Here is a 55342-nt window from a genome sequence, read left to right on the forward strand (position 1 = left end):
AAACGAGCTGAAGGTGGCGCCATACGGCGCGCAGGGACTCGGGCGAGCGACCGGCGAGCTGCTCGCCGGCGACGGCGATATTGCCGATGTCGGGTTGCTCGAGCCCAAGCAGCAGCCGGATTGCCGTCGTCTTGCCCGAACCGGATTCGCCGACTAGCGCGTGTGTGGTGCCAGCCGGGACGGCAAACGACACCTCATTGACGGCCGTCAGAACCTTGCCGTCGACCGTGAAGGTCTTCGTGACGCCGCTGACTTCGATCTTCGGTGCCTTGTCGGCTTTGGTTCCGAGGAAACGGAAGCCGGGATCGCGCAGCGCACGGTAGCGATCGGGGTTGAGGGCCGGGACGTCGGCATGCAGCTTCCTGGCGTATGTCGACGAGGGCGCGGAGAAGACGGAAGCGGTGCTGCCGGCTTCCTGGACGACGCCGTCCTTGAGTACCACCAGCGAGTCCGCCCGCTCGGCGGCGATCGCCAGGTCGTGGGTGATGAGAAGCAGGCTGATCTCAAGCTCGTGCTGCAACTTGGAAAGCAGGTCGAGGATACGCTTCTGGATCGTGACGTCGAGCGCCGACGTCGGCTCGTCCGCGACCAGCAGCGACGGCCGTGGCAGGACCGCAAGGCCGATCAGCACACGCTGCAGCATGCCGCCGGAGAGCTGGTGCGGGTAGGAGTCGTAGACCCGTTGGGGATTGTCGAGCCCGACCTGGGCGAAGGTCTCCAGGATGAGCGCCTTGCGGATTGCCTTATTGGGCTCGTCGACGAGTGCTGCCGCCTCCATCGCCTGGGCGCCGATCGTCCGCACCGGGTTGAGCGAGTTGCCGGGATCCTGCGGGACGAACCCGATCGCCCGTCCTCTGAGCGGCCGGAAACGGCGCTCCGGGAGTCCCAGTATCTCCTGGCCGTCGAACTCGACGCGGCCGGCAGCGCGTCCACCGCTGGGGAGCAGCCGCAACACCGCCCGGGCGATGGTCGACTTGCCCGAGCCCGACTCGCCGATGAGGGCGAGGCTCTTGCCACGGCCGAGTTGAAACCCGATGTTGCTGACGACTTCGTGCGGCCCGTAGGAAACCGACAACCCGTCAACCCGGAGCAGAGGGGCTGATCGCTGGAGCGGCGGCCCGGTGGCGTCGGTGTGGGCGAAAAGCTCAGTCAGTCTGTTTTGCGAAGCCATCGGCTGATCCTGTTCACGGAGAGGACGGTTGCGATCGTGACGAAGGCGGGGGCGTAAACCAGCCACGGCCATTTGAGGTAGTCCTTGCCGATCGAGATCAGCAGGCCCCAGTCGGAGGCCGGCGGCGGGTCGCCGTAGCCGAGGAAAGCGAGACTGGCGATCACCAGGATCGAGTCGCCGAACTGCAGCACGGCGAGCGGCAGCACCGATCGCGAGGCATTCGGCAGCACGTGACGCCACAGGATGTGCCAGCGCGACCCACCGAGCAGAAAGGAAGATTCGACGAATGTGGCCTGCCGGGTTTTGATCACCTCAGAGCGCATCACCCGGGCGAAGAGGGCGACCGCCGAAACGCCTGTTGCAATGGCGGCGTTGGTGGTGTCGAAGCCGATCGCGGTGACGACGATGACGGCCAGCAGGAATTTCGGAATAGCCAGCAGAACGTCGACGAGGCGGGCGAACAGGGTGTCCACCCAGCCGCCGAAGAAGCCGGCCAGGAGGCCGATGAGGCCACCGGCGACAACGCCGATGACGACGGCGATCAGCGCGCTCGCCACCGAGGAGGCCGTGCCGTAGACGACGCGGGTGTAGAGGTCGCGGCCGAGGTGATCGGTGCCGAACCAGTGCGCCGCACTGGGGCCGAGCAGCTTTTGAGCAGGAACGCCGTTGACCGGGTCATAGCTGGTGAACAGGCTCGGGGCGAGAGACCAGGCGATGGCAAGCGCGACGATAGCGAAGGACAGCGCGACGACCGGCGGTACGCGCAGCGCCGTCAGGCGGCTGATCGCCGTGACATACGAGGCAGAGGAGGCGGAGGCGAGGGTCATAGCGTCACCGCCTTGGAAATGCCGGCGGAGCCTTCGTCAGCCGTGGTTGGACGGCGCTCGGGAGCGCCAAGAAGCTTTACGCGCGGGTCGAGCAGTGGGTAGGTCAGATCCGCGATCAGGTTGACGATCACGAAGACCACCGCTGCCAGCGAGACGACCGCCTGCAGGACGGGCAGATCCTGCGTGCTCACCGACCGTTGCACCAGGCTGCCGAGACCGGTGCGCCCGAACACCGTCTCGGTGATCAGCGAGCCGCCGAGCAGTTCGCCGATGGTGAGCGCGATGACGGTGATAACCGGCAGCGACGACGGCTTGAGCAGGTGCTTGGCGAACAGGCGCATTTGCCCGAGGCCGCGGCCCCGTGCGACGGCGGCGTATTCCTGCCCGGACTCATGATCGAGATTGGCGATGAGCACTTCGGCGATTTGTGCCGAGATGGGGATGCCGAGCGCGATGGCCGCGAAAAGCGTCGCCCAGAAGCTGTCGGGCTCGATCACGCGAAAGACGCCGAGCTGGAAACCGAAGAGATGGATCAGCACCAGGCCGATCACGAAGTTCGGCACCGACAGGAACAAGGAGGGGAAGCCCCGCAGCAGGCCCTGACCGAGCCGTTTTGGCAGAAACTGCGTGCCATAGGCGATCACTGCCGACAGCAGCAGCGCGACGACGAGACCTGCGGAAGCAAGGACCAAGGTCGACGGAAGCACCTCGGCGATCAGGGTCGAGACGGGCCGGTTGGTCCGCATCGACAGGCCGAGATCCCCGGTCACGAAGCCGGAAAAAGACGTCCACAGCTGGACCGGGATCGGCTTATCCAGGCCCTGGGCGGCGATGATCTCCTTGATCTCATCCGGTGTGAAGCCATTCTGAGGATTGTTCAGGACATTGGTGATCGGGTCGCCGGGCAGGATGCTGACGACGACGAAGGTGAAGACATAAGCCAGCAGGATCACGACGATCGCCTGCACGAGGCGTTTTGCGGCGTAGTTGAGGTAGGCTTTGCTCATGCCGTCACCTTCTTACGTTGCTCGGTTGAATTGCGGATTATTCGCTTTTCGTGGCCGTGTAGTAGCTGGCATAGGCGACGCCGTTGTAGACTTCGCCCTTGAGCTTCGGAGACTGCACGTAGATCCGCTGGACGATCTGTGTGCGCGGGATGAAGTAACCCTGATCGAGGATGTATTTCTGCAGTTCGTCGAGGAGCGGTTTGCGGCTTTCGATGGAACCGGCGCTGGCGATCTTGTCCCGGAGTTCGTTGAGCGTCTTGTCGCTCTCGTCGAGGGCGAACCAGTTCTCGCCGTTGTTGGCATTTGTCAGGATACTGGCGACGGTGCCGGCGTCGATGAAGCTGCGGGTCACCTCATAGGCCGGCACGGCCGGGCTGCCGTATTTGACCTTTTGGCCGTAGGTGACGACATCGTAGGAACGGATGGCGACTTTCCAGCCGATTTTGCCGAGCTGCTGGGAGATAAGCTCATCGACTGATTTCGAGGTTGCGAGGTAGGGGTTGGAATGCAGCGTCAGCACCAGCGGCTGGCCGTTCTTGGTGCGGATGCCGTCCGCGCCCTTTGTCCAACCCGCTTCGTCCAGGAGCTTCTCGGCCTTTTCGGGGTTGTAGACCAGCAGGGCGCTTTGGTCGGTCGCTCCCGGCACGTTGCTCTGGATGAAGGAGGTCGCCAGTTTCCAGTCTGACGTATAGACGGTGTCGATGATCTCCTGGCGATTGATGCCGGCCTGGAGGGCCTGGCGTACTTTCACGTCATCGTATGGCGCAAGCTTGGTGTTGACAGCCCAGCCGTTCACGAAGCCGAGATAACGTGGTGTCGCGGTGGTGAAGCCCTCTGTCTTGAGAGATTCCAGCTCCTGCGGCGAGGCGTTGTAGGCGACGTCGGCCTGACCGGACTGAACAGCGGCAACGCGCAGCGACGGCTCGGACACCAGCTTGTAGGTGATCGTGTCGAGATAGGCCGGGCCGGTATGGCCGACCGCGGCGGGACCCCAATTGTAGTCCTTGCGCTTGACCAGCTTGACGAAGTCGCCTTCCTTCCAGGAATCGACCACATAGGGGCCGCTGCCGGCGGTCTTGCTGAGGTCGGCCTGCTGGGCGGCAGGCTGCGCGAGGGTCTTGGGGGAGATCAGGATCGAGCCGTGGTAGCCGAGGGTCGGGATGAAGCCGAGTGTCGGCGCCTTGAAGAAGACCTTCACGGTAGCCGCGTCCACTGCCTCGGCGTGGTCGTAAGTCTTCGGGAAGAGACCGATCGGGTTGATGCCCTCGCTCTTGCGGCCGGCGTACCAGATGTCGAGGTTGGCGACGACGGCGGATGCGTCGAGCGGGGTGCCGTCGGAGAAGGTTACGCCGCTCTTCAGGTGCAGCGTGAACTCGGTGGCCTTGTCGTTCTGTTCCCAGCGCTCGGCAATCCAGGGGCTGACCTTGCCGTCAGCGTCGACGTAAAGGAGCTTATCGGTCACATGGCCCCAGATGTGGCCTTGGAAACTGGAGATGGCGCTGTTGTTCGGGATCCAGGTATCGCCCAACGAGTCGATGAGGAAGGTGATGTCACCGCCGTTGTGAGGGCTATCGGCACTCAGAGCCGGATTGAACTCCGCCGTTACCACCAAGGCGGCGATTGCCAGTGCAGACGTGGCGATCAGCAGACGACGCCGGGGAAGGGAGAACGGGGAAAAGCGTTCGATCATAATGCGGTCCTGTATTGTTTGCCAAGGAGATCACGACGCATAGCCTAAGCAGGGCAACAGGAGGGAGAAAGACCAGTTGTTCTTTTTCTACTAAATTTATGGATTATTTTGTTCGGTTTCTGCGTGTGTGTGGATCAGCTTTTCCGGGCTTGTCGCGATATGTCTGCGAACTTCATTCCCTCGAAGATCCGCACCGGCGGCAGTTCGCCGGCGAACCGCTCCGCCTCCACCCTGGTAAGCTGTCCGGTCGAGCCCTGGGCCAATTGCGAGGTTCCGACGTCGCGGGTGAGGATATTCGGGTTGCCGTGGATGCACATGGATTTCTCGGCGGTCGGGTCGTTCGGTTCGAACCACGCACCCGTCGCAAGCTGCATCACGCCCTGTCTCACGTCCTCGCTTATCACCGCCGCCGCAAGGCAGCTGCCGCGGGCGTTGAACAGCCTCAGAATGTCGCCATCGGCGATGCCGCGCTCGGCCGCGTCGGCCGGGTTGATGCGGACCGGTTCCCGGCCCTTGATCTTGGTGGAACGGCTGAAATCGCCATAGTCCAACTGGCTGTGCAGCCGTTGATGCGGCTGATTGCAGACCAGATGGAGCGGGTAGCTGCTTGCATTGCCCTCTAACTGCGGCTTGGCCGGATACCATCGCGGATGGCCGCGGCAATCGTCGTAACCGAAGCTCTCGATCGTCTCGGAAAAGATCTCGATCTTTCCGGATGGCGTCTGCAGCGGAGATCCGGACGGATCATCGCGAAAGGCGCGCGCCGGTCCGCCGTCGTCAGGCTTCAGCGGCAGGCGCATCTCTCCGCGTTCCCAGAACGTCTCGAGGTCGGGAGCTTCGTGTCCGGCGGTAGCAAGCGCCTTTTGCGTCGTCTCGAAAAGAAAGGCGAGCCATTCCTTGCTGGTGCGGTTTTCGGTGAACTCTTCGGCTCTGCCGAGGCGGCGGGCTATCTCGGAAAAGATGTCATAGTCGTCCCGCGCTTCGCCGACCGGCTCGATCAACTTTTTCATGGCGATCATCAGCGGATCGCGGTCCGCCGCGCCGATGTCGTCCCGCTCGAGCGTGGTGGTCGCCGGCAGCACGATGTCGGCATGACGGGCCGACGACGTCCAGGCCGTCTCATGCACGATGATGGTTTCCGGCCTCCTGAACGCCGCCCGCAGCCTGTTGAGATCCTGATGGTGATGGAATGGGTTGCCGCCCGCCCAATAGACGAGGCGGATGTCGGGATAACGCATCGCCTGACCATTATAGTTGAACGCGCTGCCCGGATTGAGGAGCATGTCGGCGATGCGCGCGACGGGAATGAAATCCGGCACGGCGTTCTTGAATTGACTGAGCGTGGGCAGTGGGACGGCAAGCTGGTGTTTGCCGATATTGCCCAATGCGCCAAGCGAATAGGAATAGCCGCCGCCATCCAGTCCGATCTGCCCGAGCATTGCGGCGAGCACGATGCCCATCCAGACCGGCTGCTCGCCATGCTCGGCACGCTGCAGGGAATGGCTGACGGTGATCAGCGTTCTGGCGCGCGCCATGGAAAGCGCGAGCTTCCTGATGGTGTCTTTGCCGATGCCGCAGATATGGGACGCCCATTCCGGGCTCTTTTCGACACCATCGGTCCGGCCAAGCAGGTAGTCTTCGAAGCGCTCGTAGCCGACCGTATAGCGGTCGAGAAATTGGCGGTCGTGCAATCCCTCGCTGGCAAGCACATGCGCGAGGCCGAGCATCAGCGCTATGTCGGTGCCGGGCAAGATGGGCAGCCATTCGGCGTTCACGTCAGCAGGAAAATCGTCTTTCAACGGGCTGACGAGGACAAAACGCGCACCGCGCGCGTGCGCGCCATTCAGCGTCCGGGGCACGATATGTGCACTGATGCCGCCGCCATGCACATCCGTGTTCTTGATCGCCATTCCGCCGAAGGCGACGACCAGTTCGCTGCTCCGCTCGATGGCATCCCAGGTGACGCTCTTGCGCTCGAAATGGTCGTAGGGTCCCAAGACATGCGGGATGATGACCATGGCCGCACCCGAGCTGTAGGTGTTGACGGATCTGATATATCCGCCCAGCACATTCAGAAACCGATGGATCTGGCTCTGCGCATGATGGAAGCGTCCGGCGCTCGACCAACCATAGGACCCGCCGAAGACGGCTCGCGGGCCGAAGTCCGCGTAAACGCGCTGAAGCTCCTTCGAAACGAGGTCCAGCGCCTGCGGCCAGCTGACTTCGACATAATCGTCTGCCCCGCGATTTTGCGCGTTGCCGGTGCTGCCTTCGAGCCAGCCGCGCCGGACAGCCGGACGTCTGATGCGCGCCGGACTATGGGCGATCGCGGCGAGATTGCCCAGCAGGGGCGATGGATGCGGGTCGGCCGGATGGGGACGGATTTCAAGCTTTCCATCTTCGTAGCGGCCGGAAAAGGCGCCCCAGTGGGAGCTATGGGGCTGAAACGAACTCATTTGTAAAGCTCCAGGCAAACAAGGGTTTATCAACGGACTGCGGACGTCTATCCGGGCAAGACTTTGCCTGGGTTCATGATGCCTGTCGGATCGATGGCATGCTTGATGACGGCCATGAGATCGACGGCATCGCCATGTTCCCCGCGCAGATAGCCAATCTTGCCGGTACCGACGCCGTGTTCGCCGGTAGAGGTGCCGCCCACCGAGATTGCATGTTGCACCATCTTCTTGTTGATGGCTGCAACCTCATTGAGTTCCGCCTGATTTCCCGGGTCGACAGCGAAGACGACGTGATAATTGCCGTCGCCGACATGGCCGAGAATGGCGGCGGGAACGCTGCAGCCGCGCAGAAGATCACGCGTCTTGAGGATGCAGCTGCTGAGCTGTGAGACAGGGACGCAGACGTCGGATGACCAGCCTTTGGCATGCGGCCGCTGGGAGACGACCGCGTAGAACGCGTTGTGACGCGCCTTCCACAGCCGGTTGCGCTCTTCAGGTGCGTTTGCCCATTCGAAATCCTTGCCGCCATTCTCCTCGACGATCGCCTTGACCATTTCGACCTGCTCCTGAACCCCAGCCGGAAAGCCATGAAATTCGAAGGCGAGCGTGTCCTCGATCTTCAGCGACAGATTGGAATAGGCGTTGACGGCCGCGATCAGGCCGCGGTCCATCAACTCCATGCGGACAACCGGAATGCCGAGCTGCACGACCGCAATCGCCGCATTGACCGCCTGCTCGACGCTTTCGAACGAGCAGAGCGCTGCGGAAATCGTCTCCGGGATGCCGTAGAGCCTGAGCGTCACCTCGGTAATGATGCCGAGCGTACCCTCGGAACCGACGAACAGTCGGGTCAGATCGTAGCCGGCTGACGACTTGCGCGCCCGGCCGCCGGTGCGGATGACCTGGCCGCTCGGCAGCACGACGGTCAGTGACAGGACGTTTTCGCGCATGGTGCCGTAGCGCACGGCGTTCGTCCCCGATGCCCGCGTCGAGGCCATGCCGCCGATCGAGGCGTTGGCGCCGGGATCGATCGGGAAAAACAGGCCCATATCGCGCAGATGCGTGTTCAATTGCTCGCGGCTCACACCGGCCTCGACGGTGCAATCGAGGTCCTCGGCGCTGACGCGGACGATCTGCGACATGCGTGAAAGATCGATCGAGACACCGCCGCGCACCGCCGTCAGATGGCCTTCGAGCGAGGTGCCTGCGCCAAACGCGATCACCGGCACATCTTCAGCCGCGCAGAGCCGGACGATCTCGGCCACGTCCTCGGTGCTTTCCGCAAACACGACAGCATCCGGGATGGCGGGCGTGTGGTAGGATTCACCGCGGCCGTGCTGTTCGCGCAAGGCCTGCGAGATGGAGAAGCGATCGCCGAAACGGATGCGAAGCGTTTGCGAAAGAGCGGGAGAAAGAACACTCATTTGCCGCCTCGACGCTCTTCAGGAATGACGCGGCTAGGGTTATCCGGATGCGCCGCCAGCCATTCGGTGGGGGTGATGGACATGGAGTGCTCCGGATGATGCTCTGGCGGGGGACGAACGGGCCGATGCTGTTGGCGCCGGCCTGCTCGATGATCCATCAGGCGGCGATCTTGTCGCCGTTGAGATGGCGCTCGAGGAATGGCAGGCTGTCCTGTCCCCAGTACAACTCGTCTTCGTATCGGAAGGTTGGAAGCCCGAAGACACCGGCAGCCTTGGCGGTCTCGGCGTTCGATTTCCAGATCGCCTGCACGTCCTCGGCCTGAGCGCGCTGCTCCAGAACTGCACCGTCGAACCCTGCCTTATCCGCAATTGCGCGACGAACCTCGGCTCGGCCGATGTCCTCGCCACATGTCCAGAAGGCCTCCTGAAGCGCCTTTGTCAGTCTGAGCCAGTCTTGCCCCGCATCGATGGCGGCAATGACCATGAAACCGGCGGGGGTCGGGTCAGAAAGGGCGGCGCGGTTTTCGAAGTTCAGCGTTTTACCCCGCAGCGCGGCCCAACGTTTCAGGTCCTTGACCCAATAGGCGCGGCGCGCTTCCGGCCGGTTGCGGGAATAGATCGCGCCATTGTCCTCGATCAACGGGATCACATAGGGGCGGATCGATGCCCCATGCTCGGAGGCGAGCGCCGCAAATGGCTCGAGGCCGATAAAAGCCCAGGGAGAGCCAATGCCGAAGAAGTAATCGATGGTCTTTGTCATGTTCCGTTCTTCTCAAGAGATGTGGTCGAGTAGATTGCCGCGTCGAATACCGATAGCGCGCAGTCCCGGGCGACGAGAACGGCCTGGGGATCGCGTCCGACCGCCACCGTGGCAAGGGCGCCTTCATAGAGAAGGGAAAGGTGAGCAGCCGCCTGGTCGGGCTTGACATCGGCCCTCGACAGGATGGTGCGAAATATGTCCCTCACGACCTTCTTGTGCGTTCGCGCGACGGTGAGGACACGTTCTGAATCGCCGTGCTCGGCGACGGCAAGTGCAAAGGCGCAGCCCCGAAACTCCGGGCTGTCGGCCTTTTCGTACAAGCGCTCGAAAATCAGTTTGATCTGATCCCTCGGCATGCTTGCCGCATCCAAAACCTCCTGTAGCGAACGAATGACGCGGTCGTGGCGATCCTGGAGATAGGCTGCCACGAGGTGGTCCTTGGATGGGAAGTGTCGATAGAGGGTCGCCTTGGCAACGTTTGCTTCTTCGATGATTCGATCTATGCCGACGGCGCGAATACCTTCGCTATAAAAAAGCGCGCTGGCGGCGGTAAGGATCTGATCTGATATAGGCTCTTTCATTGGATCGCTTCGGGTTGGGAATGTATCATGGGATCAGCAAGCCCATATCATCAGGTCATTGCAAGGGTTCTGCCGAGGTTGGCTGCATTGTTTCGCGATCGGTGGTGTCGAGCGGACCAGAAACCCAGGGGGCGAAGGCTTGGCCATGCTGCGTCCGACCGGTAGACTCCTAAGGCGCAAGCCATTTTTGTTTTTCGTCTTCCTTTCAAGCGTGACTCCCCATCGACCGTCGACAGATGATTCCGCTGGATTTGCAATGTGGAAGCTAGAGGATTGAGAGATTATGAGAAAGACAGGTCGTTCTTTTTCTACTGAATTTGTGGAAAATGTTTCGTCCACGGCTCTCGCAGACAGCTGACTTTTTCGTGGCGATAGGTGGTAACCTCATGTGTCCATCTATCTCTCAGGTCGGACAGTTTGGGCGTGGCCGCGGCTGCAATCTTGTCTGCCTCTGCTATGGGGAATAGGCTGACGGGATGATCAAACAGGTTCTCTTTGTCCAAGGCGCCGGCGAAGGCGTTCATGACCACTGGGACAACAAGCTCGTGGCGAGCCTCGAGCGCGAGCTCGGTGGAAATTATGTTGTCCGCTATCCCCGAATGCCCGGCGAAGACAATCCCAGCTTCTCTGTGTGGAAGTCTGCGCTGATGAGGGAATTCGCCTTGTTGGAAGATGGCGCAATGCTCGTGGGCCATTCGTTCGGCGGCACCATCTTGATGCATGCGCTTGCCGAGCAGCCGCCGACACCGAGGTTGGGCGGGCTATTTCTCATCGCCGCACCCTTCATCGGCGAAGGCGGATGGCCGAGCGATGACATCGGCGGTGCCGAGGATTTCTCGGGGTCCCTTCCGCCCGGCCTTCCCGTCCATCTCTATCATGGGATTGATGACGACGAGGTGCCGACGGCTCACGTCCATTTCTACGCGAAAGCGATTCCGCACGCCGTGGTGCGCACGCTCGAGGGCAGGGATCACCAGTTCAATGATGACATGAGCGAGGTCGCCTGGGACATCCGTTCGTTGGGTTAGGCTTCTGCTCAGACAATTCTAGCAAACACCACGCGGGAAAGCTTGTTTCCCAGCGCAGCCGCTCTATGTCCTCTCCCGTTTCAGCATGAGATCTGCAGGCAGTATTCACCGTAAAACCGGGCGCCGACGGCGTTGTCCGCCGGCCGGCTTTGAAGGAGCTGAGCAATGAAAATTCTCATGGTTCTCACATCGCATGATCAACTGGGAAACACCGGCAGGAAGACGGGCTTCTGGCTCGAGGAGCTCGCCGCCCCTTACTTTGTTTTCCGTGGCGCCGGAGCCGACATCACGCTCGCTTCGCCGAAGGGCGGCCAGCCTCCACTCGATCCGAAGAGCAACGAGCCGTCCTTCCAGACGGAAGACACGCGGCGGTTCGAGCGCGACCAGGCGGCAACGGCTGCGCTCGCCAACACCTTGAGATTGTCCGACATCAACCAGGCGGACTATGACAGCGTGTTCTTCCCCGGCGGGCACGGTCCGCTTTGGGATCTGACGAACGACCGCAACGCTCTGTCGCTCATCGAGGATATGCTCGCGGCGGGAAAACCCGTGGCGCTCGTTTGCCACGCACCAGGTATCCTGACGAATGTGAAGGCGCCGGATGGAAAGCCCATCGCCAAGGGCCGGACGGTCACGGGTTTCACCGATTCCGAAGAAGAGGCGATGCACCTGGTCGAGGTCGTTCCCTACCTGCTCGAGGATGTATTGAGGGAGCAGGGCGCAAAGTTTTCGAAGACGGCGGATTGGGGCGTGCATGTCGTCCAGGACGGCCTGCTGATCACCGGTCAAAACCCGGCTTCGTCAAAACAGGGCGCCCGGAGGCTTCTTGAGGCCTTGAGAAAGCAGGACGCGGCTTAAGGGCTTAAGCCCTGGGCACGACGGCTGCCCTGGAGGTCGAGATCTCCTCATTCGGCTTGTGCCGACGCCGGCCGCAGGTGCGTCTCGACGACGTCTGCAGCACGGCGGCGGCGAGCCAACGTTCAAACACGGATGAAAGGCGCCTGACATGACGGGGAAATATACGGGACAATGCGCTTGCGGCGCGGTGAGATTTGCCTTCGACACCGACCCGAACTTTGTCGCCAACTGCCATTGCCTGGACTGCAAGAGGGCAACGGGCGGCGAGGCCGCCACGTTCTTCGCCGTACCGCAGGATGATTTCAACGTGATCAGCGGTAGCCCGAAGGCGTTTCACTATGTCGCCAATTCAGGCAAAGGGCTCGACCGCAATTTTTGCCCGGATTGCGGCGCCAGATTGTTCAGCAGCAACCTGGAGAGCTTTCCTGGCCTCGTCTTCGTGACGCTCGGCAGTCTGGATCAGCCCGAGCTCATCAAGCCGGGAGTCGAAATGTTCACCAAGCGGCGGCTCGCCTGGGCAAGGCCGCTCGATCTTCCGCAGTTCGACGGCATGCCCGGCTGAGCCGCGACGCAAACCGCTGCACAGTTTTGCGCGATATGCTTTGAGCAATTTTTCTTGAAGAAAAGTTCCATTCGGTGTCGGATCGGTCAGCCCACGCCCGTCCTAGGTTCGTCCATTCCGTCCATTCAAAAAGGATCACGACCATGCCGAGTACCATACGCCTGCACCGCGTTCTGGCGACCAGCCCGGAGAAAGTCTACCGCGCATTCCTGGAGGCGGACGCGCTTGCCAAGTGGCTTCCGCCGAACGGCTTCCTCTGCACCGTGCATCATTCGGAGCCGGTTGTCGGCGGCACGTTCAGAATGTCTTTCCGTAACTTCACGACGGGCAACAGCCACGCCTTCGGCGGCGAATATCTGGAGCTCGTCCCAGGTGAACGCCTGCGTTACACCGACAGGTTCGACGACCCCAACCTGCCCGGCGAAATGGAAGTCACCGTGACACTGAAAAAGGTCTCGGTCGGCACCGAGGTGGACATCGTGCAGGCCGGCGTGCCTGACGTCATTCCGCCCGAGGCTTGTTATCTCGGCTGGCAGGAGTCGCTGCGAAACCTCGCCAGGGTCGTCGAGCCCGACATCCAGGAATAGTCCAAGATCGCGCTGGCCGGGCGGCAACCGCCCGGCACCAGCCGACATCAATGACTGCCGATGCCGCGTTTCGCGAGCGCGTTGCGGGCGGCCGCAGCGCCCCAGTCGTCGGAAAGATCCTGCCCTTCGATCTCGGCTTCGGCGATCGGCGTTGCCCGGATCAGCGGCACGGAGCCGAAAGGCAGGCCGTCGATCCGCCCGGGGGCCTGGCTCAGCATGATCCGGCTCATCGGGCTATAATCCTCGGTCAGCCGGCAGAACAGGATGGCGCCGTGTTTCTCGACATCGCGGGCGACGCGATAGCCGTCTGCCACGAGGTCGCCGATGTTGATCAGCAGGTTTGCCCAGTTTTTGATCCCCTCCGCATTCAGGGTCGCGGGGCCGAATTCCATGAAGAGTTCGCATTCCACGCCGTTCTCCGGCTCGGATATGCCGGCCCAAGGGGTCGACAGCCCGTCGGTGGCAAGCGTCAGCCTTTCCGGCGCCTGGACGGCGAGGATGCGGCGATGCGGGCCGAACCATTTCGTCTGGGCGTGAATGTTGGCCGTTCCGCGCTCGGCCGCAAAGTTCTGAAGCACTGTACCGCGGCTCTGCCAGAAGACGCGCCGCGCAGCGGCTGCGGTTTCGTAGATCGGGTCGTCGGGGGCGCGCGGCACGATCGTCCCATCATAACTGGTTTGGAGCGTGATCTCTCCCCGCATGAAGGGAAACTTCGGCTTCTTCCAGCGTATTAGCACCTTGTTGAAGCGAGGCACCCCTGATGCACCGAGCTTTTCGACGACTTCGGAGATGATATCGAGCGGATGCCTGGAGGCCTCCGGGACATAGTTTCCTTCGGCATCGCGGTAACCGCCCGTCCGGGACGAGTGCCCCGCCTGCATCGTGGTGGCAGTCCATTCGCCACTGACCGCGCCCGCCGGCGCCTTGCCGAGAGCCGGCGCAAGTTCCCGGATCGCATCGTCAATCGAATAGGATGCCACGTCGCCCCTCAGCCTTCGCCCAAAGATTGTATCCCTCGCGGCCGCTCTGCCCGCGAGCAGAAGCTAGAGCGGAGGCGTCGCCGATCAATAGCGAGGTGGAGTGGCGCGAGCAGAGGAGGCGCCCAGGTCCCTGGGCGCAGGAGAAATTCTTTTACTGGGTGAGGTAGGGTCCGCGGCGCCTATTTGCTTCCGTCGTTCGGCCGCGCCTTGGCGCTGTCGTTGCTGGTCGACGAGGCGGTCTTTCCATCCGGTTGCTGCCCGAAATATGTGCCGCCGAGATGGCCGCCGGCGCTGGTGTTCTTTACCTGCCGTTCGGCGCGTTTCTGGAGTTCACGAACGTTGGTCTTGCTCATTTTCGGCTCCATGTTTGAGGTAGACCTCTGGTCAACCAATGGCGGACAACACGGTTCCATATTTTTTGCGGAGGGCGGGGCCGGGTAGCGGGTTGGGCCTGCTCACCTCTGCTGCGCCAAGCTTGCTTTCGAACGACAGGGCGGCTCACCGGGGAAGAATTCCCGCGGGAACACTTCCTGATCTTTTCGGTTTCCCCTGTTCAACAAGGAGAAACGAAGATGGGCATGACGACACCGAAAGACGGCGCCCCCGGCACCACCGATCAGTCTCCCCGCTGGGAAGGGCCGAAGGGAAATAAACCTCGCGGCTACATGAAGGCCAAGGACGATCCGGATCGCGATCGCGACGCGCATGGCGAAAACAACCGCGATCCCGAGACGAAGACTCTCAGCGATGCGCTGAAGCAGAAGGGCCAATGACATGGCTGATCCCAAAAAAGACGCAGCCGGCCAGTTCGCCAGATCCCAGGCCGACCGGAAAAGCAGCGGTGTGGCCAGCGCCAAACCGACCGTGATCACCGGCTCGGAAGATGCCACGGTGAACAAGAACCCGCCCGGCAAGAAGAAGTCCGGGAAGGATTGGGATATCAACTACGATCCGGCCGCTAGGAACGAGAGCCGGTCGCACTAGCTCCGGCTGTCGCTGCTTCTCCTCACGAGCCAAGCCGCGAGGCATTTCCGTTTTCTCCAGTCAGGGAAATGCTCCAGTTTCATATGTGGACACTGTTCCTACCCACCGAAATAGGCCGGATGGTCGATATCGGCGAGGAGGCCGGGCTGCTTTGGCTCCCAGCTGAGCAGCGCGCGGGTATGCTCGCTCGATGTCGGGACGTCGAAGCCGGCGAACATGCCAAACCAGCCAAAATGCTCGGCCGCTTCTTCCCGTGAGAGCGAGACAGCGGGCACATCGAGCCGCCGGCCGATGACCTCGGCAATCTGCCTGAAGGGAACTCCCTCTTCTGCGACTGACAGGAACGGGCCACCGACAGCGCCGCGCTCCAGCGCCAGCCGATAGAGCCGGGCGGCATCGAGCCGGTGCACGGCGGGCCAGCGGTTCTGCCCTTCGCCGATATAGGCCGAGACTCCCGTCCGCCGGGCCAAATCGATCAGGATCGGCACGAAACCATGATCGCCATGGCCATGTACTGACGGCGGCAGCCGGACGGTGGCGGCCCGCACGCCACGCGCGACAAGCGATATCGCGGTGATTTCGGAGGCGCGAGGGTAGGTCTGCGACGTTGGCATGGGCGGGTCCTTCTCGGTGCCGGTGCGCCCCGGCGCATGGCCGAGGCCCGCCGTCACCAGCAGCGGCCGGCCGGAACCTTGGAGGGCTTCGCCCAGCGCCTCGATGGCGCGCCGGTCGGCGGCGCAGTTCTCGGCAAATTTCGAGAAATCATGATTGAAGGCCGTGTGGACGACGCCATCCACCTCTGCCGCGCCGCTCTTCAGGCTGTCCAGGTCGTCGAGCGTGCCGCGATGGACCTCGGCACCGGCGGCGGCCAGTTGATCCGCTCCCTTGTCCGAGCGGGTGAGGCCGAGCACCTTGTGGCCGGCGGCGATCAGTTCATCGACGACGGCCGAGCCGACCCAGCCGGTGGCTCCAGTGACGAATACGCGCATGTGATATCTCCAGTTTTTGCCGGAGACACATATCGGCCCTGCCTATATCATGGTAAAGTAGTGACATTATCATGGTATAAAGGCTAACAGGATGGGCGAATTCGTCACCTCGGACAATCGGCTCGGTGCCTATTTGAAGGGGCGCCGCGTCAGGCTCGATCCCGCTGCCTTCGGCTTTGCGGGGGAGCGGCGGCGCACGCCGGGTCTGCGGCGCGAGGAGGTCGCGAGCCGCGCCAATATCAGCCCGACCTGGTACACCTGGCTGGAGCAGGGGCGTGGCGGGGCGCCGTCTGCCGACGTGCTCGACCGGATCTCTCGCGCGCTGATGCTGACTGATGTCGAGCGCGAGCATCTCTTCCTCATCGGCCTCGGTCGACCGCCCGAGGTGCGTTACCACAGACAAGAGGGCGTGACGCCGAGGTTGCAGGGCGTGCTTGATGCGCTGGACCCGAGCCCGGCGCTGATCCGCAACGCCATCTGGGACGTGATTGCCTGGAACAGGGCGGCGACGGTGCTTCTAACCGATTACGGCGCGCTGCCGCCGGAAGAGCGCAACGTGCTGCGCTTCATCTTCCTCGATCCGCGCGTACGCGCCGCTCAATACGACTGGGAAAGTGTCGCTCGCTTCGTCGTCGCCGCTTTCCGCGTGGATGCGGCCCGCGCGGGTGCCGCGGCCGAGGTCGAGCCCCTCGTCGACGAACTCTGCCGCAAGAGCCCCGAATTCCTGGCGATGTGGCGCGACAACGACGTGCGCAGCCACGGCGAGGGCGCCAAGCATATCCGCCACCCCATCCTCGGCCCGCTCGCCTTCGAATATTCCGCCTTCCAGGTGGACGGGCGGCCGGATCTCAGCATGGTCGTGTACAACCCGGCGACGGCGGAGGATGCGGCGAAGATCAAGGGATTGGTGGGGTGAGGCTAGGGCAATTCCGTGACGCCTTTAGGCGCGGCATCTTCCGTCGTCCCTAGTGGTTTGGTGTGCAACCCATAAAGCGAAGCATTCATGGCAAAGCTGTGAAAATCTAAAATACTACCTTTGCTAGAAAATTCGTTGACCGTCCCAGTCTCTGCTGCTTTCTTTCCGATAGGCCAAGGCGAATGGGTCTTGAAGGAGATATCCATGACAGAGCTTGCAAAACCTGTGACGGTCGACGATGTCAGCAGCGCTTCCGAGAATGACGTGATCTCAGGCAATCTGCTGGAGAATGATCTGGCCGGGGGCTCCGGCAACATGTTTCTCAACTTCTTCGACGGCGAGAGAGTTCTTGCCAAGAGGGACGGGCAGGTCACCGATATCGAGGGTGAATACGGCACGTTCCACGTCAAGGCCGACGGCTCTTACACCTATACGCTGAACGAGACCGCCAAGGCGGGTTTCCTCCAGGGAATGACGCTGACGGAGACGATCGGCTACAAGATCTCCGACGGTGCCGGCAACACCGATGTCGGCCATTTCACGCTCGACATTCACGGGGTCACGAGCCCGCCGGTCGCGGTCGACGACGCCTTTTCCTTCCGCGAAGGAAGCGAGATGGCCGGCAACGTGCTCGCCAATGATCACGCGGGAGAGGCCGGCACGCTCTTTCTGCGCTCGGTCGAGGGCACCAGCATTCCTGCCGGTCAGGGGCAGGGGCAGACGACCGACGTGGCGGGTGAATTCGGTATCTTCCATTTCGCGGGCGATGGAAGCTTCACCTACGATCTCAATCCGGCCGTCAAGGCGGGCCTCGACGATGGCGAGCATGTCACGGAGAAACTCCAATATTACAAGGTCTCCGACGGCGCCGGTCACGCGGATGCCGGCGTGATCACCCTGACCGTCGACGGCGCGACGGACGGGAAGTCGTTGAACACCAATCATGTCGAGGTCCAGGCGGATGTGGTGCGCCCCTTCCTGGATCATTACGAACTCCAGGGAGTCGCGGTCGATCCGCTAACGGGCAAGTATTACGTCAGTTCCGGCCACGGTTTCCCGGATGATTCCATGGTGAGCGTTTACGACAACGCCTCGGCATTTGAAGCCGGCAACGCCAGCGGCGCCATCTCCCTCGGCGACTATGACAAGGGCGAATATGACATCGGCGGAACCTATTTTTCGGTCCGTGGAGGCGAGATCATCGGAAGAACCAACGAGGCGAGAAGCGAGGAGGACCCTTTCCCCGATCAGACCTATCTTGCAAAATGGGATGCCGCCGACGGATCTCTCGATCAGAAGGGTGCTTCGATTCCCGGCCTTATCGGCAAGAATGGCGCGGGTACGTTCGACTGGGGTGGATTCACGACCGTCAATACGATGCAGGATTCGACCGGCATTTACGTCGTCGGCCGCATCAATGATTCCACCTGGCAGGTCTCGAAGATCGACCCCGAAACGTTGAGCCCGATCGAATCCAAGACCTTCGCGGCGGGCGGGCTCGGATACGGCTTTGCCGTCGACGGCACGTTCTTCTTCGGCGATTCCTCCAGCAGCGAGCATATCGGCACGGCCTTCGACTTCGAAACCGGGGTCAAGACAACGGTTGACGTCAACATCGCCATACCGGGAGACGACTTGATCACCAACGTGGTCTATGACTCAGCGGCGGATAATCTCTACCTCACCAACACCGGGACCGACGAAATCGCCGTGGTGCACAATATCTCGGACGTTCTGTTCGCCTAGCGCATCGGCCCGAAAATCGGAATCGATTTTCGGAAAGCACAATGCGAGGATTGAAAGTGTTAGAGCGTCCCTTGTGCGTCCGAAAGGACGCACGGCGCTCTAATGGGGCCTTACCGCTCGAATGCCGACGCCGCCCCGCGCGTTCTGTTGACGGCAGGGCGTTTAACCGGCCGGAGCCTTCGTAAACACAAATCAATAGAATTGCAGCCACGCTACTGCAGCGTGCGCGTCTGGATCTGCTCGGCGGCGTGAGGCGCGGATGCGGGCAGGGGGCTGCCTTCGAGGCCGGTCGCTACCACTGAAACGCGGAACTTGCCGTCGAGGCTGCGGTCGGAAATCGCCCCGACGTATGCAGTCTTGCCGTTCCGGACAAGGCCGCTTTCCAGCAAGTACGAGGCGTCTCCGGCTGTCCTGGCAGCAAGAGCGGCGGGGCGTGCGGAACATGGATGGCGGCCGACGCCTTCAGCCGGCCGCGTGGACCGGTTTCGGCCGATGATTTGGAACCATGATCCCGCAGTACTGTTTAACTGGAAGGCGCGGAAGCGCCGATAACGGGGATGCCGATTGCCGGCCAACCCGGTAATGACGATCGGCCTTTCGGTTCGCCTATGGAGGAATACAACATGCAAACGACCCGATCGAAAGAACTGGCGGACGAATACCTGCGGCTTGGCGGCAAACGGCTGGCCAAGATCGATGACAATATCGTTAAAATCCGCCACTGGGAGGATGACACGCCGGAGGCCGAGGCCTTCTGGCAGGAGCACATCGAGCCGCTGGATGACAAGCGCCGCGTAGAGGTCGAAACGCACCTTCCCACGATCAACGACAGGTGATCGCGAATCAACGATCGGTGATCGCAGCGATTTCCCCGGAGCGCATGACATTGAAGCGCGACAGCGCCGCGCGTCTGAAAGGACGCGGCAGGCTGTCGTGCTCGGATATGTCGCGCCGCTGCGCTTACTGCAGCGTGCGCGTCTGGATCTGCTCGGCGGCGTGAGGCGCGGATGCGGGCAGGGGGCTGCCTTCGAGGCCGGTCGCCACCACTGAGACGCGGAACTTGCCGTCGAGGCTGCGGTCGAAGATCGCGCCGACGACGATATCGGCGTCTTCCTGCACTTCGTCACGAATGCGGCTTGCCGCCTCGTCCACTTCGAACAGCGTCATATCCGAACCGCCGGAGATCGAGATCAGCACGCCCCTGGCGCCCCGCATCGAGATATCGTCGAGAAGCGGATTGGCAATTGCCGCTTCCGCCGCCTTCATCGCGCGGCTCTCACCGGAGGCTTCGCCGGTACCCATCATCGCACGGCCCATGCCTGACATGACCGACTTCACGTCGGCAAAATCGAGGTTGATCAGGCCTTCCTTGACGATCAGATCGGTAATGCAGCCAACGCCCGCATAGAGCACGCGGTCGGCCGTCATAAAGGCATCGGCGAAGGTCGTTTTCGCATCGGCGATGCGGAAGAGGTTCTGATTGGGAATGACGATGACCGTATCGGCCGCCTGGCGAAGCGCCTCGATGCCGATTTCCGCCATCCGCATGCGGCGGTTGCCTTCGAAGGTAAAGGGCTTGGTGACGACGCCGACCGTCAGGATGCCGGCGGCACGCGCAGCGCGGGCGATGACGGGTGCAGCACCCGTGCCGGTGCCGCCGCCCATGCCGGCGGTGACGAAGCACATGTGCGAGCCGGCCAGGTGATCCATGATCTCATCGAGCGACTCTTCGGCAGCCGCATGGCCGACCTCGGGCAGCGAACCGGCGCCGAGACCCTCCGTCACATTCGCGCCAAGCTGGATGCGGCGCGTCGCCTTGGAGGTGGCCAGCACCTGGGCATCCGTGTTTGCGGCGACGAATTCGACACCTGCCAGCTTTTCCGCGATCATATTGTTGATCGCATTGCCACCGCCGCCGCCGACGCCGATGACTGTAATATGCGGCCGTAGTCCAGAAATGCCGCTCTTGGCGTCCGACATCGCGCTCTCCTTTGATGTTTCGTTCATGCCCACCCTCGTTTGCGGACGGCGAATCGTGCCTCACGATACGCGAGCAACAAGGCAGAGGCGAGGCGAAAGACGTCTCGGATGGAGCGGAGATGGTCGGGAAAGGCCCCCGGCCGGTGCCTTTCAGGGAGGGAGCATCATGCCGAGAGCTGACAATTATGCTTCAAGGACAGGCCGTGAAGGTAGCTTGCGGCGATATTGTTGAAAAAATCGCCGCGTAGGGTTTTGTTTTACGCCTCTCGGAATGAAATTGCGCTGTGACTCCATTTCTGCATCGACGCAGAAGAAACCTACAGCCTCGATCCCACAGTCACCGGCAAACACAATACACACCGCAACCCCGCCGCCCCATTCGCATCCAGCATCAGCGAGCCGCCGTAAAGCCCCGCGAGTTCATTGACGATGCTGAGCCCGAACCCGTTGCCCGGGACATGTTCGTCCTCGCGCACACCCGGCAGCAGCACAGCGGCGAGGCGGTCCGGGGGGATGCCGGGGCCGTCGTCTTCGATGGTGATGCGGGCGATCGGGCCGTCGCGGCGGGCGCGGACGATGACGTGCGCGGAGGCCCATTTGAAAGCGTTGTCGATCAGGTTGCCGAGCATTTCCTCGACATCGCTTTCGTCGCAGGCGACTCGAAGGCCCTCTGATATATCGGTCTCGAAGGCGATCTTACGCTCGGCGTGGATCTGGCCGATCGCCCGATGCAGATCGGTGATCGCTGCCGCCACGTCGGTGCTGGCGACATTGTCCGAGGAGGCCATCACCCGGCGGGCGGCGGCGAGATGATGTTTGATCCTGTTGTCTATCCGGGCTGCGAGGCCGCGTAATGCGCCTTTGGGGTCGTTTTGCTCGTCGAGCGCCAGCAGCAGGCTCGCCACCGGAGTCTTGAGGCCGTGGGCGAGGTTGGCAAACTGCATGCGCGTTGCCGCAAGCCTCTCTTCGTTGGCCTCCAGCAGCGCATTGGTTTTCAGTGAGAGCGGCGCAAGTTCGACTGTCGCCTCATCGGGTAGGCGGCCGCGCTCTCCCCGGTTGATGGCATCGATATTAGCCGCCATGGATATCAGCGGGCGCAGGCCGAAGCGGATCTGCCAGAGCGTGCCGGCCATCAGCACGAGGCCGAGCAGCAGCATGCAGGGCACCAGCCAGAAGAGGGCGCGCAGTGCCGGGCCGACGAGGGCGATCATCGGCGCCGTCGCGGTGATCGTCAGCGTCATTCCGTCGATGCTGCGGATGGCCTGCCGAAGATAGAGCGGTCCTCTTCCGCGATCACCGCCCATGCCTGATGTCGGCATGCCCATCAGCACATGGCGCAGATCCTGCCGGGGTGGCGGCGCGTCTATCGTGCCGTTCATCAGGGAGCGTGAGGTCAGGCGCTGCTGTCCGTCATCGATCTGCCAGTACCAGCCGGATGAGAGGCGATCAAATGGGGGCGCATCGAGCGGTGCGGAGAGGGCGAGCCTTCCCCCAGCGTCACGCGTCACCGCGCTGGCGAGGGCGCCGATCTGAATGTCCAAACGCTGGTCGACCTGCTCGCGCACCACAGTCTTCAGCGCCAGCCAGAGTACGATGGCGGCGACGACAAGCGCCAGCGTCACGAAGATGCCGGAAAACATCAGCAGCCGGCCGGCGATCGATCTCGGCTTGACGGACGGGGCCTTCATGATGCCGCTGCTGCCGTCAGCATATAGCCGCGGCCGCGCACCGTTTCGATGCTGTTGGCCCCGAGCTTCTTGCGCAAGCGGGCGATGATGACCTCGATGGAATTGGAGTCGACTTCGGCATCACCGTCATAGACGCGCTCGGTGAGTTCGCGCCGGTCGACGATCATCCCCTTACGCAGCATCAAGCAGGAGAGCACCCGCCATTCCAGCGCCGTCAGCTTCAGCGGCAGGCCGTCGAGCTCGAAGGTGCCGAGTTGGGCATCGAAGACCAGCGCGCCGCAGACAAGGCGCGAGGCGGCGTGACCGGACGCCCGGCGCACCAGGGCGCGCAGACGCAGCACCAATTCCTCCACCTTGAAAGGTTTGGCAAGGAAATCGTCGGCGCCGGCCTTGAAGCTCGAGACCTTGTCCGGCCAACCGTCGCGCGCCGTCAGCACCAGAACCGGCAGATTGCGATCACCCTCGCGCCATCCCTTCAGCACGCTGACGCCATCGATCTTCGGCAGGCCGAGATCGAGGATTGCGACATCAAAGAGTTCGGTCAGTCCCGCATGGAGAGCGTCCTCGCCGTTGCGCGCAATATCGACGACGAAGTTTTCCGATCGGAGCACCGCGGCGATCCGGCCGCTCAGGTCTTCGTCATCTTCGACGAGCAGTACGCGCATGGGCAGGGCTTTCATAGGGTATCGCCGTGGACGGACCAAAGCTATCGGGCCGAGCTTAACTCAATCTGAACGGAGAGGTTCAGGCAGGCGAGGGGGTGTCGCGGTTAGATTGCGGCCATTACTGAAGCAAGGAGCAGATATATGCCTGATGAAAACCAGGACAACGGACATCCCGAAGGTGCCGCCGCGCCGATGCCGCCAGGACACCGCCGGCGCCGGCTGGCGATCCCTGTCATATCAGCCGCAGTGGCGCTTGTTATCGGTGCTGCCGGTGGTGCCGGCGCCGTGAAGATGATGCGTCCCACGCCCGAAATGGCGCCGATGACGCCGGTGGCGATTTCGACCATGCCGGTATCGAGCCTCGTCACCATCAAGGGCAAGGTCGCCGAGATCTACGGCAACAAGTTCGTGCTGCAGGACGACAGCGGCAAGGCGCTTGTTGAGACCGGTCGGGCCGGCGAGGGTGGCGCACTCGTCACCCAGGATGAGGCCGTCACCGTCCAGGGCCGCTTCGACGACGGCTTTGTGCATGCGAGTTACCTCGTTCGCCAGGACGGACGAACCGAAGCGCTGCGTCCGCCGAAAGGTCCTCTGCACAGACGGTTTGCAGATTTCGATCACAGGCCGTGACGGGCGTGAACCAAAGCCGCGCTGCGGTGTTAACAGACACGCCTCATAACTCCGAAAGGAACGTTTCCATGCAACGACTTCTGCTATCAGGCCTTGCCCTTGCCGCACTGGCCGGCACCGCCTTCGCCCAGCAGCCGCCGGCTCCGCCATCCGCCGCGACTCCGCCCGCAGCGGCTGAACCCGGCTCGCCGCCTCCGCCGCCGTCTCCGTCCGCTCCTGATGACGATGAGCAGATGACGGACCGGCCGGACGCGAGGCCGGGAGATCGCCCGGATTTCCGCTGGCATGGTCGGAGAGGCGATATGGGCTTCCGTGGCTTCCGCGGTCATCGCCCGCCACCGCTACCGCCATCGAAGGCAGCGCATTTCCGGATCGAGGATGGAAACACCCGGATCGATCTGAAATGCGCCGAGGACGAACCGATGAAGGCCTGCGCGGATCTGCTGCTGCAGGTGATGGACCGCCTGCAGGGGCAGGACTGATCATCCGCACTTGAGGCGGATGCCGCACGATAATGCAACCGTCCGCGTTTTCTCGCGGGCGGTTTAAGTTTGACGCGAACGCCGCCCCGCTCTTCGTCATGTCAGGCCTTGTGCCGAGGATCTGCGGCGCCGGATGCAGATGCTCGGGACAAGCCCAAGCATGACGGAAGAGCGGTTGGCGCGTCCTCTCGCAGGTGGTTTTGTGACTTTCTCGGAGGTGATGGCTCGATGTGGCAGACCGCCACCCCCATCTCAACAGCCTGCTATTGCATGACGCTCACGTTCAACACCATCTCCTTGATCTCCCCGTCTCCAACAGGGAACCTGACAACGAACCTGTCACTGCCGATGTAGCCTGGCTTTGATGTATAATAACCAGCAACGCCTCCCACCTTGACCGTCCGGCATTTTGCCAGTTTTCCCTTTGCTTCGTGGGGAAATATCGGTTCATGGACAATCTGGAGACGCCCATGCTTGGGCTGCTCGATGATATGCGTAGGCGGGTAATCGGCGAGGCTGCAATCGCTGTGGATACGCCAGACTTGGCCCGCTCTCGTCCTTTCACCACTGCGTACCGTTAATGATGCGGACTCGCGTCTGAAGCTGTCGGAGGTTGTCGTGCAGCTCGAAAGCGAAATCACCGCCGCTGCCAATATCGAATATGCAAAGATGCTTTTCACTTATAAACCCTCAACTTTTGCTTGAATGAATATTGGATTTTTCTTGAGAGTCAATCAGAGTGCAAAGCTTTGATTTGGCAGTTGTTCTGCTTGTAGACATTGGCGAGGTGCAATCTTGAAAAGACGGGTCGTGGCGTGGGTCTTCTTACTCGCGGGCGGCGCTGGGGTGCTTCCGGCCGGCACCAGTGATGCCGGCGGGGTCCCGTTTTCCGCCAGCGGAAATGTTCCGGACTACAGGGCGTCAATGACCGTTCGAGAGGCCTATCATGAGCCGAAGGAATATTGGCGTTCGGTCGTCCATCACGATGGCTGGACCCGGGTCGAGGAGGTCATAAGCAATAGGACACGCATTGCCTATGGAAGCGCCCGCGATAACGTTTTGTTGTGGGCAACAAAGACCGGTGACGAGGACTTTACGGGGATCTTCATCGACAAGACCACGCCGCGGGAAGCGAGGGACACCGGGGACGCGGACAATCAGGCTGGTGAAGCTTGCAAATGGTCGGAGATCACCCGCAAGGCCTCGCACAGTAGCACGTCCGAACCGCTCTGGCTCAGTTGCCTGTCAGGTGACGGCATTGAAATTGGCACAAGGGTATTGCTCAGTAGCAAGGAGCTCAAGGAGCCTATGACCGAAACGCAATTGGTCAAGCTCGAGCGAACACCTGTTGCCGATTCCGAAGTCCTGCCCCCGAAGAGGCTTTTCGACCCCGGGTTCTGGCTGAAGCCGCTCAGGTACTATCCGGACAGACCCGCCGCGCTCGTCGATTTTGAAGCCAGAATGGCGGGGATAGACTCAGACCTCAGAATATTCAGACATTATCCCTGGCAAGCTGAAGAGCGTCGCGGCAAGGACGGATCGGTGCGGTTCAAGGTTTGGAACGACCTCGAAAATCAGGGAATCAATGTCATTTACTCCAAGCGCGAATATAGTCTTCAAGCCTTCCGTTCACCGCTTGATCCCGCACGACCGTTCAATCAATTCGACGCTGAAACAGGCCATGCGGACATGAAACGTAGGGATAATCACCTTGGTGAATCCTGCGCCTGGTTCAACATGACGCCCGACGCGGCAGACGCGATCAGAATGGAATGTTTGACGCCGGATGGCGTGCCCCTGAAAGTGGAACTGCATTTCGGTATGGGGGACGGTGAATTCTACACCGCCGTCGAGGTCAAACGCCGTCCCGTCGACATCAACGAAATGCTCCCGCCGCGCGAATTGATAGAGCCGTCGGCATGGGGATTTACGGTTGACGACTGAAGGCGCCACTCCCTGCATCCATCGGACGCCGGCGCATTGAGGGACAAGGATGTTCGTGCTGTCGCATCGAACTCGGTGTCGTCGGCTCACCGCGTGACGCGGGCTGCCGACGTTGCGGAGTAGCGGTCGCCGTGGATCTCGATGCCTGAGAACACCGCGTCGATCTCAGCCAGTTCTTCCGATGTGAAGGTGATGTCGGCGGCGGCGATATTTTCTTCCAGCCGGTGCAGCTTGGTGGTGCCGGGAATGGGGACGATCCAGGGCTTGCGGGCCATCAGCCAGGCGATGGCGATCTGGGCCGCGGTCGCGTTTCTGCGGCCGGCAATCGCCTCGATTGCATCGACCACCGGCTGGTTTGCCTTGCGGTTTTCGGCCGAAAGGCGCGGATTGGTCTTGCGGTGGTCGTTGCCGCCTTCGAAACTGGTGTTCTCATCCATCTTGCCGGTGAGGAAGCCACGGCCGAGCGGGCTATAGGGCACGAAGCCGATTCCGAGTTCTTCGAGGACGGGCAGGATTTCCGCTTCGGGGTTGCGCCACCATAACGAATATTCGCTTTGCAACACGGAGACCGGCTGCACGGCATGGGCGCGGCGGATAGAGCCGGCATCGGCTTCGGATAGGCCGAAATGCAGCACTTTACCGGCGCCGATCAGATCCTTCACCGTGCCTGCCACCTCTTCGATCGGTACTGCAGGGTCGACCCGATGCTGGTAGAAGATATCGATGCGATCGGTGCGAAGCCGCTTGAGGGCTTCTTCTGCGACCACACGGATGCGTTCCGGCCGGCTATCCAGGCCGACTTCCGGCCGGCCATCCTTGAAGCCGAATTTCGTCGCGATCACCACCTCATCACGGATCGGCGCCAGCGCCTCGCCGACAAGATCCTCGTTGGTGAACGGCCCGTAGGCCTCTGCCGTGTCGAAGAAACTCACGCCCCGCTCGTGCGCCGCCCGCAAGAGCGCAATGGCATCGCCGCGCTCCACCGCCGGCCCGCGATGGTAGTTCAGTCCCATGCAGCCGAAACCGATCGCCGATACATCAGGGCCTCTTTGGCCGAGCCTACGTTTGATCATGCGGATGTCCTCCTCAGGTTCGGTCGTAAGCTAAGGGCAAAGGCTGGTATCGATTAGCCGGTGATATCGGCATGGGCTTATGAGTTGGGTTCATAAATGCATCTCCGTTGGATCAGAGACGATCCTCGGAGGACGGCGCTACGCCGGCAGTCCCGCCATCCTGAGAGCCTCGATATAGCGTGCACGATCGTCGGGCCGCCGGAACGGTGGGAGCACGTCGGCGAGGTTGGAAAGCCGGAGCGCGGGATCCATCAGGCACAGGCGAGCGACCGTTTCCTGGGCTTGGCCAATCCGCCCGGCCATGGCCTGGCCCGCCGCCATCACGCGCATGGCGCTCGGGTAGTTCGGCTGGTGGCGTAGCGATTTTCCTGCCCAGGCTGTAGCGTCGTCATAGCGGCCGGCGCAAAAATGCGCGAGCCCGGTGTTGAACTGCCAGGCAAACAGGCGTGGATCCAAAGGGCTCAAGCGCATGGCAAGGGCGGCGTGTTCGACGGCCATATCAGGCTCGCCCAGGCACGCCTTCACCCAGCTGCTGACGCCGAGTGCTGCGGCGAGGTTCGGGTTGAGAAAGACCGCGCGATCGATACAGGCCGCGCTGCCGTCGAGGTCCCCGCCGACATAACCGATGACATATCCACCGTAGGAGAGCGTAACTGCATCGTCCCAGCCGAGTTCGACAGCTCTCCTCGCCAGTCGGGTGGCTTCGGCAGTTTCCTCTGCGGGATTGACCATCCAGCCGTTGCTCTTTCGTGTGGCGTAACACCGCGCCGCCCGGGCATGGGCTATGGCGAATTCCGGGTCGCGCTCGATCGCCTTCATGAACAGCCGCAAGGCTTCGTCGACGACCGATCTGCTGGTGATGGTCCGGTCGAAGGCCGCCAGGCCGCGGAGATAGTAGTCGTAGGCGTCGAGGCTCTCGGTCGGCTTGCGTTTGGCACGCTCGATCTCAGCCTCCTCCACTTTCGGCGTTATGGCGCCGACGATGCTCGAGGCGACCTGATCCTGAAGATCGAAGACATTCGCCAGGGTTCCATCAAAACGATCGGCCCAAAGGTGCGCACCGGTCGAGGTGTCGATGAGCTGGCCTGCGATGCGCAGGCGGTCACCCGTCCGGCGCACGCTTCCTTCGACCACGTAGCGGACGTCCAACTCGCGCCCGACCTGCTTTATGTCGACCGCCTGACCTTTGTAGGTGAAGCTCGAATTCCGCGCGATGACGTAGAGGTGGCGGAATTGAGCAAGCGCGATGGTGATGTCCTCGACGATGCCGTCGGCGAAATATTCCTGCTCCGCGTCGCCGCTCAGATTCTGAAACGGCAATACGGCAACCGATGGCCGATCGTGATGTTTCGCCGGCGCTGAGATGGCCTGCGGCTGCGGTACGAGGTCGGGGCCAGGTGCGCTCCGCTGATATTCGGATCCCTGCCGCGATTGCAGCGAAGCAGCCAAGGAGGAGGTTTCTGCCTCGGGTTCTGCCTGAAGATGCTTCCTCAACAATGCCCGGCAGGCTTCGAACTGGCGCAGGGCGGCGTTTTCGTGACCCCTGAGAGTGTGTATCCGTATCAGTGCCCGATGGGCGCCCTCGATGGTCGGGTCCGCAGCCAATAGCCTTTCGGCGAGCCTTTCGCAGGCCGATTCTTCCCCGGAACCCGGCTCGGAGAATGCGAGGCTCAGTCGCTCCACGAGCTGCAGCGCCTTCCGTTGATATGTGCTCCGGTAGGGTCGAAACCACTCATCCAGCCCGTCCGGAATGGCTTCGCCTGCCAACACCTCGCCGCGATAGAGATCGGCGGCGAAGGCGAGATCGGCCGTCCGGCCCGCCTCGAGTTTACGGTCGAAGATCGAAATGTCGGTCTCTTCAGGACCTGTTATCAGCGCGATGGTCTCTTGATCCCCATCGATGTAGATGGTGGCATCCCCGCCGGCTGGAAACGATCGCCTGATATCGACGAGCGCTTGCCGGAGACTATTGCGAGCTTGATCACTGCCTCGTCCCGGCCAAAAGGCTTCGGAAAGCGGTTCCCTGCGATGACCGCGGTGGCCGGCGAGCACCAGGGCAGCAAAGAGAAGCGACGTTTTGCGCGTGGTGAAGCGGACCTGCCGGTGCTCCCGGGACGTCACTTCGAGGCCACCCAGCAACCTGATGCGCACAGACCGTCTCCCAGATTTCGACCGCCACCGCAGATTAACATCTCGGCAGACAGATTTAACACCGATTTAGCGGCGGCTTGTCGAAGTTTTCCCGCCCGTTCACGCTCAGCCGAACGGCGCGAAAACACCGGCGTGGCAGGCTCCCACTTGCAAATCTGAAAAATGGGAGACGGAAAAATGGCTCACATGGAAACGCATGCCGGCATCAGCGCGCCGAAAGGACAGTTGTTCGGGGCCAAGCCGAACGCCGTAGCAATCATCGTCGCCGCCCTGAGGACGTGGCGGCTGAGCGTCGTAAGACGGAAGGCAATGGCGGACCTGACGCCGGATCAACTGAGGGACATCGGCTATCCCCGGGATAAACTCGGCCATCCCCAGATCAATCGCCCTGTGATCGAGATCAAGGCAGGGCTGATGACGAAGTTGATGTCGATGCGCTAGTCGGAAAATTCCGCTGCGCGGATGCGTCGGCTGCAGGTCGATGGCATAAGGATCCAAAACGCAAGCGCGGATTCGATTTGCAGAAGGCGATCATTGATTCTTCCCAGGATGTAATGCAGGCCGATTTTCAACATGCACAGCCCCGTCAATGATTGGCGGGGCTTTTGCTGTCCGGCGGGCAGGTGGCAGACGAGGTATGGGCGAGCCCGCGCCGTTGGGGCAAGGGCCGCTGATCTGGCATCCATCCTTCGCCAGCAGTCGTCTGTTTTTCCGCCGCGGCGATTTCGCCTATGATGGGATGATGGAACGATAGGGATGCACGGCATGATTGATCATATCACCATCGCAGTGAGTGACCTCGAGAAGAGCAAGCTGTTTTATGAACGTGCTCTCGCCCCCCTCGGCTATCGCCGTACCTTCGGGAAGGAGGGCGTGTTCTGGGCCTTCGATGTCGGCGGCAGTCTGTTCGAGATCCAGCACACCGACGACAAGCCGCCTCTGACGCGTGTGCACGTTGCCTTCCGGGTCCAAAGCAGGGCGGAGGTCGAGGCGTTTTATCGAGCCGCGCTTGAAGCCGGTGCGAGGGACAACGGCGCGCCCGGTCCGCGGCCGGAATATGAAGAGAACTATTATGCCTGCTTCGTTCTCGATCCCGACGGATACAATATCGAAGCGATGCTCAATCAGCCGGCGTCGCAAGGGTGAGGGGCAGGCTCCGCCCAAAGATTGCAATCGAGGGGAGGTGGGTATGTCAAGTTTCAGGAACGCCGTCGTCTCTTTACCCGGCAAGGAGCGCCTGGCGAGGACGCCCTTTGGCGCGAGGATCATCATTCATGCGACGGCCGCCGAGACCGGCGGCGCGTTCGGCATGTGGGAAACCTTCACACCGCCGGGTCATGGTCCGGCTCCCCACACGCATACGCGGGAGACGGAAGTCTTTCGGGTCATCCGGGGGCTCTATCGATTCCAATGCGGCGACGAAGCGTTCGACGCGCCTGTGGGAACCGTCGTCGTTCTGCCGCCACATGTCCCGCACAGCTGGCGAAACATAGGCGACGAACCCGGCCAGATGTTCGGCACGGTGACGCCAGGCGGCTGCGAGCAAATGTTCATCGATATCGAGGCTTGCAGTGCCGATACGCCTGAGAAAATCGCGGTGATCGAAGCGCGACTGGGGATCATCAACGACATTACGCTGGCGCTCGGATTGACGGGCCCGCAACCGCGCTGATCGATCATCTGGGTGTCGATCGAATCCAGTTCGGCCCTCGCCATCGCCCGCCACAACATGTCTCATTGGGGCGGCTCTTGGACTTGGGCGTCGGCCCTCTTGGGTCTCAGCTGACGGTTTCGATGACGGCGGCGAGATCGGCTGATGTGAATGGCTTGGTCAGCACCGGCCGGCCGGCAAAGGCGGGATCGATACCCGCTGGCCCATATCCGGTTGCGAAGGCGAAGGGGATACCGCGCTGCTGAAGGACCGCCGCCACCGGAAATGACTTATGGCCGGCGAGGTTTACATCGAGAACGACGAAATCGAGATTGCCATCGGCGGCAACCTCCAGCGCCGAGGGCAAACGCGCGGCGGTCGCCACGACCTCGTGACCGAGGTCCATCAGCATGTCCTCGATCATCATGGCGATGGTCATTTCATCTTCAACGACAAGTACACGCTTGGCCATGTCATTCGTTCCGGAGACGGTCTGCCGGAGCGTCGAGACGGAAGGAAAAACCCCGTTCGGCAAACGAAATCTCCACATTGCCTCCCGTCTCCGCGGCAAGGCCGCGCTGGATGAGGACCGTGCCGAACCCCTTCCGCTTCGGTTGTTCCACCGGCGGTCCGCCATGTTCGTCCCAGTCTATGCGGTAGCGTTGCGTTCCGTCGTCGATGATTTGAAGGGAGCATCTGACGCGGACGGCGCCGCCATCACTCGACCATGCGCCGTGGCGCACGGCATTTGTGCCGAGTTCATGAAAGGCCATGGTCAGCGCCAGCGCCGTCTTTGCGGAAACCCGGATATCGTCTCCGGTGAGCTCCCATCGCCCGCCATCCGGCCTATGCGGAACTGTCGCCTGGTCGAGCGTCTGTTTCAGGGACGCGCTGCTCCACAGTTCTCCCGTCAGCAGATCATTGGCACGGCCGAGCGACACCAGCCGCGCCGTGAAACTGTCCAGTGCACGCGGGATGTCGTCGGCATCCCGGAAGGTGCGGTACGCAAAAGCCTGCACCATCGCCAGATTGTTCTTAACGCGATGATTGAGCTCATGAACGACAAGTTCCAGCTGCTGCTGCTTGCGTCGCCGCTCGGTGATATCGGTCGCGGCCCCAAACCATTCGACGATGGCGCCTGCGTCGTTCAGGAGTGGAACAGCCCGTGACAACACCCACCCGGTGCTGCCGTCGGCCCGCCGGACGCGATGCTCGCATTCGAAAACACCCTTGCTTGATATCGCCTCGTCGATCACCGCCTGGATCGCCGGAATGTCCTCGGGAAACAAATAGGCCTCCTGCCAGGCGACAGTCGGATTGGCGGTGTCGGCAAGAACGTTGCGACCGTCGAGCTGCTGCATCTCCTTCCAGTCGGCGCTCATGCGATAGACGATATCGGTCGTGGCCGTAGTGAACGCCCTGAACCGCTCTTCGCTCTCGCGCAGCCGCCGCTGGGCAAGGACGCTTTTCGTCGTTTCGACGACGATCGCGATGACGCCCGCGGGTTTGCCACTTTCGTCGAGGACGGGCGAATAGTCGAGGTTCATCCAGGCAGGAGCCGGGCTGCCGTGGCGCAACAGCGTCAGTTCCTGGTTTTCGTAGGCGAGCGTTTTACCGGACAGCCCAACTTTCATGACATTGTCGTTGAAGTCGGCAATTTCGCTCCAGCCCTCGCGGACCTTGGAACCGAGAAGATCCGGATGGCGGCTGCCGGCGAAGACGGAATAGGCGTCGTTATAGATCATCACGCCGTCCTCGCCCCAGAGAAGAACGATCGGCACGGGTGAGAGCAGGAGCATGTTGGTGGCCGTCTTCAGACTTTGCGGCCAGAGATCGAGAGGACCGAGCGGCGTCTTGCTCCAGTCGCGGGTCTGGATCAGTCGGCCAATTTCCCCGCCACCGACAGGAAAGCGAGTTGTGAGTGGCTGAGGGGATTCGGAATCCAAGGCGCGCTCCCGATTTTGATGGTGCTTCTAATTAGCGCATCCTTTGATTTTTTCCACCCATGAGTGTTGCGGCTTCCTCATGCCAACCTTGTCCGAGCCGATCACACTCTGGGCCCGCGCCATCGCCCGCCACGTCGCCGGCGGGGTGGCGAAGGCGCGAGAGAAGGCGCGATTGAAGGCGGCTTCGGTGGCGTAGCCGGCGTCGTAGGCGATTGTTGCGATAGGCTGACCTGAGGTGGCGAGGGCGACACTTGCGAGGTAGAGCCGCCAGTCCCTGATATAGCGGATGGGCGAGGTCGAGAGCATCGCCTGGAAGCGGTCGGCGAGGGCGCTGCGCGACAGGCCGGAGGCTGAGGCGAGGTCCTCCAGCGACCAGTCGTGTCTGGGATCGTCGTGAATGAGGGAGAGACAGCGCGACAGCGCGGGGTCGGCAAGGGCTGCCAGCCAGCCGACCGAGCGCGGTTCGGCCATCATGATCTGATGGCGCAGGATCTCGATGAACACGATTTCAGTCAGCCGCGGCAGCATGGAAACTCCGCCGGCGCGCGGCCTGTCGACCTCCTCGATCATCTGGCGGATGGTGGCGCGCAACCAGTCGCCGTCATTGACGGCCCGTGTCCTGACATGGATCATTTTCGGCAGCGCCTGGTGCAGCGGCGCAAAGCTCAAGCCGTCCCATTGCAGATAGCCGCAGAGCAGCCGCACCCTTTGCGCCGCCTCGCCATAGCGCAGCACGGGAATCTCACGCCAGGGCTTCTGCGGCAGGTCGCGCGTCGGCAGCACCAGCATGCCGTCCCTTCCCGCGCCGAGCTGATGTCCGGTGCCGAAGGGGAAGACCAGCACGTCTCCGGCCTCCAGATCGGTCTCTTCCCCTTCCGTCTTCAGCCAGCAGCTGCCGGCCACGACGATGTGAAAAGGCATCGTGCCCGAAGCCTTGGCCGAGAGGTTTGCTAAGGCCGGCGCGGCATCCGTCTGCCAGTCGCCCGTCGGCATGAAGCAGAACTGCAGCGATCCCGACAGGCGGATCGTCGAAAGCAGCGCCGACAACACGTCGTCGCGCACGACACCCGCAACGCCTGGATTTTCGGACAAGGCTTCACGCATCCCGGCCAAATACGCGCCCCGCGCACCCTCCTATGGTGTTCTCGCTCACTCGTGGTGAGCGTTCATTTCAATTCACTGGGAGAATACTATGCAAACTCAAAGCGACAAACTGGTCGTGCTCATCACCAAGGGCATCGAATCCGAACTGTCCTCCGTCGCCTTCACCATTGCCAATGGCGGCATCACCGCCGGGCTGAAGGTCTCGGTGTTCCTCACCAGCACCGGGATCGATCTGGTGCGCAAGGGTGGCCAGCGCATGACACATGTGCCGCCGCTTGATCCGCTGTCGATGCTGATCGAGAATTTCCAGCAGCGCGGCGGCACGATCTGGGCCTGCCCGCCCTGCGTGACCTCGCGCGGTTACACGCAGGAGGACATGCTCGACGGTGTCGTCATCGTCGGCGCCAGCGCCATGCATGCCGAGATCAAGGAGGGCGCTGCGACGCTGTCGTTTTGACCGGAGGAGCCGGGCCGGGCGGAAGTATGAGGAGCCTCTCCCGCCGGTTTCGTCAGGCTTTGCGGGCCGGCGGCAAGCTCGGGGATGCGACAAGTGGTCTATTCTTGCGCTCGGCAATATACTTGTGAGATTGTGTCGATATACATGCGATAATGCCTGATGAGGGCAGCGCGGGGGCTTCGATGACATCCGTGAGGGTCAATGAGCTGATATCGGTGACGGGGCAGCCCGGCGCCGCGGACTTTGGTGCTTTCGCGGCAGACGGCTTTGCCGCCGTCATCAATGCCCGGCCGGATGGCGAGGAGCCGGGGCAACCCGGTAATGCAGCGGAGAAGGCTTCAGCCGCCGCCGCCGGGCTCGCCTACAGCTTCGTGCCGGTGAAGGGGGCCGAGATTACCGAGGCCGATATCCGCGCCTTTCAGGCGGCGATAGCTGAGGCGAAGGGGCCGGTCGTCGCCCATTGCAAGAGCGGCACACGGGCGCTGACGCTTTATGCGCTGGGCGAGGCGCTGGACGGGCGGATGAAGTCCGGGGATGTCGAGGCCTTTGGTCAAGGCCTCGGCTTCGATCTTGCCGGCGCGCGGCGCTGGCTGGAGAAGCGGGCAGGGCAGGTACCTCATGTGAAGGCCTTCTTCGAGCCCCGCACCTGCAGTGTGCAATATGTCGTTTCCGACCCGGCGACGAAACGCTGCGCCATCATTGACCCGGTGCTCGATTTCGACGAGATGTCGGGGGCGACGGGCACGGCCAATGCCGACGCCATCCTCGCCCATATCGAGAGCGAAGGGCTGACGGTCGAGTGGATCCTCGACACGCATCCGCATGCCGATCATTTCTCCGCTGCGTATTACCTCAAGGGAAAGACCGGTGCGCCGACGGCGATCGGCGCCCATGTCACCGACGTGCAGGCGCTCTGGAAGGAGATCTACAATTGGCCGGCGCTCGCGACCGACGGCTCGCAATGGGACCGGCTGTTTGCCGATGGCGAGACGTTCGAGATCGGCACGCTCAAGGCCCGCGTGATGTTTTCGCCCGGGCACACCCTCGCCTCGATCACCTATGTGATCGGCGACGCCGCCTTCGTGCACGATACGGTGTTCACGCCGGATTCCGGCACCGCCCGCACGGATTTCCCGGGCGGCAGCGCCAGCGCCCTCTGGCACACGATCCAGGCGATCCTGTCGCTGCCCGAGGAGACCCGGCTGTTTTCCGGTCACGACTATCAGCCGGGTGGCCGCCACCCGCGCTGGGAAAGCACGGTTGCCGCCCAGAAGCGCGCCAATCCGCATATATCGGGCATCGACGAGGCCGGCTTTGTGGCGCTGCGCCAGGCGCGCGACCGCACGCTGCCGAAGCCGAAGCTGATGCTGCACGCGCTGCAGGTCAATATCCGCGGCGGGCGGCTGCCCGAGCCGGAGGAGAACGGCCGGCGGTATCTGAAGATTCCGCTGGATGCGTTGTGACGGGGCGGCCCTGGCAACCGCCGCATCGTTCAAAGCGTGCTTCCTATAGCAGCCCCGGCGAAGTCATCCCCACCAATAGCAGCCGGCACCCATGTTCCCCGACTGCTTCATAGGCAAGGCAGTTTATCGCAAGGAAGCGCTTTTCGCCGCAATGTCAACCGACCGCCACCGGCAGTTTGCGCACCGAACGGCGGCGCGCAGCCATGCGCGCGATATATTTATCCGCCGGTGGTGCGGCGCCCTCTGAATAATCATTGACGGCGCGCGGGCAGGCGACGTAACTGGGGGAGACGGTTCCCTGAAGATGACTCCAAGGGGATTAATAGGGAACACGGTGAGGACGACCCAGTAGGGACCGAGACCGTGGCTGCCCCCGCAACTGTAAGCGGATTGTCGATCTCGGGGTTGATCGCGGAGCGATCATGCCCTTGGCCTAAAGGCCACGCCACTGCGGATATTGCGGGAAGGCGGATGAAAGACGGATATCCGCAAGCCAGGAGACCTGCCGTCAATCGCGATCCAATCAACCGGGCGGGGATGCCCGGACAAGGAACAGACATGATTGTCCTTCTGAACCTTCGCCTGATATCGGCATGCATCCGTCTCGATTGGGCCTCCCGCGGCTAGTCTACGCGTCAGCGTGACTTCAGCGTTGCGTATATGCGCGCGGCGCGGCCGTGCCTGTTTTCCCATCATCGAGGTTTTCATGCGTCAATTTCTCGCCATCATGACATTTACCTTCGGGCTGGCCGGCCTTGCGGCACCAAGCTTGGCCGCGACCCAATATCCCCTGACCGTCAGCAATTGCGGCCAGCAGGTGACGTTCCAGAAGGCGCCCGCCAGGATCGTTTCGATCGGCCAGGGCATGACTGAAATTCTGTTCTCGCTCGGCCTTGCCGACAAGATCGCCGGAACCGCCGTCTGGGTTGGCCCTGTCCTGCCGCAATATGCCGAGGCCAACAGCAAGATAAAACGCCTCGCCGACAACGATCCGAGCTTCGAATCCGTCGTCGGGCAGGAGCCCGACCTCGTGGCGGCCGAGTTCGAATGGCATGTCGGCGCGCAGGGCTCCGTCGGCAAGCGGGAGCAGTTCAAGGATCTCGGGATCAATAGTTATCTCGCGCCGGCCGATTGCGTCGCCAAGGTCAACACCGATGGCGGCGACGGTGTGCGTGGGGAGCTGTTCACGATGGACCTGATCTACCGGGAAATCGCTGAACTCTCGGAGATCTTCGACGTCAAGGAGCGCGGCGATGCGCTGATTTCCAAGCTGAGGAAGCGCGAGGCGGATGCCGTGGCGTCGATATCGGGCGCGACGGGCAAGAGCCTGCCGGTCGTCTTCTGGTTTTCCAGCAAGGAGGTCAACGGCGACGCCTTCATTGCCGGCAAGAACAGCGCACCTGCCTATATCCTCAAGACGATCGGCGCGAAGAACGTCGTGACAACCGAAGAGGAATGGCCGCTGGTCGGCTGGGAAACCATCGCCCAGGCGAACCCCGCGGTGATCGTGCTGGCGACCATGGATCGCCGCCGTTATGCGGCTGACGATCCCAAGGTCAAGCTTGACTTTCTCGAGAACGACCCTGTGACCAGGGAACTCGATGCCGTCAGGAACAGGCACTTCGTGATGATGGATGCGCAGTCGATGAACCCGACGATCCGCACGATCGACGGCATCGAGACAGTGGCGAAGGGCATCAAGTCCTTCGGCCTGGCACAGTGAAGACAGTATCGCTCAGGCGGCAGGGATGGTGGGCGCTCGCCGCGCTCACCATTGCCGCGCTTCTCCTTCTTGGACTGATGATCAGTCTCGCCGTTTCCATCGGCGAGATTGCCATCCCGCTTGCGACGACGGCTGAGGCGGTTTCGAACCGCCTGTTCGGAACCGATTTCGAGCTCAGCCGCATCCACCAGGGCATCGTCTGGGATTATCGGCTGAGCCGCGCCCTCGTCGCGGCCAGCGCCGGCGCGTCGCTCTCGCTCTGCGGCGCCATCCTGCAGGCGCTGCTGCGCAATCCGTTGGCCGAACCCTATGTGCTCGGCATCTCCGCCGGCGCCTCGACGGGAGCCGTCTGCGTGATGATTCTCGGCTTCGGCTACGGTATTCTCGGCCTGTCGAGCGGGGCCTTCATCGGCGCAGTCATGGCCTTTTTGCTGGTCGGCTTCCTGGCGACGGGTGCGGGGGGAACCGGCGAACGCATCATACTGTGTGGCGTCGCCGGTTCGCAGCTCTTCAACGCGCTCACCTCCTACATCGTGACGACATCGGCGAATGCCGAGCAGGCGCGCGGCATCCTGTTCTGGCTTCTGGGGTCGCTCAGCGGCGTACGCTGGCCAGATGTCTACCTTTCGGTGCCGATCGCGCTTGCCGGCTTCATCGTCTGCATGGCCCATGTGCGGGCGCTCGATGCCTTCGCCTTCGGCACGGATGCCGCCGCCTCGCTCGGCATTGCCGTGCGCCGCGTCCAGATCGTGCTGTTCGCCCTGACGGCGGCGATGACGGCAAGCGTCGTCAGCATGGTGGGCTCGATCGGTTTCGTCGGCCTCGTCATACCCCATGCCGCCCGTTTCCTTGTCGGGCCGGCCCATGGGCGGCTGCTGCCGGCAACGGCGCTCGGCGGCGCCATCTACATGGTCGGCGCCGATATCCTTTCGCGCATCATCATACCGCAGCAGATCCTGCCGATCGGTGTCGTCACCGCGCTCTTCGGCGCGCCGGCCTTCGCCGTCATCCTCTATCGCGTACGAGGGAATGCATGAGCATCAACGTCGACGAGGTGAGCTTTGCCGCCGGCGACACCGTCATTGTCAACGGCGTCAGCCTGACGGTGAAAAGGGGCAAGGTGCTCGGGTTGCTCGGGCCGAACGGTTCCGGAAAGTCGAGCCTTCTCAGATTGATCTGCCGGCTGCGCAAGGTTCGCAGCGGTGTCATCAGGCTCGGCGAGGACGACATTTCCTCGCTGTCGCGCGCAGCCCTTGCGCGTCGCGTCGCCTTCGTCGAGCAGCAGTCGACGACCGATACGCAGTTGACAGTGCGCGATGTGGTGCGGCTTGGCCGCACCCCGCATCGCGGGCTGTTGTCGTCCTGGGGCGCCGAAGACGATGCTGCCGTCGACCAGGCGCTGTCGCGGACGGGCATGCGGGAGAGGGCAGGCCAGCTCTGGCAGACACTGTCGGGCGGCGAGCGCCAGCGCGTCCATATTGCGAGATCGCTGGCGCAGGCGCCGAGCGAACTGCTGCTCGACGAGCCGACCAACCATCTCGATATCCAGCACCAACTCGACATTCTCTCGCTGATCTCGAAGCTCGGTATCACCTGTATCGTCGCGCTGCACGATCTCAACCTGGCGGCAATGTTCTGCGACAGCCTGGCGGTACTTCAAAAGGGCAAGGTCATCGCCTCGGGCGCGCCGGAGGATGTGCTGACGGAGGAGATGATCGGCCGGGTCTTCGGCGTTCGCGCCCATGTCCAGAAATCGGCCGTGCATGGCCGGCATCATATCCAATACGTCATGGATTAAGGAACGGCGGGGGATTTCGATCTTAAGGAGGGGTATGACCTCACTGGCCTTCTTCCGGGCCTGGCGCCGTGCGCTCGTCGCAAGACAGCCGGGACCGGCGCTGTCTTAGGCTTCAGGCGCCGAAAACCGCATTGCCTCCCGCAACAGCTTGATGACCTCTGAGACCGATGGCCCGCTGATGGGCGGCGGCTCTGTGCGTTCGCAGAATTCGCGCCAGACAAACAGCGTCAGTTCCGCGCCATCCGTTGCGGTTTCCCCCGGACCCTCTGCAAAACTCTGGAGCAGGCGATATCGAGCGTCCTTCCAGAACAACTCCTCCACCCAGTCATATATCGGGATCACATGGAAATGGATCGGATAACCGGGCGTGTGCCCGTATCGGCCGATATAGACGCGCTGGGCATTCAATTTCCGTTTCAGGGCGCTCTGAACCCTTGCGAGCAAGGGGCCGAATTCGGCCAAAGCGTCTTCAGACAAATCCGACAGATCGTTGGTATCGGTCTTGGAACTGAGCATGAGGTAGCCGGGAAGGGCGGAGTTCATGCGGTGGTTCACAAGCCATCCTGATGTTTCGGCAACATGAAAGTGCGGAGGAATCTCCAAACGCTGCGTCTTCCGTTTTCGCAAATGTCGCTATTCACTTCTGGTGGCGGCAGAATAGGCAGTTTCGCGAGGGTTGCAAATGACGCATCCGAGACATAATCAAGGCCAAGTCCAAGAGCCTTATCCCAGAGAGACTTGTCGTCATATCCGCCAACCGCTATCTGGTGCTGATCCTAGGCGAACCCGCCGAGAACGATAAGGCCTTTTATGATCCCCGATTTCCTCGTCACCCATTCCGGTGGCTTCCATGCCGACGAATTGCTGTCGAGCGTCATCCTGACCCGGCTTTTCCCGCAGGCGCGTATCGTCCGCAGCCGGGCGCCGGAATGGATCACGCCGGGCGAAGAACGCATCATCTACGATGTCGGCGGCGCCTATGACCCTGCCGCCGGGATATTCGACCACCACCAGCGCGGCGCGCCGTTGCGCGACGATGGCCAGCCCTACAGTTCCTTCGGCCTGATCTGGAAGCATTACGGCCGTGATTATCTCGCAGCCTCCGGCCTTCCCGAAGCACATGTCGAGACGCTGCATGGTTCTTTCGACGCCAGTTTCGTGCTGCCGGTCGACCTGACGGACAATGGCGCGCTCAGCCCCTCCGGGCCGCTGGCCGGGTTGACGCTGCCGGCTCTGCTGGAAACGCTGAAACCGGTCTTCGACGATGCCGACCCCGCTGCCGACGACCGTGCCTTCCACGCGGCCCTTGCCATCGCCCGCAGTTTCGTCGAGGCCAGGATTGCGCAGAGTGCTGCGAAATTGCGGGCCGAGGCGGTCGTGCATCAGGCAATCGAGGCTACCGGGCAGGGGCGTGTTTTGGAATTGCCGAGGGGAATGCCCTTCCGGCCTGCTATCGTGAAAGCAGGCGCCGATCATATGCTGTTCGTCGTCCACCCGCGCGAAAAGGACTGGTGCGTGACCGGCATCCGCCGCGCCGAGGATGGTTTCGAGCTCAGGGCCGATCTGCCGGCGGCCTGGGCCGGGCTCACCAATGGCGCATTGGAGGCGGCGTGCGGCATAGAGGGCGCGAGCTTCTGCCACAACGGCCGATTCATCGCCGCCGCCAGGACCCGAGAGGCGGCGCTTGCCATGGCCGAACTGGCGGTAGAGGAGGCGCTTTCGATCGGGCAATAGGTCAAATAGCGGCAGCTCAGGCAGCTTATTCGCGCCGGGTTCACCTCGTATCAGATTACGTTCAGATGGCTCCAATTGTAGGGCCGATTGACTTGCTGCCGCGAAGGACTAAGCTTTAGGCCATACAACCACTACCCATACGCGAGAGATTGCTGAGGGTGCAAGTGGCTGGCAACCTTGAGGAGGATGAGGTTTGCCATGGACTATCGTGTTATTCTGCTGATTGCCACATCCGTGATTGCCCTTTCCCCCGGTCGCGCCGGGGCGCAGGAGGGCGATGCGACCGCGGGTGCCGCCGTTTTCAAGAAATGCGCAACCTGTCATGTCGCCGATTCCGATACGAACAAGGTCGGTCCGTCGCTGAACAAGTTATTCGGCCGACAGGCCGGCACGCATCCTGATTTCGCCTATTCGGCCGGAATGAAGGCGGCCGGCGAAGGCGGTCTGGTCTGGGACGAGACAGTGCTGCGCGACTATCTGCATAATCCGAAAGCGAAGGTGAAGGGCACGAAGATGGCCTTCGTCGGCGTGAAGGACGATCAGGAGATCACCGATCTCATCGCCTATCTCAAGCAATATTCCAAATGATGGGCCATACTCCAAAATGACGGGTGGAAACGGCGCGGCAGGTGCCTAAATTGCCGTAATTGCCGATATTTTCTATCTGTGCGATAATAAAGACGGACTTTTTGCGGAATGCGGTTTCACGGGTCAACCTGCTCGAGGAGGAGCGGAAATGGCTGTCGTGCTGATCCTCGTCCTGATTGTCGTCGGCTCCGTGCTGTTCCATGTGCTGAGCCCGTGGTGGTGGACGCCGATCGCGTCCAACTGGACCTATATCGACAGCACCCTCGTCATCACCTTCTGGATCACCGGCATCGTCTTCGTGGCAGTGGTCTTGTTCATGGCCTATTGCGTCTTTCGCTTCCGGCATAAGCCGGGCAACAAGGCGCATTACGAGCCTGAAAACCGCAGGCTGGAGGTGATGCTCGCCTCGGGAACGGCGGTCGGCGTCGCCGCCATGCTGGCGCCCGGCCTCATCGTCTGGAACCAGTTCATCACGGTGCCCGCCGATGCCGCATCGGTGGAGGTCGTCAGCCAGCAGTGGCTGTGGAGCTTCCGCCTGCCGGGGGCGGACGGAAAGCTCGGCCGCGCCGAAACGCGCGACGTTACGCCCGAAAACCCGCTCGGCCTCGACAAGAACGATGCAAGCGGCCTCGACGACATCATCATCGAAGGCGGCGAACTGCATCTGCCGATCGGCAAGCCGGTGCACATGTTGCTGCGCTCGGTCGATGTGCTCCATGATTTCTACGTGCCTGAGTTTCGCGCCAAGATGGACATGATCCCCGGCATGGTCACCTACTTCTGGCTCACGCCGACGCGGACGGGGACCTTCGAGATCCTCTGCGCCGAACTCTGCGGCGTCGGTCATCCGCAAATGCGCGGCACCGTCGTCGTCGACAACGACGCGGACTATCAGACTTGGCTCGGGCAGCAGCAGACATTCACCCAGTTGACGGCGTCATCGGGAGAGCTGCCGCCGGCAAACTGAACCGTGCAGTGGTCGCAGACCGCAGGCCGGTTCGGTGAACCGGCGGGGGAAGGAAGAGAGATCATGGTCGAGATTCCATCCGGCAGCATCCCATCCGCCGAAGTCGAGGATGTGGAGCTTTATCATCCACACAGCTGGTGGACGAAATATGTGTTCAGCCAGGATGCCAAGATCATCGCCGTGCAATATTCGATTACCGCCATCGCGATCGGCCTGGTGGCGCTGGTACTCTCCTGGCTGATGCGGATTCAGCTCGCCTTCCCCGGCTATTTCACCTTCATCGATGCCGATCACTATTACCAGTTCATCACCATGCACGGGATGATCATGGTGATCTATCTCCTGACTGCGCTCTTCCTCGGCGGCTTCGGCAATTACCTCATTCCGCTGATGGTCGGCGCCCGCGACATGGTTTTCCCTTACGCCAACATGCTGAGCTACTGGATCTACCTGCTCGCGGTGCTGATCCTCGCCGCAGGCTTCTTCGCCCCCGGCGGCCCGACAGGGGCCGGCTGGACGCTTTATCCGCCGCAATCCGTTCTGTCAGGCACACCAGGCGGCAAGGACTGGGGCATCCTGCTGATGCTGACCTCGCTGATCGTCTTCATCATCGGCTTCACGATGGGCGGGCTGAACTATGTGGTAACCGTGCTGCAGGGGCGGGCGCGCGGGATGACGCTGATGCGGATGCCGCTCACCGTCTGGGGCATTTTCACCGCAACCGTGATGGCGCTGCTCGCTTTTCCCGCACTCTTCGTCGCCTGCGTCATGATGCTCTTCGACCGCGTGCTCGGCACCAGCTTCTTCATGCCCGCCATCGTCGAGATGGGCACGCAGCTCCAGCATGGCGGCGGCAGCCCGATCCTGTTCCAGCACCTCTTCTGGTTCTTCGGCCATCCCGAGGTCTATATCGTGGCGCTGCCGGCCTTCGGCATCGTCTCGGACCTGATCAGCACGCATGCGCGCAAGAATATCTTCGGCTACCGCATGATGGTCTGGGCGATCGTCATCATCGGGGCGTTGAGCTTCGTCGTCTGGGCGCACCACATGTATGTCAGCGGCATGCACCCGGCCTTCGGCTTCTTCTTCGCCACGACGACGCTGATCATCGCCATCCCGACGGCGATCAAGGTCTACAACTGGGTGCTGACGCTGTGGCGCGGCGATATCCACCTGACGCTGCCGATGCTCTTTGCGCTCGCCTTCATCGTCACCTTCGTCAATGGCGGGCTGACCGGCCTGTTTCTCGGCAATGTCGTCGTCGACGTGCCGCTGTCGGATACGATGTTCGTCGTGGCCCACTTCCACATGGTCATGGGGGTCGCGCCGATCCTCGTCATCTTCGGGGCGATTTATCACTGGTATCCGAAGGTGGCGGGGCGCATGCTGAACGACGTGCTCGGCCATATCCACTTCTGGATCACCTTCCTCGGCACCTATGCGATCTTCTTTCCGATGCACTATCTCGGTCTGCTCGGCGTGCCGCGCCGCTATTTCGAGATGGGGGAGACGGCCTTCGTTCCGCCGTCGGCCCACACGCTGAACATCTTCATCACAGTCATGGCGCTGGTCGTGGGCGCCGGGCAGATGGTCTTCCTGTTCAATCTCGCCTGGAGCCTTTTCCGGGGCAGGGAGGCCGGCGGCAATCCCTGGCGGGCAACGACGTTGGAATGGCAGACGCCTGAGACGCCGCCGGCGCACGGCAACTGGGGCAAAGACCTGCCTGTGGTCTATCGCTGGGCCTATGATTACAGCGTGCCGGGCGCGGCCGAGGATTTCATTCCGCAGAATGTGCCGGCAACGGCTGGCGTCACCCGGGAGACGCCGGCATGAGCGTCGTGCTGATCTTTCTGGCCGCCATCGCCGCCATCATGATCTGGTGGCTCTCCGGGCAGCGGCTGACCTCGAAGCCCTGGCTGGAGACCGGCTCCGTGCAGATGCCGGTTCATGGCGGCACCGACCGGCCGCCGGTGCCGTCGGTGAAGATCGGTCTCTTCGTCTTTCTCGGCGTCGTCGGCGCGCTCTTCAGCCTTGCCGTCAGCGCCTATTTCATGCGCGCGGCCTCGGCCGACTGGTGGGGGATGCCGGTTCCGCGCCTGCTCTGGGTGAACACCGCGGCGCTGGCCTTGAGCAGTGCGGCGCTGCAATGGGCTAAGCGCGAAGTGCGGCATGGCCGCATGGAAAGCCTGCGGCCTGCGCTCGTTACGGCACTTGCGCTTGCGGTCTTCTTCCTCGCCGGGCAGATCCAGGTATGGCGGGAGTTGGTCGCGGCAGGCTACGTGCTTGATGATAACCCCGCCAACAGCTTCTTCTACATGCTGACCGGGCTGCATGGCCTGCATATTCTCGGCGGGCTGGCGGTGCTGGCGCACACGACGGTCAAGGCCTTCGCAGCCGATATCGCGCCGGAGAGGCTGAGCCTCAGCGTCGATCTCTCGGCTATCTATTCGCATTTCATGCTTGCGGTCTGGCTGCTGCTCTTCGCGCTTTTTGCCGGCTGGGCCAGCGATTTCGTCGATCTCTGCCGCACGTTGATTAGCTAGGGGGTGCAGATGGCACAGACTATCGAGACACATGGTGGGGCTGACCTCAAGCCATCAGGCCTTCGCGGTGTCGCCGCCGATTTCAGCTCGGATCAGCGCGCCTTCAAGACCGCCTCCTGGGGCAAGGCGATGATGTGGATCTTTCTCTTGAGCGACACCTTCGTCTTCGGTTGTTTCCTGATCGCCTATATGACCGCCCGCATATCGACGCCCGTACCATGGCCCAATCCGAGCGAGGTCTTCGCGCTGCATATCGGCGGCCAGGATGTGCCGTTGATCCTGATCGCGATCATGACCTTCGTGCTGATCTCGAGCAGCGGCACCATGGCGATGGCGGTCAATTTCGGCTATCGCCGCGACCGCCGCACGACGGCGGTGCTGATGCTGCTGACAGCACTTCTCGGCGCATGCTTCGTCGGCATGCAGGCCTTCGAATGGACGAAGCTGATCACCGAGGGCGTGCGCCCCTGGGAAAACCCGTGGGGGGCGGCGCAGTTCGGCTCGACCTTCTTCATGATAACAGGCTTTCACGGCACCCATGTCACGATCGGCGTCATCTTCCTCCTCATCGTCGCCCGCAAGGTCTGGCGCGGCGATTTCGACGTGGAACGGCGTGGCTTCTTCACCAGCCGGAAAGGCCGCTACGAGGCCGTCGAGATCATGGGCCTCTACTGGCACTTCGTCGACCTGGTCTGGGTCTTCATCTTTGCATTCTTTTATCTGTGGTGAGGTCGTCATGAGCGAGACAACGGCGCATGCACAAGTCCAAACGGCGCATGCACAGGCACACAGCGGACAGCAGCACCCGATCGGGCTCTATTTCTTCGTCTGGGGCCTGCTCTTCGTGCTCAGCGCGGCGTCCTATATGGTCGATTATCTTGGCGTCCAGAGCTATCTCAGGTGGACGCTGATCCTGGTGTTCATGATGCTGAAAGCCGGATTGATCGTCGCCGTCTTCATGCACATGGCCTGGGAACGGCTGGCGCTGGTCTACGCCATCCTGCTGCCGCCGCTGCTGGTGCTGGTTTTTGTCGCGTTGATGGTTTCGGAAGCGGACTATACGATCTTCACGCGGCTGGCGTTTTTTGGGGCGGGGCCGTAGGGTCTGCTGGACAAGATCGTTAGATCAGAGGCGGAGTTCTGATATGACTCGGGAAGTCCGTCTTTTTGGCGCTATTGCGGTTCGACCCGCCGTCCTTGCTCTCATATCCCGGTACGAAACGGCCACAGCGCACAGAGTTGCGCTCAAGTGGGAGCTCAATCCTGTCGTCAAGAAGCAGATCGAAGCTGGCGAACCCTTCGACCTCGTCATCACCAATCCGAATCTGGTTCAGGAACTGACAGCCCTAGGGAAAGTCAGGGCGGGGAGTGAGGTCGCGTTCGGCCGGATCGCAATGGGGGTGGCTGCCAAGGTCGGCAGCCCGCCGCTCGACATAGGGTCCGTGGAAGCATTCAAACAAACGTTGAAGAGCGCCGGATCGATCGCCTACGCCAGTGACGGAACCAGTGGCGGCTATTTCTCCGGTCTGTTGGAACGCCTGGGAATAGCCGATGAGGTGAAGCCCAAGCTGGTGACCATATCCGGAGGGCAGACGGCGGCGGCCGTCGGTCGTGGGGAAGCCGAGCTGGGCGTCGTTCCCGTGACGTCGATCCTCGCCGCCGCTCCCGAGGTCATGCTTGTCGGCCCGTTTCCGGCAGAACTCCAAAGTTATATCGACTTCGCCATCGGCATCAGCGCCGATGCAACGGACGCGGAAGCCACGAGGCAATTGTCGGAATTTCTGACGTCGACAGCCGTTGACGACCTCCTGGCGGCAAAGGGCGTTGAGCGCTGCTGAAAACTCCTTGATAAGCAGCGGTGAGGCGAACAGGCAATCTCCGTTGCCGTACATCCTCGTTCAATCGATCGAAGATGAGTGGTTCCCTTTCTTCTCCCAGGACCGCAGCGCACGCCAGAGCACCGTGTTGTCTGCATAACCCAGCACACGCGCCACCTCGGACATCGGCGCGGCATGTCGGTCGCCGAGATAATGGGCGGCGAGTGTCTGGCGGTGTTGGCGAACGAGATCGCGAAGCGACACGCCTTCCTCCGACAGCCGACGCTGCAGGCTTCGCGGCGACATCTTCAGTTCGGCGGCGAGGATTGCGACCGTGATCGGTTTGCGGCCAAGATAGATGCCGATCAGGGCCTGGACCTTTTCATTGACAGCTTCGCCGGCCGCCGGCTCGTTGACCAGATCGCCGATGTGCCGCTCCAGGATTTCGATCAGGCTTTTGTCTTCCGAGCGGTGGACACGATCGGCATCCGCCTTGTTCATGACGATGCGGTTGCCGGATTGGCCGAACAGGATGGGCGCGCCATAGATGCGTTCCAGCACGCCGGCATCGCGTGGGGCGTGATGTTCGAGCTGGATTTCGATCGGTCGCCAGCCTCGGCGGAAGCACGAACGGACGAGCTGACAGGAGGCGGCAATCGTGAATTCGCTGTCCTGCCGGCGCGGCCACATGCTGGGGTCGACGATCCGGTAGCTCCAGACAAAATCGCCATTCTCCTCGAATACGCCGGAACTGGTTGCGCCCTGCAACGCGTTCACATATTTGGACAGCCGTTCGAAAGCGCTGCGAATGTTCGGCGAGAGCGCGAAGAGCATGCCGATGGGGCCGAGATCGGCGGGCCTGAAACCGGTGGCCATGCGGGCTCCGAGTGCCGGTTCGCCTGTTATCGTCGCGGCATCCTCGAACAGCGCGACATAACGCGCCATGGGCAGGACAGCGTAGGGATCTTCCAGTTGCGAGCGCAGAATGCCGTGCGAAGCCAGAAGAAGGTCGGTTTTCCCGGATCTTTTATCGATTTGTTGCACCAGCGGGATCAAGACAGAGGCTCGAATCGAAGCAACTGCGGGCATCCGGCTGATCAAATGCGGTGCAACTGCCATTTTCAGCGTCTCCGGTGACCGTCGTGGCGCGAATTATCGATTCATTGGCATAAACTGCAATTTCGAGGCCAGATCGCTGCGCTTACCCTCTTGGCAACAACAAACAAAGAGGGTTCCTCCATGACACTGGAAGCAAGCATGCCCGCGCCGTCATCGCCGGAGCGTCGTCTGGCCAAGGACTCGGTGGGACTTGCCCATATCGTGTTCTTCGTCGTTGCCGCGGCCGCGCCGCTCACGGCCGTCGTCGGCGCTTCACCGGCCGCCTTTGCCTTTGGCAATGGCGCAGGCGTTCCCGGCGCGTTCGTGCTCGCCGGCCTGCTTTACCTGCTCTTCTCGGTCGGCTTCACCGCCATGAGCCGGCATGTGGGCGGGGCGGGGGCCTTCTACACCTATATCACCCATGGCATCGGTAAGCCGGCCGGGGTGGGTGGCGCCTTCATGGCGCTGGTCACCTATAGCGCGGTTCAGATCGCCATCTATGGGCTGTTCGGCTTCTTCATGGCCAACGCCATGGCGCCGCTTGGGCTCGTCCTGCCGTGGTGGGCCTGGGCCTTCGCGGCACTCGTCGTCGTGCTGGTTTGCGGTCAGCGCAATATCGCCTTCTCAGGCGCGATCCTTGGCGTCTGTATGATCGCCGAAATCGCCATATTGCTGGTTCTCGATCTTGCCATCGTCTTTTCAGGCGGCGGACCGGAAGGCATCACCTTCTCCTCCTTCGCTCCATCGCAGGTCTTTACGCCAGGTCTTGGTGTGGCGCTGGTCTTCGTCATCGGTTCCTTCATCGGCTTCGAAGCCACGGCCATTTTCGGCGAGGAAGCCGAAGATCCCGAAAAGACCATTCCCCGCGCCACCTATGTTGCCGTGCTGCTCATCACCCTGTTCTACGCCTTCTCCACCTGGGCCATCGTGCAATTCTACGGTCCGGGCAATGTGCAGGCCTCTGCCGCTGCCGGCCTCGACAGCTTCTACTTCGCTGCCGCCAATTCGGTGCTTGGCGCATGGTCGAGCCAGGTGATGAACGTGCTGCTGATCACCAGCCTGTTTGCCTGCATCCTGTCCTTCCACAATACGCTCAACCGCTATTTCTTCGCCCTCGGCCGGGAAGGCCTGGCCGCCAAGGTACTTGGCAAGGTTCACGCCAAGCATGGCTCACCCTATGCCGCGGGTCTGCTGCAAAGTCTGATCGCGGCCGTCGTCCTTGCCCTGTTCGTCATCTTCGGCGCCGATCCCTACACCGTGGTGTTCTCGTGGATGGCAGCGCTTGCAGGGATCGGTATCCTGCTGGTGCAGGTGCTGGTCTCCGTCGCGATCATCATGTTCTTCCGCAAGACGCCGAACAGCTACAGCGCCTGGACCACGATGATCGCCCCGGCGCTGGCGCTGCTCGGCCTGATGGGTTCGCTGGTGCTGGTCAGTTCCAATCTTTCCCTGCTTTCCGGCAGCGAAAGCCTGATCGTCAAGGCTTTCCCCTATGTCATGGTGCTGGTGGGCATTCTCGGAGCGCTGTTTGCAATCCAGGTCAAGAGATCCAAGCCCGCTCTCTACGCCTCGCTCGGAAAGGCTTTCGAATGAGTGCCATTGCTGAACTTGCACCCGTCGATCGCCTTCTGGTTCTCGCGATCGCGATCCTTGCCGGCGCAACTTTGCTGGTTGCCGTTGAGGCGCATGTTTTCTGCTCGGTGTTTTGCATTCACGCAGAGGCGATGATGACCGAGATGCAGATCTGCTCCGGTCGATCCTGATTACCGCAGCTTGCGACGCGCGAAGGCGCGTCGTCTTTCCGGAAGCCAAGAGGCCCACAATCAAAGAGGCCTAAATCAAAGAGGTATGTTCATGGACGCCGTTGTCGCAGTCACCCATCCGCTCGATCCTCTGAGCCTTGCCGAGATCGCCTCTGCCGTTGCCATACTCAAGGATACGCAGAAACTCGCAGCCACCTTCCGCTTTCCGATAACCCGGCTGGAGGAGCCGACCAAGGCGGATCTTGCCACTCATCGCTTGGGCAACAGTCTGCCGCGCCTCGCCTTCATCCTGGCCATGGATATCAGCAACGGCGAGACCTTCGAGGGCATCGTCGACCTGACCGCCGGCAAGGTGTCCTCCTATATAAGATTGCCTCTCGACGAGTTGCCCTACGGCCAGCCGCCGGTCATGCTGTGCGAATTCGAAACCGTTGAAGGCACCGTCAAATCCGATCCGCGCTGGATCGCTGCCGTCAAGAAGCGCGGCATTACCGACGAGGACATTCCGCTCATCCAGATTGATCCTTTCTCCTCCGGCTATTTTGGCCGCGAATTCGAGAAGGGAAAGCGCATCGTCCGCGCCGTGTCCTATTGGCGCGAGGATATCCGCGACAACGGCTATGCGCATCCGATCGAGGGCGTGGTGGCGGTGGTCGACCTGATCGCCAACCGAGTGGTCGATCTCGTCGACGATGAAAAGATCATTCCGGTTCCACGGAAGAAGCGCAATTATGGCCGCGAAACCTTCCCGGAACTCCGGCCCGATCTCAAGCCGCTGCATATCGTTCAGCCGCAAGGGCCGAGTTTTACTGTCGACGGCTGGAAAGTCGAATGGCAGAACTGGAGTTTCCGTGTCGGTTTCACCCCGCGCGAGGGCCTCGTTCTGCATGAGCTCGGCATCAAGGATCAGGGCAGGCTGCGGCCCGTCGTCTTTCGCGCCAGTGTCACCGAAATGGTCGTGCCCTATGCCGATCCGACCGCGAACCATTATTGGAAGAGCGCCTTCGATGCCGGCGAATACGGCCTCGGGCGCCTGGCCAACAGCCTCGAACTCGGCTGCGACTGCCTCGGCCATATTCACTATTTCGACGTGCCGGCGGCCGATGATTTCGGCCAGCCTTTCATCATGAAGAACGCCATCTGCATGCATGAGGAGGATTACGGCATCCTCTGGAAGCATTACGAATTCCGCAACGGTATTTTCGAAGTGCGCCGCTCCCGCCGTCTCGTCATCTCCTTCTTCGCAACCGTCGGCAACTATGATTACGGCTTCTACTGGTATCTCTACCAGGACGGCACGATCCAGCTCGAAGCCAAGCTCACCGGCATCATCCAGACGGCGGCGGTCGCGACCGGCGAAACCTATCCATGGGGCGGTATGGTCGATGACAATCTCGGCGGTCCGACCCACCAGCATTTCTTCAATGCGCGCCTGCATATGGATGTCGATGGCGATGGCAACACCGTGACCGAGCATGAGTTCGTGCCGCGTCCCTGGGGTGAAGACAATCCCTATGGCAATGTCTTCGATACCAGGACTCGCGTATTGAAGCGCGAACTCGATTCGCCTGCACTCGCCAATGGCGAGACCGGCCGCTACTGGAAAGTCTCCAACCCCAACATGCAGAACAGCGTCGGCAAAACGCCGGGCTACAAGATCGTCGTCATGCCGTCACCGGTCATGCTTGCCCAGCCGGATTCGACCGTTGCCCAGCGCGGCGGCTTCGCCAAGAAACACATCTGGGTCACGGCCTTCGATGCCAGGGAGAAATATGCGAGCGGTGATTATCCAAATGTGCATGCCGGCGGCGACGGCCTGCCGGGTTATGTCAAGCAGAACCGCGAAATCGAGAATGCCGATATCGTGCTCTGGCATTCCTTCGGTCATACCCATGTCTGCAAGCCCGAGGATTTTCCGATCATGCCGGTGGAATATGCAGGCTTCACACTGAAACCGAACGGCTTTTTCGCATCCAACATCGCCATGGACCTGCCGCCTGGTGGAAACGAGGAGAGTGTCGACAATCGCCTGCAGCCTTCACCCGATGACAGCGGGAACGATTCCTGCTGCCACACCTAGAGTATGGGACTGGCCTGCGACTGACGTCTTCCCGACGAGGCGATGACCCGGTAGAGTTGCCGAATGTGCGCCCGATCATCCCATCCGGAGGCTTCGTATGGCTGAGGTCTTGTTATTCCACCACGCACAGGGGCTGACCCCGGGTGTGCATGCGTTCGCCGACGCTTTGAGGGCAGCCGGCCACATCGTGCATACGCCTGATCTGTTCGACGGGCGTACCTTCCCCAGCATCGAAGAAGGCCTCGCCTATATCGGTGAAATCGGATTCGACGCTGTCAGGGAGCGTGGCGTCCGCCTCGCCGACGAACTGCCGGTCGAGCTCGTCTATGGCGGGTTCTCATTCGGTGTGCTGCCGGCGCAGAAGCTGGCGCAGACGCGGCCTGGGGCCTGTGGGGCGCTCCTCTTCTACTCCTGCCTGCCGATCAGCGGCGAGTGGGCCTTCGGACCATGGCCGGATGGTGTCGCGGTGCAGATCCACGGTATGGACAACGACCCGATTTTCGCAGGCGAGGGCGATATCGACGCCGCCCGCGAGATTGTGGAAAAGGTCGAGAAGGCGGAGCTTTTCCTCTACCCCGGCGATCAGCACTACTTCGCCGACAGCTCGCTTCCATCCTATGACGCGGATGCGACCGCGCTCCTCACCAGCCGAGTGCTCGCGTTCCTGGACTCCTTGGACGACACGTCTGGATGAGGCTGGAGGGCAGGGATGCGGCTGAGCGCAGCAGTTCGGCACAGCCATCGTCGCCACTTGCCATCGAAGCAAAATCTGCCTTATAAAAATTCCGTCGAAAGAGTGCTGGTCGGATGGTAGCCCGGCCGTCGCCCATCGGGCGGCAACTCCTCCTTTCAGGGTAACCGCGACACCGCAGCCGGCTTGCCGGTCTCGTAGGTGTGTCCGCCGGGAACTCTGAAACCTTTGTCGGCGCACCTTCATGTCAACATAGAAGGACGTTCGACTTGAAACTGACGGACAACACCATTCTCATCACCGGCGGCGCAAGCGGCATCGGGCTGGCGCTTGCCAAGCAACTTTCCGAACGGAAAAATCGCGTCATCATCTGCGGCAGGAGCAGGGAGGCGCTGGACAGGGCGCAGGCGGCCGTGCCTGCTCTGATAACGCGGGTCTGCGACGTCACCGATCTCGACAATCGTGACAGCCTGTCGGGCTGGCTGGAAAACAACCATCCCGACCTCAACATGCTGATCAACAATGCCGGGGTGCAGTACGTCAGGCATTTCGACGATGATCAGGCCGTGGCCGATCTCGACCAGGAGATAGCCATCAACCTTGCCGCGCCGATCCAACTGATCGGCGAGCTGCTGCCGATGCTGAAGCGGCAACCCAGCGCCGTCATCGTCAACGTCACCTCGGGACTGGCGTTTACGCCGAAGGCCGACATTCCCGTCTATTGTGCGACCAAGGCCGCCCTCCATTCCTTCACGCTGTCGCTTCGTCACCAGTTGAAGGCGACGGGCGTGCGGGTGGTCGAGATGGTCCCGCCGATGGTCGACACCAATCTCGGCGGTGGCGTGCGGGCAGCGAGTGCGGAGCGGCAATACATGATGTCGCCGGAGGAATTCGCCACGGACGCACTTGCCCAGTTGGAGAATGACCAGCACGAACTGCTGGTCGGCACCGCCGTCCACACGCGCAAGCATGGCGAAGCGATGTTCGAGCGGTTGAACGGCGGCTAACCTAAGACCGCTTATATTCCAGGGAGCAGATCAATCCGAAACGCCGCGGTCACTGGATGCTCTCGACATATAAGGATAGCAGGACAGTGGCGATGAGGTCCCTCTCGCCACTGAAATATTCTGAGTTTCGAAGTGCGAATGGCAGCCCTTTTAGCTCCAGGCGTGCAGCGGCGGCTTCTCTCCATTGAGGAAATACTTGCCGAGGATCGAGTATTTCCATCGTACCGGATCGTGCAGCGTATGCGTCCGGGCATTGCGCCAATGGCGGTCGAGATTGTGCTCGGCAAGCGTCGAGCGGGTGCCCGCCAGTTCGAACAGCTTGTTGGTCGCCTCGATAGCGATCTCGGTGGAGAGGATCTTGGCCTCGGCCGTGAAGACCTGGGCTTCCGCCACGGTATCGGCATTGGGATTGGCGACCGCCCGGTCGATTGCAAGTCCGGCTTTATCGAGCAGCGCCTGAGCCGCATGCAGCCTGAGCTGGAGTCCTCCGATCGCCTGGATCGTGTAAGGATCGTCCCAGGCATGGTCGAGGCCGCTATCGACCCAGGCGCGGGATTTGGTGCGGACGAAATCGATCGTCTCCTTAATCGCTGCCGATGCGATGCCGGTATCGACGGCAACCTGGATGATTTGGAAGATGGCGCCGTCGGCCGTCGGTCTGTCATAGCCCTTGTAACCGGGCACCAGCCACGCCTTGTCGACTTTGACATTGTCGAGGATGACGGTGCCCGACAGCGTGGTTCGCTGGCCAAAGCTCGACCAGTCGTCGATGACAGTCAAACCCGGCGCATCGCGATCGGCGATCGCGTACCAGGCGCGGCCCTCGTCATCGAGCGCCACGATCGGCACCTTATGGGCAAGCAAGGCGCCGGACGAATAGAATTTCTGACCGTTCACCACGACGTGGTCGCCATGGTCGACAAACCTGGTTTCAAAATCGACCGCGCGTTTGGAGCCGAATTCCGAAAAGGCATTACCGAAGCGGGTGCCCTTGAGAATTTCGCCGAACAACAGTTCCTGCTGCGCTTCGTCTGAAACCGTACGGATTGCCGCCACGACGCCGAGATGGTTCTGCGAGATCTGGCCGATTGACGAATCTGCCTCGGAGATGATCTCGACCACCTTTGCGAGCGTGACGTAGGAGACCTCCGGTCCGCCGAACGCCTTGGGCACATTGATCGACCAGAGTCCGCTCTGCGAGAAGGCATCCAATTCTTCCGCCGGCCAGATCCGCTCGCGGTCACGATCTGCGGAACCCTTGACGAACTCCGCGGCGAGCCGGTGAGCGACCGCGATCGCTTCTGCGTCGCCCTTGATGATATGCGCAGGCTTTTCCGGCCGCTTGACGCCGGGTACGGCAACCCTGTCTGTTTTGGCAATGACGTTCATTTTGGTCTCCCTTCTGCGTGATGGATGTGAATGGATCAGGCCGCCGGCCTGCTGTGGGCGAAGGCCGCGCTTTCCCCGAGATAAAAAGCCTTGATGTCGTCACGGCTGCGCAATTCGGCGGCGGAACCCGACAGCACGGCGACGCCGTTTTCGATGACGGTGGCGTGGTCGGCGTACTGAAGCGCCACCGTCGAATTCTGTTCGGCAACCAGGATGGAAAGTCCATCCTCCCGGTTCAGCGCCTTGAGCGAACGGAAGATATCCTTGATCACGAGGGGTGCCAGACCCATCGAGGGCTCGTCGAGAACAAGCAGCCGCGGCCGCGACATCAGCGCGCGACCGAT

57 protein-coding genes, 1 pseudogene and 1 riboswitch (2 of these 59 cut by a window edge) are annotated in these 55342 nt (G+C 61.8%); of the genes and pseudogenes, 33 read left to right on the forward strand and 25 right to left on the reverse strand.

Annotated features, from left to right (window positions below):
- From FHX10_RS03755 to FHX10_RS03790, 8 genes are all read right to left on the reverse strand, one after another.
- On the reverse strand, window positions 1-1171 hold the 5' portion of the coding sequence (locus FHX10_RS03755; protein ID WP_184389097.1) for an ABC transporter ATP-binding protein. It extends 560 nt beyond the left edge of the window; 1171 of the gene's 1731 nt are visible here — the first part of the coding sequence; it begins with the start codon at window positions 1169-1171; its stop codon lies off the left edge, out of view.
- The gene (locus tag FHX10_RS03760) at window positions 1150-1998 is read right to left on the reverse strand and encodes an ABC transporter permease (protein WP_047610629.1); all 849 of its coding nucleotides are present in this window, start codon (window positions 1996-1998) and stop codon (window positions 1150-1152) included. The genes FHX10_RS03755 and FHX10_RS03760 overlap by 22 nt, the downstream gene beginning before the upstream one ends.
- Window positions 1995-3005 carry an ABC transporter permease gene (locus FHX10_RS03765; protein ID WP_028758196.1) on the reverse strand — a complete coding sequence of 337 codons (1011 nt, stop codon included), beginning with the start codon at window positions 3003-3005 and terminating at the stop codon, window positions 1995-1997. The genes FHX10_RS03760 and FHX10_RS03765 overlap by 4 nt, the downstream gene beginning before the upstream one ends.
- A 37-nt stretch (window positions 3006-3042) precedes the next feature.
- On the reverse strand, window positions 3043-4695 hold the full coding sequence (locus tag FHX10_RS03770; protein ID WP_183844639.1) for an ABC transporter substrate-binding protein: 1653 nt from the start codon (window positions 4693-4695) through the stop codon (window positions 3043-3045).
- Window positions 4696-4829: 134 nt separating this feature from the next.
- Window positions 4830-7151 carry a molybdopterin guanine dinucleotide-containing S/N-oxide reductase gene (locus FHX10_RS03775; RefSeq protein WP_028758198.1) on the reverse strand — a complete coding sequence of 774 codons (2322 nt, stop codon included), beginning with the start codon at window positions 7149-7151 and terminating at the stop codon, window positions 4830-4832.
- 47 nt (window positions 7152-7198) lie between these two features.
- Window positions 7199-8575 carry an FAD-binding oxidoreductase gene (locus tag FHX10_RS03780; protein ID WP_183844640.1) on the reverse strand — a complete coding sequence of 459 codons (1377 nt, stop codon included), beginning with the start codon at window positions 8573-8575 and terminating at the stop codon, window positions 7199-7201.
- 157 nt (window positions 8576-8732) lie between these two features.
- Window positions 8733-9335 carry a 2-hydroxychromene-2-carboxylate isomerase gene (locus tag FHX10_RS03785; RefSeq protein WP_063475178.1) on the reverse strand — a complete coding sequence of 201 codons (603 nt, stop codon included), beginning with the start codon at window positions 9333-9335 and terminating at the stop codon, window positions 8733-8735.
- Window positions 9332-9916: a TetR/AcrR family transcriptional regulator gene (locus FHX10_RS03790; RefSeq protein WP_063475177.1), complete on the reverse strand. Its 585-nt coding sequence runs from the start codon at window positions 9914-9916 to the stop codon at window positions 9332-9334. The genes FHX10_RS03785 and FHX10_RS03790 overlap by 4 nt, the downstream gene beginning before the upstream one ends.
- Before the next feature lie 476 nt (window positions 9917-10392).
- Between FHX10_RS03790 and FHX10_RS03795 the strand changes: the two genes are divergently transcribed.
- The 4 genes from FHX10_RS03795 to FHX10_RS03810 all read left to right on the forward strand — a co-directional run bounded on the left by FHX10_RS03795 (window position 10393) and on the right by FHX10_RS03810 (window position 12951).
- Window positions 10393-10944: an alpha/beta hydrolase gene (locus tag FHX10_RS03795; RefSeq protein WP_063475176.1), complete on the forward strand. Its 552-nt coding sequence runs from the start codon at window positions 10393-10395 to the stop codon at window positions 10942-10944.
- Window positions 10945-11109: 165 nt separating this feature from the next.
- Window positions 11110-11802, forward strand: coding sequence for a type 1 glutamine amidotransferase domain-containing protein (locus FHX10_RS03800; protein ID WP_183844641.1), 693 nt, complete (start codon window positions 11110-11112; stop codon window positions 11800-11802).
- 148 nt (window positions 11803-11950) lie between these two features.
- Window positions 11951-12364 carry a GFA family protein gene (locus FHX10_RS03805; RefSeq protein ID WP_028757269.1) on the forward strand — a complete coding sequence of 138 codons (414 nt, stop codon included), beginning with the start codon at window positions 11951-11953 and terminating at the stop codon, window positions 12362-12364.
- Window positions 12365-12507: 143 nt separating this feature from the next.
- On the forward strand, window positions 12508-12951 hold the full coding sequence (locus FHX10_RS03810) for an SRPBCC family protein (RefSeq protein WP_003560606.1): 444 nt from the start codon (window positions 12508-12510) through the stop codon (window positions 12949-12951).
- 47 nt (window positions 12952-12998) lie between these two features.
- Here FHX10_RS03810 and FHX10_RS03815 read toward each other — a convergent pair whose 3' ends face one another.
- Together FHX10_RS03815 and FHX10_RS03820 are read right to left on the reverse strand one after the other, a co-directional pair.
- Complete coding sequence (locus FHX10_RS03815) at window positions 12999-13931, reverse strand: hypothetical protein (protein ID WP_132572381.1); 933 nt, start codon at window positions 13929-13931, stop codon at window positions 12999-13001.
- Window positions 13932-14110: 179 nt separating this feature from the next.
- Entirely contained in the window at window positions 14111-14284 is a 174-nt protein-coding gene (locus FHX10_RS03820) for a hypothetical protein (protein WP_088930348.1), read from the reverse strand.
- A gap of 219 nt (window positions 14285-14503) precedes the next feature.
- Between FHX10_RS03820 and FHX10_RS03825 the strand changes: the two genes are divergently transcribed.
- Entirely contained in the window at window positions 14504-14704 is a 201-nt protein-coding gene (locus tag FHX10_RS03825; RefSeq protein WP_028757271.1) for a hypothetical protein, read from the forward strand.
- Window position 14705: 1 nt separating this feature from the next.
- Window positions 14706-14915: a hypothetical protein gene (locus tag FHX10_RS03830; RefSeq protein WP_028757272.1), complete on the forward strand. Its 210-nt coding sequence runs from the start codon at window positions 14706-14708 to the stop codon at window positions 14913-14915.
- Window positions 14916-15013: 98 nt separating this feature from the next.
- Here the strand turns inward: FHX10_RS03830 and FHX10_RS03835 are convergent, their stop codons facing one another.
- Window positions 15014-15904, reverse strand: a complete 891-nt coding sequence (locus tag FHX10_RS03835; protein WP_063475174.1) for an SDR family oxidoreductase — start codon at window positions 15902-15904, stop codon at window positions 15014-15016.
- Window positions 15905-15995: 91 nt separating this feature from the next.
- Between FHX10_RS03835 and FHX10_RS03840 the strand changes: the two genes are divergently transcribed.
- Window positions 15996-16820 carry a helix-turn-helix transcriptional regulator gene (locus FHX10_RS03840; protein ID WP_028757274.1) on the forward strand — a complete coding sequence of 275 codons (825 nt, stop codon included), beginning with the start codon at window positions 15996-15998 and terminating at the stop codon, window positions 16818-16820.
- A 2-nt stretch (window positions 16821-16822) separates the two neighbouring features.
- Here FHX10_RS03840 and FHX10_RS03845 read toward each other — a convergent pair whose 3' ends face one another.
- A complete protein-coding gene (locus tag FHX10_RS03845; protein ID WP_125853736.1) occupies window positions 16823-17026 on the reverse strand; it encodes a hypothetical protein in 204 nt (67 codons plus the stop codon).
- Between FHX10_RS03845 and FHX10_RS03850 the strand changes: the two genes are divergently transcribed.
- Complete coding sequence (locus tag FHX10_RS03850; RefSeq protein WP_132572378.1) at window positions 17025-18566, forward strand: Ig-like domain-containing protein; 1542 nt, start codon at window positions 17025-17027, stop codon at window positions 18564-18566. The two genes, FHX10_RS03845 and FHX10_RS03850, sit on opposite strands and share 2 nt — an antisense overlap.
- 212 nt (window positions 18567-18778) lie before the next feature.
- On the opposite strand, the pseudogene FHX10_RS03855 reads toward FHX10_RS03850, so the two are convergent.
- Window positions 18779-18913: pseudogene (locus FHX10_RS03855) on the reverse strand (cell division protein FtsZ); the annotation flags it as partial.
- A 276-nt stretch (window positions 18914-19189) separates the two neighbouring features.
- Between FHX10_RS03855 and FHX10_RS03860 the strand changes: the two are divergent.
- Complete coding sequence (locus tag FHX10_RS03860) at window positions 19190-19402, forward strand: hypothetical protein (protein ID WP_047611710.1); 213 nt, start codon at window positions 19190-19192, stop codon at window positions 19400-19402.
- A 124-nt stretch (window positions 19403-19526) separates the two neighbouring features.
- On the opposite strand, the gene ftsZ is transcribed toward FHX10_RS03860, so the two are convergent.
- The 3 genes from ftsZ to FHX10_RS03875 form a co-directional block, all read right to left on the reverse strand.
- Window positions 19527-20546, reverse strand: coding sequence for a cell division protein FtsZ (gene ftsZ, locus FHX10_RS03865; RefSeq protein WP_017964879.1), 1020 nt, complete (start codon window positions 20544-20546; stop codon window positions 19527-19529).
- A 317-nt stretch (window positions 20547-20863) separates the two neighbouring features.
- The gene (locus tag FHX10_RS03870; protein ID WP_132572375.1) at window positions 20864-22234 is read right to left on the reverse strand and encodes a HAMP domain-containing sensor histidine kinase; all 1371 of its coding nucleotides are present in this window, start codon (window positions 22232-22234) and stop codon (window positions 20864-20866) included.
- A complete protein-coding gene (locus tag FHX10_RS03875; RefSeq protein ID WP_063475171.1) occupies window positions 22231-22899 on the reverse strand; it encodes a response regulator transcription factor in 669 nt (222 codons plus the stop codon). The genes FHX10_RS03870 and FHX10_RS03875 overlap by 4 nt, the downstream gene beginning before the upstream one ends.
- Before the next feature lie 141 nt (window positions 22900-23040).
- Between FHX10_RS03875 and FHX10_RS03880 the strand changes: the two genes are divergently transcribed.
- From FHX10_RS03880 to FHX10_RS03890, 3 genes are all read left to right on the forward strand, one after another.
- Entirely contained in the window at window positions 23041-23529 is a 489-nt protein-coding gene (locus tag FHX10_RS03880) for a hypothetical protein (protein WP_184389100.1), read from the forward strand.
- A gap of 68 nt (window positions 23530-23597) precedes the next feature.
- A complete protein-coding gene (locus FHX10_RS03885; RefSeq protein ID WP_047610598.1) occupies window positions 23598-24011 on the forward strand; it encodes a hypothetical protein in 414 nt (137 codons plus the stop codon).
- A 795-nt stretch (window positions 24012-24806) separates the two neighbouring features.
- The gene (locus tag FHX10_RS03890) at window positions 24807-25955 is read left to right on the forward strand and encodes a hypothetical protein (RefSeq protein ID WP_210294331.1); all 1149 of its coding nucleotides are present in this window, start codon (window positions 24807-24809) and stop codon (window positions 25953-25955) included.
- An 86-nt stretch (window positions 25956-26041) separates the two neighbouring features.
- On the opposite strand, the gene FHX10_RS03895 is transcribed toward FHX10_RS03890, so the two are convergent.
- Window positions 26042-27028, reverse strand: coding sequence for an aldo/keto reductase (locus FHX10_RS03895; protein WP_063475168.1), 987 nt, complete (start codon window positions 27026-27028; stop codon window positions 26042-26044).
- A gap of 138 nt (window positions 27029-27166) precedes the next feature.
- Entirely contained in the window at window positions 27167-29179 is a 2013-nt protein-coding gene (locus FHX10_RS03900) for a BTAD domain-containing putative transcriptional regulator (protein WP_063475167.1), read from the reverse strand.
- A gap of 177 nt (window positions 29180-29356) precedes the next feature.
- Here FHX10_RS03900 and FHX10_RS03905 point away from each other — a divergent pair, with 177 nt between their 5' ends.
- From FHX10_RS03905 to FHX10_RS03915, 3 genes are all read left to right on the forward strand, one after another.
- Window positions 29357-29620, forward strand: coding sequence for a hypothetical protein (locus FHX10_RS03905; RefSeq protein WP_047610594.1), 264 nt, complete (start codon window positions 29357-29359; stop codon window positions 29618-29620).
- A 324-nt stretch (window positions 29621-29944) separates the two neighbouring features.
- Window positions 29945-30325 carry a VOC family protein gene (locus FHX10_RS03910; protein WP_047611701.1) on the forward strand — a complete coding sequence of 127 codons (381 nt, stop codon included), beginning with the start codon at window positions 29945-29947 and terminating at the stop codon, window positions 30323-30325.
- A gap of 43 nt (window positions 30326-30368) precedes the next feature.
- Window positions 30369-30851 carry a cupin domain-containing protein gene (locus FHX10_RS03915; protein ID WP_063475166.1) on the forward strand — a complete coding sequence of 161 codons (483 nt, stop codon included), beginning with the start codon at window positions 30369-30371 and terminating at the stop codon, window positions 30849-30851.
- A 106-nt stretch (window positions 30852-30957) separates the two neighbouring features.
- On the opposite strand, the gene FHX10_RS03920 is transcribed toward FHX10_RS03915, so the two are convergent.
- From FHX10_RS03920 to FHX10_RS03930, 3 genes are read right to left on the reverse strand one after another with little or no spacing between them, the layout of a single operon-like run.
- Entirely contained in the window at window positions 30958-31302 is a 345-nt protein-coding gene (locus FHX10_RS03920; RefSeq protein ID WP_047610589.1) for a response regulator, read from the reverse strand.
- A 1-nt stretch (window position 31303) separates the two neighbouring features.
- Window positions 31304-32776 (reverse strand): sensor histidine kinase, encoded by a 1473-nt coding sequence (locus tag FHX10_RS03925; RefSeq protein ID WP_063475165.1) that lies wholly within the window; start codon window positions 32774-32776, stop codon window positions 31304-31306.
- Window positions 32777-32803: 27 nt separating this feature from the next.
- Window positions 32804-33880 carry an AraC family transcriptional regulator gene (locus tag FHX10_RS03930; protein ID WP_245294581.1) on the reverse strand — a complete coding sequence of 359 codons (1077 nt, stop codon included), beginning with the start codon at window positions 33878-33880 and terminating at the stop codon, window positions 32804-32806.
- A gap of 88 nt (window positions 33881-33968) precedes the next feature.
- On the opposite strand from FHX10_RS03930, the gene FHX10_RS03935 reads away from it, so the two are divergent.
- The 5 genes from FHX10_RS03935 to FHX10_RS03955 all read left to right on the forward strand — a co-directional run bounded on the left by FHX10_RS03935 (window position 33969) and on the right by FHX10_RS03955 (window position 39321).
- The gene (locus tag FHX10_RS03935; RefSeq protein WP_063475164.1) at window positions 33969-34337 is read left to right on the forward strand and encodes a DsrE family protein; all 369 of its coding nucleotides are present in this window, start codon (window positions 33969-33971) and stop codon (window positions 34335-34337) included.
- A 182-nt stretch (window positions 34338-34519) separates the two neighbouring features.
- Window positions 34520-35800, forward strand: a complete 1281-nt coding sequence (blh, locus tag FHX10_RS03940) for a bifunctional sulfur transferase/dioxygenase Blh (protein ID WP_063475163.1) — start codon at window positions 34520-34522, stop codon at window positions 35798-35800.
- A gap of 274 nt (window positions 35801-36074) precedes the next feature.
- Window positions 36075-36325: riboswitch (cobalamin riboswitch) on the forward strand.
- 181 nt (window positions 36326-36506) lie between these two features.
- Window positions 36507-37523: an ABC transporter substrate-binding protein gene (locus FHX10_RS03945; protein WP_063475162.1), complete on the forward strand. Its 1017-nt coding sequence runs from the start codon at window positions 36507-36509 to the stop codon at window positions 37521-37523.
- Complete coding sequence (locus FHX10_RS03950; protein WP_047610579.1) at window positions 37520-38560, forward strand: FecCD family ABC transporter permease; 1041 nt, start codon at window positions 37520-37522, stop codon at window positions 38558-38560. The genes FHX10_RS03945 and FHX10_RS03950 overlap by 4 nt, the downstream gene beginning before the upstream one ends.
- A complete protein-coding gene (locus FHX10_RS03955) occupies window positions 38557-39321 on the forward strand; it encodes an ABC transporter ATP-binding protein (RefSeq protein ID WP_097594242.1) in 765 nt (254 codons plus the stop codon). Before FHX10_RS03950 ends, FHX10_RS03955 begins: the two co-directional genes overlap by 4 nt.
- Window positions 39322-39426: 105 nt before the next feature.
- Here the strand turns inward: FHX10_RS03955 and FHX10_RS03960 are convergent, their stop codons facing one another.
- Complete coding sequence (locus FHX10_RS03960; RefSeq protein WP_097594243.1) at window positions 39427-39924, reverse strand: HIT family protein; 498 nt, start codon at window positions 39922-39924, stop codon at window positions 39427-39429.
- A 207-nt stretch (window positions 39925-40131) separates the two neighbouring features.
- Here FHX10_RS03960 and FHX10_RS03965 point away from each other — a divergent pair, with 207 nt between their 5' ends.
- From FHX10_RS03965 to FHX10_RS04000, 8 genes are all read left to right on the forward strand, one after another.
- Window positions 40132-41055 carry an MYG1 family protein gene (locus FHX10_RS03965; RefSeq protein ID WP_097630421.1) on the forward strand — a complete coding sequence of 308 codons (924 nt, stop codon included), beginning with the start codon at window positions 40132-40134 and terminating at the stop codon, window positions 41053-41055.
- A gap of 198 nt (window positions 41056-41253) precedes the next feature.
- Window positions 41254-41643 carry a c-type cytochrome gene (locus FHX10_RS03970; protein WP_097542266.1) on the forward strand — a complete coding sequence of 130 codons (390 nt, stop codon included), beginning with the start codon at window positions 41254-41256 and terminating at the stop codon, window positions 41641-41643.
- A 148-nt stretch (window positions 41644-41791) separates the two neighbouring features.
- Window positions 41792-42610 carry a cytochrome c oxidase subunit II gene (locus FHX10_RS03975; protein ID WP_063475156.1) on the forward strand — a complete coding sequence of 273 codons (819 nt, stop codon included), beginning with the start codon at window positions 41792-41794 and terminating at the stop codon, window positions 42608-42610.
- Between the two features lie 63 nt (window positions 42611-42673).
- On the forward strand, window positions 42674-44443 hold the full coding sequence (locus FHX10_RS03980; RefSeq protein WP_097594245.1) for a cytochrome c oxidase subunit I: 1770 nt from the start codon (window positions 42674-42676) through the stop codon (window positions 44441-44443).
- On the forward strand, window positions 44440-45153 hold the full coding sequence (locus FHX10_RS03985) for a cytochrome c oxidase subunit 3 (RefSeq protein ID WP_097630419.1): 714 nt from the start codon (window positions 44440-44442) through the stop codon (window positions 45151-45153). The genes FHX10_RS03980 and FHX10_RS03985 overlap by 4 nt, the downstream gene beginning before the upstream one ends.
- Before the next feature lie 9 nt (window positions 45154-45162).
- Window positions 45163-45882, forward strand: a complete 720-nt coding sequence (locus tag FHX10_RS03990; protein WP_063475153.1) for a heme-copper oxidase subunit III family protein — start codon at window positions 45163-45165, stop codon at window positions 45880-45882.
- Between the two features lie 7 nt (window positions 45883-45889).
- Window positions 45890-46255, forward strand: a complete 366-nt coding sequence (locus FHX10_RS03995; protein ID WP_063475152.1) for a cytochrome C oxidase subunit IV family protein — start codon at window positions 45890-45892, stop codon at window positions 46253-46255.
- Window positions 46256-46298: 43 nt separating this feature from the next.
- On the forward strand, window positions 46299-46991 hold the full coding sequence (locus tag FHX10_RS04000; protein WP_063475151.1) for a molybdate ABC transporter substrate-binding protein: 693 nt from the start codon (window positions 46299-46301) through the stop codon (window positions 46989-46991).
- A gap of 60 nt (window positions 46992-47051) precedes the next feature.
- On the opposite strand, the gene FHX10_RS04005 is transcribed toward FHX10_RS04000, so the two are convergent.
- Window positions 47052-48089, reverse strand: coding sequence for an AraC family transcriptional regulator (locus FHX10_RS04005; protein ID WP_063475150.1), 1038 nt, complete (start codon window positions 48087-48089; stop codon window positions 47052-47054).
- A gap of 120 nt (window positions 48090-48209) precedes the next feature.
- Here FHX10_RS04005 and FHX10_RS04010 point away from each other — a divergent pair, with 120 nt between their 5' ends.
- From FHX10_RS04010 to FHX10_RS04030, 5 genes are all read left to right on the forward strand, one after another.
- Window positions 48210-49661, forward strand: coding sequence for an APC family permease (locus FHX10_RS04010; RefSeq protein ID WP_063475149.1), 1452 nt, complete (start codon window positions 48210-48212; stop codon window positions 49659-49661).
- Window positions 49658-49831, forward strand: a complete 174-nt coding sequence (locus FHX10_RS04015; RefSeq protein ID WP_176707371.1) for a hypothetical protein — start codon at window positions 49658-49660, stop codon at window positions 49829-49831. Before FHX10_RS04010 ends, FHX10_RS04015 begins: the two co-directional genes overlap by 4 nt.
- A 91-nt stretch (window positions 49832-49922) precedes the next feature.
- Window positions 49923-51911, forward strand: a complete 1989-nt coding sequence (locus FHX10_RS04020; protein WP_097594417.1) for a primary-amine oxidase — start codon at window positions 49923-49925, stop codon at window positions 51909-51911.
- A gap of 97 nt (window positions 51912-52008) precedes the next feature.
- Window positions 52009-52605: a dienelactone hydrolase family protein gene (locus FHX10_RS04025; protein ID WP_063475148.1), complete on the forward strand. Its 597-nt coding sequence runs from the start codon at window positions 52009-52011 to the stop codon at window positions 52603-52605.
- 266 nt (window positions 52606-52871) lie between these two features.
- Window positions 52872-53609 carry an SDR family oxidoreductase gene (locus FHX10_RS04030; RefSeq protein WP_063475147.1) on the forward strand — a complete coding sequence of 246 codons (738 nt, stop codon included), beginning with the start codon at window positions 52872-52874 and terminating at the stop codon, window positions 53607-53609.
- Window positions 53610-53759: 150 nt separating this feature from the next.
- On the opposite strand, the gene FHX10_RS04035 is transcribed toward FHX10_RS04030, so the two are convergent.
- Together FHX10_RS04035 and FHX10_RS04040 are read right to left on the reverse strand one after the other, a co-directional pair.
- Complete coding sequence (locus FHX10_RS04035) at window positions 53760-54998, reverse strand: SfnB family sulfur acquisition oxidoreductase (RefSeq protein WP_063475146.1); 1239 nt, start codon at window positions 54996-54998, stop codon at window positions 53760-53762.
- A gap of 35 nt (window positions 54999-55033) precedes the next feature.
- Window positions 55034-55342: the end of an ABC transporter ATP-binding protein gene (locus FHX10_RS04040; RefSeq protein ID WP_063475145.1), read on the reverse strand. Its footprint extends 471 nt past the window's final position; only the last 309 of its 780 coding nucleotides appear in the window; its start codon lies off the right edge, out of view; the stop codon is at window positions 55034-55036.

It is taken from the genome of Rhizobium sp. BK591, from assembly GCF_014195045.1.
Taxonomy (GTDB): domain Bacteria; phylum Pseudomonadota; class Alphaproteobacteria; order Rhizobiales; family Rhizobiaceae; genus Rhizobium; species Rhizobium anhuiense.

What these genes read in the sequence shown, in the direction of transcription:
- FHX10_RS03760 (WP_047610629.1), bottom strand. Translation starts at nt 1,998, where the DNA reads ATGACCCTCGCCTCCGCCTCCTCTGCCTCGTATGTCACGGCGATCAGC.
- FHX10_RS03765 (WP_028758196.1), bottom strand. Translation starts at nt 3,005, where the DNA reads ATGAGCAAAGCCTACCTCAACTACGCCGCAAAACGCCTCGTGCAGGCG.
- FHX10_RS03770 (WP_183844639.1), bottom strand. Translation starts at nt 4,695, where the DNA reads ATGATCGAACGCTTTTCCCCGTTCTCCCTTCCCCGGCGTCGTCTGCTG.
- FHX10_RS03775 (WP_028758198.1), bottom strand. Translation starts at nt 7,151, where the DNA reads ATGAGTTCGTTTCAGCCCCATAGCTCCCACTGGGGCGCCTTTTCCGGC.
- FHX10_RS03780 (WP_183844640.1), bottom strand. Translation starts at nt 8,575, where the DNA reads ATGAGTGTTCTTTCTCCCGCTCTTTCGCAAACGCTTCGCATCCGTTTC.
- FHX10_RS03785 (WP_063475178.1), bottom strand. Translation starts at nt 9,335, where the DNA reads ATGACAAAGACCATCGATTACTTCTTCGGCATTGGCTCTCCCTGGGCT.
- FHX10_RS03790 (WP_063475177.1), bottom strand. Translation starts at nt 9,916, where the DNA reads ATGAAAGAGCCTATATCAGATCAGATCCTTACCGCCGCCAGCGCGCTT.
- FHX10_RS03795 (WP_063475176.1), top strand. Translation starts at nt 10,393, where the DNA reads ATGATCAAACAGGTTCTCTTTGTCCAAGGCGCCGGCGAAGGCGTTCAT.
- FHX10_RS03800 (WP_183844641.1), top strand. Translation starts at nt 11,110, where the DNA reads ATGAAAATTCTCATGGTTCTCACATCGCATGATCAACTGGGAAACACC.
- FHX10_RS03805 (WP_028757269.1), top strand. Translation starts at nt 11,951, where the DNA reads ATGACGGGGAAATATACGGGACAATGCGCTTGCGGCGCGGTGAGATTT.
- FHX10_RS03810 (WP_003560606.1), top strand. Translation starts at nt 12,508, where the DNA reads ATGCCGAGTACCATACGCCTGCACCGCGTTCTGGCGACCAGCCCGGAG.
- FHX10_RS03820 (WP_088930348.1), bottom strand. Translation starts at nt 14,284, where the DNA reads ATGAGCAAGACCAACGTTCGTGAACTCCAGAAACGCGCCGAACGGCAG.
- FHX10_RS03825 (WP_028757271.1), top strand. Translation starts at nt 14,504, where the DNA reads ATGGGCATGACGACACCGAAAGACGGCGCCCCCGGCACCACCGATCAG.
- FHX10_RS03830 (WP_028757272.1), top strand. Translation starts at nt 14,706, where the DNA reads ATGGCTGATCCCAAAAAAGACGCAGCCGGCCAGTTCGCCAGATCCCAG.
- FHX10_RS03835 (WP_063475174.1), bottom strand. Translation starts at nt 15,904, where the DNA reads ATGCGCGTATTCGTCACTGGAGCCACCGGCTGGGTCGGCTCGGCCGTC.
- FHX10_RS03840 (WP_028757274.1), top strand. Translation starts at nt 15,996, where the DNA reads ATGGGCGAATTCGTCACCTCGGACAATCGGCTCGGTGCCTATTTGAAG.
- FHX10_RS03850 (WP_132572378.1), top strand. Translation starts at nt 17,025, where the DNA reads ATGACAGAGCTTGCAAAACCTGTGACGGTCGACGATGTCAGCAGCGCT.
- FHX10_RS03845 (WP_125853736.1), bottom strand. Translation starts at nt 17,026, where the DNA reads ATGGATATCTCCTTCAAGACCCATTCGCCTTGGCCTATCGGAAAGAAA.
- FHX10_RS03860 (WP_047611710.1), top strand. Translation starts at nt 19,190, where the DNA reads ATGCAAACGACCCGATCGAAAGAACTGGCGGACGAATACCTGCGGCTT.
- ftsZ (WP_017964879.1), bottom strand. Translation starts at nt 20,546, where the DNA reads ATGTCGGACGCCAAGAGCGGCATTTCTGGACTACGGCCGCATATTACA.
- FHX10_RS03870 (WP_132572375.1), bottom strand. Translation starts at nt 22,234, where the DNA reads ATGAAGGCCCCGTCCGTCAAGCCGAGATCGATCGCCGGCCGGCTGCTG.
- FHX10_RS03875 (WP_063475171.1), bottom strand. Translation starts at nt 22,899, where the DNA reads ATGCGCGTACTGCTCGTCGAAGATGACGAAGACCTGAGCGGCCGGATC.
- FHX10_RS03880 (WP_184389100.1), top strand. Translation starts at nt 23,041, where the DNA reads ATGCCTGATGAAAACCAGGACAACGGACATCCCGAAGGTGCCGCCGCG.
- FHX10_RS03885 (WP_047610598.1), top strand. Translation starts at nt 23,598, where the DNA reads ATGCAACGACTTCTGCTATCAGGCCTTGCCCTTGCCGCACTGGCCGGC.
- FHX10_RS03895 (WP_063475168.1), bottom strand. Translation starts at nt 27,028, where the DNA reads ATGATCAAACGTAGGCTCGGCCAAAGAGGCCCTGATGTATCGGCGATC.
- FHX10_RS03905 (WP_047610594.1), top strand. Translation starts at nt 29,357, where the DNA reads ATGGCTCACATGGAAACGCATGCCGGCATCAGCGCGCCGAAAGGACAG.
- FHX10_RS03910 (WP_047611701.1), top strand. Translation starts at nt 29,945, where the DNA reads ATGATTGATCATATCACCATCGCAGTGAGTGACCTCGAGAAGAGCAAG.
- FHX10_RS03915 (WP_063475166.1), top strand. Translation starts at nt 30,369, where the DNA reads ATGTCAAGTTTCAGGAACGCCGTCGTCTCTTTACCCGGCAAGGAGCGC.
- FHX10_RS03920 (WP_047610589.1), bottom strand. Translation starts at nt 31,302, where the DNA reads ATGGCCAAGCGTGTACTTGTCGTTGAAGATGAAATGACCATCGCCATG.
- FHX10_RS03930 (WP_245294581.1), bottom strand. Translation starts at nt 33,880, where the DNA reads ATGCGTGAAGCCTTGTCCGAAAATCCAGGCGTTGCGGGTGTCGTGCGC.
- FHX10_RS03935 (WP_063475164.1), top strand. Translation starts at nt 33,969, where the DNA reads ATGCAAACTCAAAGCGACAAACTGGTCGTGCTCATCACCAAGGGCATC.
- blh (WP_063475163.1), top strand. Translation starts at nt 34,520, where the DNA reads ATGACATCCGTGAGGGTCAATGAGCTGATATCGGTGACGGGGCAGCCC.
- FHX10_RS03945 (WP_063475162.1), top strand. Translation starts at nt 36,507, where the DNA reads ATGCGTCAATTTCTCGCCATCATGACATTTACCTTCGGGCTGGCCGGC.
- FHX10_RS03955 (WP_097594242.1), top strand. Translation starts at nt 38,557, where the DNA reads ATGAGCATCAACGTCGACGAGGTGAGCTTTGCCGCCGGCGACACCGTC.
- FHX10_RS03965 (WP_097630421.1), top strand. Translation starts at nt 40,132, where the DNA reads ATGATCCCCGATTTCCTCGTCACCCATTCCGGTGGCTTCCATGCCGAC.
- FHX10_RS03970 (WP_097542266.1), top strand. Translation starts at nt 41,254, where the DNA reads ATGGACTATCGTGTTATTCTGCTGATTGCCACATCCGTGATTGCCCTT.
- FHX10_RS03975 (WP_063475156.1), top strand. Translation starts at nt 41,792, where the DNA reads ATGGCTGTCGTGCTGATCCTCGTCCTGATTGTCGTCGGCTCCGTGCTG.
- FHX10_RS03980 (WP_097594245.1), top strand. Translation starts at nt 42,674, where the DNA reads ATGGTCGAGATTCCATCCGGCAGCATCCCATCCGCCGAAGTCGAGGAT.
- FHX10_RS03985 (WP_097630419.1), top strand. Translation starts at nt 44,440, where the DNA reads ATGAGCGTCGTGCTGATCTTTCTGGCCGCCATCGCCGCCATCATGATC.
- FHX10_RS03990 (WP_063475153.1), top strand. Translation starts at nt 45,163, where the DNA reads ATGGCACAGACTATCGAGACACATGGTGGGGCTGACCTCAAGCCATCA.
- FHX10_RS03995 (WP_063475152.1), top strand. Translation starts at nt 45,890, where the DNA reads ATGAGCGAGACAACGGCGCATGCACAAGTCCAAACGGCGCATGCACAG.
- FHX10_RS04000 (WP_063475151.1), top strand. Translation starts at nt 46,299, where the DNA reads ATGACTCGGGAAGTCCGTCTTTTTGGCGCTATTGCGGTTCGACCCGCC.
- FHX10_RS04005 (WP_063475150.1), bottom strand. Translation starts at nt 48,089, where the DNA reads ATGGCAGTTGCACCGCATTTGATCAGCCGGATGCCCGCAGTTGCTTCG.
- FHX10_RS04010 (WP_063475149.1), top strand. Translation starts at nt 48,210, where the DNA reads ATGACACTGGAAGCAAGCATGCCCGCGCCGTCATCGCCGGAGCGTCGT.
- FHX10_RS04015 (WP_176707371.1), top strand. Translation starts at nt 49,658, where the DNA reads ATGAGTGCCATTGCTGAACTTGCACCCGTCGATCGCCTTCTGGTTCTC.
- FHX10_RS04020 (WP_097594417.1), top strand. Translation starts at nt 49,923, where the DNA reads ATGGACGCCGTTGTCGCAGTCACCCATCCGCTCGATCCTCTGAGCCTT.
- FHX10_RS04025 (WP_063475148.1), top strand. Translation starts at nt 52,009, where the DNA reads ATGGCTGAGGTCTTGTTATTCCACCACGCACAGGGGCTGACCCCGGGT.
- FHX10_RS04035 (WP_063475146.1), bottom strand. Translation starts at nt 54,998, where the DNA reads ATGAACGTCATTGCCAAAACAGACAGGGTTGCCGTACCCGGCGTCAAG.